The organism is Niabella soli DSM 19437 (assembly GCF_000243115.2).
GTDB classification, from domain to species: Bacteria; Bacteroidota; Bacteroidia; order Chitinophagales; family Chitinophagaceae; genus Niabella; species Niabella soli.
Window position 1 is genome coordinate 1,614,130 of record NZ_CP007035.1, and the last position, 57,671, is coordinate 1,671,800.

50 protein-coding genes and 1 tRNA gene (2 of these 51 only partly in view) are annotated in these 57,671 nt (G+C 45.1%); 20 read left to right on the forward strand and 31 right to left on the reverse strand.

Going from position 1 to position 57,671, the window contains the following annotated elements; genetic code table 11:
* From NIASO_RS06900 to NIASO_RS06910, 3 genes are all read right to left on the reverse strand, one after another.
* Positions 1-936 carry the start of an ABC transporter permease gene (locus NIASO_RS06900; protein WP_008584910.1) on the reverse strand. The gene continues 1,455 nt to the left of window position 1, outside the view, so the window shows 936 of its 2,391 coding nt (coding positions 1-936); the start codon lies at positions 934-936; the stop codon falls past the left edge of the window.
* A 245-nt stretch (positions 937-1,181) separates the two neighbouring features.
* Positions 1,182-3,569, reverse strand: coding sequence for an ABC transporter permease (locus tag NIASO_RS06905; protein ID WP_008584908.1), 2,388 nt, complete (start codon positions 3,567-3,569; stop codon positions 1,182-1,184).
* A gap of 316 nt (positions 3,570-3,885) precedes the next feature.
* Positions 3,886-4,563, reverse strand: coding sequence for an ABC transporter ATP-binding protein (locus tag NIASO_RS06910; RefSeq protein WP_008584906.1), 678 nt, complete (start codon positions 4,561-4,563; stop codon positions 3,886-3,888).
* A gap of 114 nt (positions 4,564-4,677) precedes the next feature.
* Here NIASO_RS06910 and NIASO_RS06915 point away from each other — a divergent pair, with 114 nt between their 5' ends.
* The gene (locus NIASO_RS06915) at positions 4,678-5,025 is read left to right on the forward strand and encodes a four helix bundle protein (RefSeq protein WP_008584904.1); all 348 of its coding nucleotides are present in this window, start codon (positions 4,678-4,680) and stop codon (positions 5,023-5,025) included.
* Positions 5,026-5,106: 81 nt separating this feature from the next.
* Here NIASO_RS06915 and NIASO_RS06920 read toward each other — a convergent pair whose 3' ends face one another.
* A complete protein-coding gene (locus NIASO_RS06920) occupies positions 5,107-6,360 on the reverse strand; it encodes an efflux RND transporter periplasmic adaptor subunit (protein ID WP_008584903.1) in 1,254 nt (417 codons plus the stop codon).
* A gap of 379 nt (positions 6,361-6,739) precedes the next feature.
* On the opposite strand from NIASO_RS06920, the gene NIASO_RS06925 reads away from it, so the two are divergent.
* The 3 genes from NIASO_RS06925 to NIASO_RS20040 all read left to right on the forward strand — a co-directional run bounded on the left by NIASO_RS06925 (position 6,740) and on the right by NIASO_RS20040 (position 9,781).
* Positions 6,740-8,131, forward strand: coding sequence for a sigma-54-dependent transcriptional regulator (locus NIASO_RS06925; protein ID WP_245605240.1), 1,392 nt, complete (start codon positions 6,740-6,742; stop codon positions 8,129-8,131).
* Positions 8,118-9,455 carry a sensor histidine kinase gene (locus NIASO_RS06930; RefSeq protein ID WP_008584900.1) on the forward strand — a complete coding sequence of 446 codons (1,338 nt, stop codon included), beginning with the start codon at positions 8,118-8,120 and terminating at the stop codon, positions 9,453-9,455. The genes NIASO_RS06925 and NIASO_RS06930 overlap by 14 nt, the downstream gene beginning before the upstream one ends.
* Positions 9,456-9,574: 119 nt before the next feature.
* The gene (locus NIASO_RS20040) at positions 9,575-9,781 is read left to right on the forward strand and encodes a four helix bundle protein (RefSeq protein WP_008584899.1); all 207 of its coding nucleotides are present in this window, start codon (positions 9,575-9,577) and stop codon (positions 9,779-9,781) included.
* Between the two features lie 224 nt (positions 9,782-10,005).
* Here the strand turns inward: NIASO_RS20040 and NIASO_RS06940 are convergent, their stop codons facing one another.
* The 8 genes from NIASO_RS06940 to NIASO_RS06975 form a co-directional block, all read right to left on the reverse strand.
* On the reverse strand, positions 10,006-10,983 hold the full coding sequence (locus tag NIASO_RS06940; RefSeq protein ID WP_168128486.1) for a DUF4421 domain-containing protein: 978 nt from the start codon (positions 10,981-10,983) through the stop codon (positions 10,006-10,008).
* Between the two features lie 4 nt (positions 10,984-10,987).
* The gene (locus tag NIASO_RS06945) at positions 10,988-11,647 is read right to left on the reverse strand and encodes an AcvB/VirJ family lysyl-phosphatidylglycerol hydrolase (protein ID WP_008584896.1); all 660 of its coding nucleotides are present in this window, start codon (positions 11,645-11,647) and stop codon (positions 10,988-10,990) included.
* Between the two features lie 40 nt (positions 11,648-11,687).
* Positions 11,688-14,294 (reverse strand): phosphatidylglycerol lysyltransferase domain-containing protein, encoded by a 2,607-nt coding sequence (locus NIASO_RS06950; protein ID WP_008584894.1) that lies wholly within the window; start codon positions 14,292-14,294, stop codon positions 11,688-11,690.
* Between the two features lie 12 nt (positions 14,295-14,306).
* Positions 14,307-14,897 carry a hypothetical protein gene (locus NIASO_RS06955; RefSeq protein WP_008584893.1) on the reverse strand — a complete coding sequence of 197 codons (591 nt, stop codon included), beginning with the start codon at positions 14,895-14,897 and terminating at the stop codon, positions 14,307-14,309.
* A 445-nt stretch (positions 14,898-15,342) separates the two neighbouring features.
* On the reverse strand, positions 15,343-15,582 hold the full coding sequence (locus tag NIASO_RS06960) for a hypothetical protein (RefSeq protein WP_008584891.1): 240 nt from the start codon (positions 15,580-15,582) through the stop codon (positions 15,343-15,345).
* Positions 15,583-15,707: 125 nt separating this feature from the next.
* Complete coding sequence (locus NIASO_RS06965; RefSeq protein WP_008584890.1) at positions 15,708-17,900, reverse strand: ATP-binding protein; 2,193 nt, start codon at positions 17,898-17,900, stop codon at positions 15,708-15,710.
* A 79-nt stretch (positions 17,901-17,979) separates the two neighbouring features.
* Complete coding sequence (locus tag NIASO_RS06970) at positions 17,980-18,195, reverse strand: hypothetical protein (protein WP_008584889.1); 216 nt, start codon at positions 18,193-18,195, stop codon at positions 17,980-17,982.
* An 83-nt stretch (positions 18,196-18,278) separates the two neighbouring features.
* Complete coding sequence (locus tag NIASO_RS06975; RefSeq protein ID WP_245605241.1) at positions 18,279-18,977, reverse strand: LytR/AlgR family response regulator transcription factor; 699 nt, start codon at positions 18,975-18,977, stop codon at positions 18,279-18,281.
* Positions 18,978-19,092: 115 nt separating this feature from the next.
* Between NIASO_RS06975 and NIASO_RS06980 the strand changes: the two genes are divergently transcribed.
* From NIASO_RS06980 to NIASO_RS06990, 3 genes are all read left to right on the forward strand, one after another.
* Positions 19,093-20,160, forward strand: coding sequence for a YncE family protein (locus tag NIASO_RS06980; RefSeq protein WP_008584886.1), 1,068 nt, complete (start codon positions 19,093-19,095; stop codon positions 20,158-20,160).
* A 236-nt stretch (positions 20,161-20,396) separates the two neighbouring features.
* Positions 20,397-21,674, forward strand: coding sequence for a hypothetical protein (locus NIASO_RS06985; protein WP_025298772.1), 1,278 nt, complete (start codon positions 20,397-20,399; stop codon positions 21,672-21,674).
* Between the two features lie 233 nt (positions 21,675-21,907).
* Positions 21,908-21,981, forward strand: a tRNA-Ala gene (locus NIASO_RS06990).
* A 33-nt stretch (positions 21,982-22,014) separates the two neighbouring features.
* Here NIASO_RS06990 and NIASO_RS06995 read toward each other — a convergent pair.
* The 7 genes from NIASO_RS06995 to tgt form a co-directional block, all read right to left on the reverse strand.
* Complete coding sequence (locus NIASO_RS06995; RefSeq protein WP_008584884.1) at positions 22,015-22,479, reverse strand: hypothetical protein; 465 nt, start codon at positions 22,477-22,479, stop codon at positions 22,015-22,017.
* The gene (locus tag NIASO_RS07000) at positions 22,472-22,813 is read right to left on the reverse strand and encodes a phage holin family protein (RefSeq protein ID WP_008584883.1); all 342 of its coding nucleotides are present in this window, start codon (positions 22,811-22,813) and stop codon (positions 22,472-22,474) included. Before NIASO_RS07000 ends, NIASO_RS06995 begins: the two co-directional genes overlap by 8 nt.
* Positions 22,814-22,943: 130 nt before the next feature.
* Positions 22,944-23,237: a YtxH domain-containing protein gene (locus tag NIASO_RS07005; RefSeq protein ID WP_008584882.1), complete on the reverse strand. Its 294-nt coding sequence runs from the start codon at positions 23,235-23,237 to the stop codon at positions 22,944-22,946.
* 108 nt (positions 23,238-23,345) lie between these two features.
* Complete coding sequence (locus tag NIASO_RS07010; protein ID WP_008584881.1) at positions 23,346-24,671, reverse strand: citrate (Si)-synthase, eukaryotic; 1,326 nt, start codon at positions 24,669-24,671, stop codon at positions 23,346-23,348.
* Between the two features lie 206 nt (positions 24,672-24,877).
* Positions 24,878-25,339 (reverse strand): lipocalin-like domain-containing protein, encoded by a 462-nt coding sequence (locus NIASO_RS07015; RefSeq protein WP_008584880.1) that lies wholly within the window; start codon positions 25,337-25,339, stop codon positions 24,878-24,880.
* A gap of 57 nt (positions 25,340-25,396) precedes the next feature.
* Positions 25,397-26,503, reverse strand: a complete 1,107-nt coding sequence (locus NIASO_RS07020) for an LptF/LptG family permease (protein WP_008584879.1) — start codon at positions 26,501-26,503, stop codon at positions 25,397-25,399.
* Between the two features lie 42 nt (positions 26,504-26,545).
* On the reverse strand, positions 26,546-27,685 hold the full coding sequence (tgt, locus tag NIASO_RS07025; RefSeq protein ID WP_008584878.1) for a tRNA guanosine(34) transglycosylase Tgt: 1,140 nt from the start codon (positions 27,683-27,685) through the stop codon (positions 26,546-26,548).
* A 155-nt stretch (positions 27,686-27,840) separates the two neighbouring features.
* Between tgt and NIASO_RS07030 the strand changes: the two genes are divergently transcribed.
* The 5 genes from NIASO_RS07030 (at position 27,841) to NIASO_RS07050 (ending at position 33,512) form a co-directional block, all read left to right on the forward strand.
* Positions 27,841-28,962 carry a glycosyltransferase gene (locus NIASO_RS07030; RefSeq protein WP_008584877.1) on the forward strand — a complete coding sequence of 374 codons (1,122 nt, stop codon included), beginning with the start codon at positions 27,841-27,843 and terminating at the stop codon, positions 28,960-28,962.
* A gap of 60 nt (positions 28,963-29,022) precedes the next feature.
* Positions 29,023-30,264: a serpin family protein gene (locus NIASO_RS07035; protein WP_008584876.1), complete on the forward strand. Its 1,242-nt coding sequence runs from the start codon at positions 29,023-29,025 to the stop codon at positions 30,262-30,264.
* A gap of 208 nt (positions 30,265-30,472) precedes the next feature.
* The gene (gene pheT, locus NIASO_RS07040; protein ID WP_008584875.1) at positions 30,473-32,899 is read left to right on the forward strand and encodes a phenylalanine--tRNA ligase subunit beta; all 2,427 of its coding nucleotides are present in this window, start codon (positions 30,473-30,475) and stop codon (positions 32,897-32,899) included.
* A 16-nt stretch (positions 32,900-32,915) separates the two neighbouring features.
* Positions 32,916-33,206, forward strand: coding sequence for a hypothetical protein (locus NIASO_RS07045; protein ID WP_008584874.1), 291 nt, complete (start codon positions 32,916-32,918; stop codon positions 33,204-33,206).
* 12 nt (positions 33,207-33,218) lie between these two features.
* Positions 33,219-33,512, forward strand: a complete 294-nt coding sequence (locus tag NIASO_RS07050; RefSeq protein WP_008584873.1) for a cell division protein ZapA — start codon at positions 33,219-33,221, stop codon at positions 33,510-33,512.
* Between the two features lie 161 nt (positions 33,513-33,673).
* Here NIASO_RS07050 and NIASO_RS07055 read toward each other — a convergent pair whose 3' ends face one another.
* From NIASO_RS07055 to NIASO_RS07070, 4 genes are all read right to left on the reverse strand, one after another.
* On the reverse strand, positions 33,674-34,066 hold the full coding sequence (locus NIASO_RS07055) for a GxxExxY protein (protein WP_008584872.1): 393 nt from the start codon (positions 34,064-34,066) through the stop codon (positions 33,674-33,676).
* Positions 34,067-34,238: 172 nt separating this feature from the next.
* Positions 34,239-35,966 carry a phospho-sugar mutase gene (locus NIASO_RS07060; RefSeq protein ID WP_008584871.1) on the reverse strand — a complete coding sequence of 576 codons (1,728 nt, stop codon included), beginning with the start codon at positions 35,964-35,966 and terminating at the stop codon, positions 34,239-34,241.
* A 163-nt stretch (positions 35,967-36,129) separates the two neighbouring features.
* A complete protein-coding gene (locus NIASO_RS07065; RefSeq protein ID WP_008584870.1) occupies positions 36,130-37,110 on the reverse strand; it encodes an EamA family transporter in 981 nt (326 codons plus the stop codon).
* 4 nt (positions 37,111-37,114) lie between these two features.
* Positions 37,115-37,585 (reverse strand): Lrp/AsnC family transcriptional regulator, encoded by a 471-nt coding sequence (locus NIASO_RS07070; RefSeq protein WP_008584868.1) that lies wholly within the window; start codon positions 37,583-37,585, stop codon positions 37,115-37,117.
* 197 nt (positions 37,586-37,782) lie between these two features.
* Here NIASO_RS07070 and NIASO_RS07075 point away from each other — a divergent pair, with 197 nt between their 5' ends.
* On the forward strand, positions 37,783-38,616 hold the full coding sequence (locus NIASO_RS07075) for a glutaminyl-peptide cyclotransferase (RefSeq protein WP_157547209.1): 834 nt from the start codon (positions 37,783-37,785) through the stop codon (positions 38,614-38,616).
* A 448-nt stretch (positions 38,617-39,064) separates the two neighbouring features.
* Here the strand turns inward: NIASO_RS07075 and NIASO_RS07080 are convergent, their stop codons facing one another.
* Positions 39,065-39,976 (reverse strand): class I SAM-dependent methyltransferase, encoded by a 912-nt coding sequence (locus NIASO_RS07080; RefSeq protein WP_008584865.1) that lies wholly within the window; start codon positions 39,974-39,976, stop codon positions 39,065-39,067.
* Between the two features lie 9 nt (positions 39,977-39,985).
* The gene (locus NIASO_RS07085; RefSeq protein ID WP_008584863.1) at positions 39,986-40,333 is read right to left on the reverse strand and encodes a HesB/IscA family protein; all 348 of its coding nucleotides are present in this window, start codon (positions 40,331-40,333) and stop codon (positions 39,986-39,988) included.
* Positions 40,334-40,605: 272 nt separating this feature from the next.
* On the opposite strand from NIASO_RS07085, the gene NIASO_RS07090 reads away from it, so the two are divergent.
* Together NIASO_RS07090 and ccsA are read left to right on the forward strand one after the other, a co-directional pair.
* Positions 40,606-41,064: a cytochrome c maturation protein CcmE domain-containing protein gene (locus NIASO_RS07090; RefSeq protein ID WP_008584859.1), complete on the forward strand. Its 459-nt coding sequence runs from the start codon at positions 40,606-40,608 to the stop codon at positions 41,062-41,064.
* A 6-nt stretch (positions 41,065-41,070) separates the two neighbouring features.
* Positions 41,071-43,662 (forward strand): cytochrome c biogenesis protein CcsA, encoded by a 2,592-nt coding sequence (ccsA, locus tag NIASO_RS07095; RefSeq protein WP_008584858.1) that lies wholly within the window; start codon positions 41,071-41,073, stop codon positions 43,660-43,662.
* 378 nt (positions 43,663-44,040) lie between these two features.
* Here the strand turns inward: ccsA and NIASO_RS07100 are convergent, their stop codons facing one another.
* Both NIASO_RS07100 and NIASO_RS07105 read right to left on the reverse strand, forming a co-directional pair.
* Entirely contained in the window at positions 44,041-44,895 is an 855-nt protein-coding gene (locus NIASO_RS07100) for a fumarylacetoacetate hydrolase family protein (RefSeq protein ID WP_008584856.1), read from the reverse strand.
* A 44-nt stretch (positions 44,896-44,939) separates the two neighbouring features.
* Complete coding sequence (locus NIASO_RS07105; protein WP_008584855.1) at positions 44,940-45,704, reverse strand: SDR family NAD(P)-dependent oxidoreductase; 765 nt, start codon at positions 45,702-45,704, stop codon at positions 44,940-44,942.
* A 165-nt stretch (positions 45,705-45,869) separates the two neighbouring features.
* Between NIASO_RS07105 and NIASO_RS07110 the strand changes: the two genes are divergently transcribed.
* The 5 genes from NIASO_RS07110 (at position 45,870) to NIASO_RS20410 (ending at position 53,938) form a co-directional block, all read left to right on the forward strand.
* Positions 45,870-48,227, forward strand: coding sequence for a mechanosensitive ion channel family protein (locus NIASO_RS07110; RefSeq protein WP_008584853.1), 2,358 nt, complete (start codon positions 45,870-45,872; stop codon positions 48,225-48,227).
* Between the two features lie 120 nt (positions 48,228-48,347).
* Positions 48,348-48,959 carry a hypothetical protein gene (locus NIASO_RS07115; RefSeq protein WP_008584851.1) on the forward strand — a complete coding sequence of 204 codons (612 nt, stop codon included), beginning with the start codon at positions 48,348-48,350 and terminating at the stop codon, positions 48,957-48,959.
* On the forward strand, positions 48,956-49,693 hold the full coding sequence (locus NIASO_RS07120) for a DUF3307 domain-containing protein (protein WP_008584849.1): 738 nt from the start codon (positions 48,956-48,958) through the stop codon (positions 49,691-49,693). The genes NIASO_RS07115 and NIASO_RS07120 overlap by 4 nt, the downstream gene beginning before the upstream one ends.
* Positions 49,694-50,101: 408 nt before the next feature.
* Complete coding sequence (locus NIASO_RS07130) at positions 50,102-53,179, forward strand: TIM-barrel domain-containing protein (protein WP_008584847.1); 3,078 nt, start codon at positions 50,102-50,104, stop codon at positions 53,177-53,179.
* Positions 53,180-53,938 carry a hypothetical protein gene (locus tag NIASO_RS20410; protein WP_008584845.1) on the forward strand — a complete coding sequence of 253 codons (759 nt, stop codon included), beginning with the start codon at positions 53,180-53,182 and terminating at the stop codon, positions 53,936-53,938.
* A 160-nt stretch (positions 53,939-54,098) separates the two neighbouring features.
* Here the strand turns inward: NIASO_RS20410 and NIASO_RS07135 are convergent, their stop codons facing one another.
* The 4 genes from NIASO_RS07135 to NIASO_RS07150 form a co-directional block, all read right to left on the reverse strand.
* Positions 54,099-54,728, reverse strand: a complete 630-nt coding sequence (locus NIASO_RS07135) for a glycoside hydrolase family 19 protein (RefSeq protein WP_008584843.1) — start codon at positions 54,726-54,728, stop codon at positions 54,099-54,101.
* Positions 54,729-55,040: 312 nt separating this feature from the next.
* Positions 55,041-55,421: a rhodanese-like domain-containing protein gene (locus NIASO_RS07140; RefSeq protein ID WP_008584841.1), complete on the reverse strand. Its 381-nt coding sequence runs from the start codon at positions 55,419-55,421 to the stop codon at positions 55,041-55,043.
* A 552-nt stretch (positions 55,422-55,973) separates the two neighbouring features.
* A complete protein-coding gene (locus NIASO_RS07145; RefSeq protein ID WP_084568297.1) occupies positions 55,974-56,978 on the reverse strand; it encodes a glycoside hydrolase family 43 protein in 1,005 nt (334 codons plus the stop codon).
* 292 nt (positions 56,979-57,270) lie between these two features.
* On the reverse strand, positions 57,271-57,671 hold the 3' portion of the coding sequence (locus NIASO_RS07150) for an acyl-CoA thioesterase (protein WP_008584837.1). Its footprint extends 10 nt past the window's final position; the window shows 401 of its 411 coding nt (coding positions 11-411); its start codon lies off the right edge, out of view; the stop codon is at positions 57,271-57,273.

The following is a 57,671-nucleotide window of genomic DNA, read 5'->3' on the forward strand; positions in this document are numbered from 1 at the left end:
GCGCGCGGTAGACAGGTTCATGAAATTAATGCAGGCCAGTAGCAAAACAAATACTCCAATTACCCCAAACAGCCACACAAACCGGATGCGACCGGCTTCCGCTCTGCCGTCTTTAAACTCACTGTATAAACGCCATTTGTCCATAGGATGTAATAAAGCTTCTTCTCTTCCATCAGTTCTTGCATTTTTATGTACCATGGCGGCATTCCTGATCAGGCCATCGATCTTTGCAAAATTGGCAGCAGCATCCACCTGTACAAAACATTGCCAGGAGTGGTTATTCCATTGTGTGGCTGCTCGCTTCAACCCGTCTTCTGTGGTGACGTATTTTTTCCAGGGCAGCAGGATCTTCGTACTGGATAAAGTAGTGTTCTGAGGCAGATCTTCAAATACTCCGGCTACTTTAAGCTCATACTTATTATCAAAACGTATGATTTTATCCATGGCACTCTCATTTCCAAACAACGCTTTTGCAATAGAAGCGCTTATCAACACAGAGGAAGGATCATTAAGTGCATTGCTGTTTCCCTTTACCATTTTCAAAGAAAACATGGAAGGAAAGCCGCTCTCCACCCACATTCCCTCGCCGGTAATTTTTGTATCTCCGACCGTCATCACGTGTCCGAAATTCCAGGAAGCCATCGATATGTTTTTAAAGTTGCTGCGGTATTTACTGCGCAACTCTTCACCAATCGGCATCGCCACAGCATGGCTGGTGGTATTTTTACTTCCATCGTTATCAATAAAGACCGTCATCAACTGGGCCAGTTGCTTGTGATTGGCATGGTAGTGATCATAGGAAACTTCGTCCCATATCCACAAACCGATCAACATGGCCACAGTAATACCAATCGCCAATCCCAGGATGTTGATCATTGAGTATATTTTACTCTTGATAATATTTCTCCATGCTATTTTCAGATAATTTTTAAGCATAAGATCAATTTATATGTCTGATTTTTTGATCCCGATAGCCATCGGGACTGACGTCTGACGTTTATCGTTTCACGACAAACCCCACTTCCTATTCACTTTCGTCCTTCCGCCTGCACAAGCTTCCTCGCTAGTTCCGCAGGTGTCGGGATGACACGTTTTATCAGTTTGATATGCAGCATTTTTCATTTCCACATTTTCACATCTTCACATCTTCACATTAGCACATTATCAAACTTTCAAATTAATCATTCGCTCCGCAATGCCTTCACCGGGTTGGCAATGGCTGCTTTAATGGCCTGGAAGCTAACCGTAGCCAGCGCAATAAAAACCGACAACGCCCCGGCCAATGCAAATACCCACCACTGGATGCTTATGCGATAACTATAGCCGGCCAACCATTTATTCATCAACCAATAGGCCAGCGGCGCTGCTATTAAAAAAGCTACCAGTACCAGTTTGAGAAAATCTTTCGACAGCAGGGTGCTAATACCCAGAACCGAAGCGCCTAATACTTTTCGCACACCAATTTCTTTAACCCGGTTCTCCGCCATATAGGCAGCCAATGCAAACAGTCCCAGGCAGGAAATAAAAATCGTCAGCCCCGCAAACAACTCTGCCAGCTTTTTCTGACGCTGAACGTCGGTAAATTTTTTTGAATAATCTGCATCTACAAAAGTGGATTCAAAGGGGTATTGCGGGTTATATTTTTTAAATATCTTTTCAATGCTACGCAGGTTATCAGCAGTAGTATTTGCGGGATTCAGTTTTAAATGGATGACCTGTTCATAGTTTTTATTCGGGCCATAGACCATCATGGGACTTACTTTTTTTGAAAAAGGCGACTCCAGTATAAAATCCTTTATTACGCCCACAACCTTAATATACGCGTTGCTCGTATCCCCCACCTCCCGTATGATTGTTCCTACAGGGTCTTTAAGACGCATCATTTTTACGGCTGTTTCGTTCAGCAAAACCGCATTGGTGTCGGTAGGGTATTGATACACATCAATATCTCTCCCCGCCATCAATTTAATATCCATTACTTTGGTAAAATCAGCATCAGTACCTAATCTTACAAAGTCTATTTTTTCATCATCTTTCGTGCTTCCATTCCATCTAAAGCCCCAGCTATCGCTATTTCTTTGGGTAATAGCATTGGCTGATTTGGTCAGCATAGTAACCGCTCCGCTGCCCAACAGTTCATTTTTTATAGCGGCATAGTGCTTATTAATGTCGCCTTGTGTGCGTATGTAAATCAGGTTATTTTGGTCGTACCCCCTGTCCCGGTTTAACCCATGCTCCAACTGCTTTACAATAATGATGGTTGCAATGATCAGGAAAATAGCAAAGGTAAATTGCGTAACCACCAGTATTTTTCTTGGCGCAACCAGTGCCTTCACTTTTTTAAAGGCGCCCTTTAATACTTTTACGGGGTTGAAAGAAGAAAGGTAAAAAGCAGGATAGCTGCCCGCCAGAACGCCTGTAAAAACCACAAAAGCCAATGCAGACAACCAGAATAAGCCGCTCCGGTATTGGATAAAAAGTTGCTTATTTGTGAGTTGATTGAACCATCCGAGGCTTATCTGCACTAAAAGCAATGCTATGATAAAAGCAATAAAACTCAACAATACACTCTCCGTCAAAAACTGGAGCACCAATGTTTTTCTTTCCGCGCCGGCCACTTTGCGTATGCCCACTTCCCTGGCGCGTTTTTCACTGCGTGCAGTGCTAAGATTCATGAAGTTGATACAGGCAATCAACAAGATAAAAGCAGCAATAATCCCAAACAGGATCACCGTCTGAATCTGACCGCTTACCAGCTTACCGTTATCTGATTTCCCATACAAATATGCACGCGGCAACGGTTGTGTAAAAACCTCTGTTGTAGAGGGGTTCCCGTCATTTTTAGTATGGTCGATGGTAATGGTCCGCACTTTTGCATCAAAGGCTTTTTGTGAGCTATTGGGTTTTAGCAACACAAATGTCCGCGGCCAGTTATTGCCCCAGTTGTCATTAAAAAAGCCCAGTTTTTTCGGATACGCCCAGGGAAGCAGGTATTCAAAATCAAACTGCGTATTAGGGGGCAGATCTTTCAGCACCCCTGTCACCGTGCAATTGTTCACACTATCAATACGGATTGTTTTTCCCAGGGCATTCTCCTTTCCAAAAAGTTTTTTTGCAAGTTTTTCTGTGATAACAATATCATAAACACTTGTCAGCGACTGCCGCACATCGCCCTGCAATAACGGAAAGCTGAACATGGACAAAAAGCCGCTATCCACTGCCAGCCCCTGCACATTCATCTTTTTATCTCCTACCGTAAACAAAAAGCCCACATCAATTGCGCGCGTGGCGTCCTCAACCTCGGGATAATCCTTTTTTAAGGCAGGCGCCAGCGGAGTAGAAGTATTGCCCCATGCCCATGCTTCACCCGCAACCCGGTCCCGGTTGTACATCCAATAGATCCGGTCGCCTTTTGCATGAAACCGGTCCATGCTCCATTCATTTCCAATCCACAACAGTATCAACATTGCCGCCGCCATGCCAATGGCCAGTCCCAAAATATTAATGGCAGTAAATCCTCTGCTTTTCCAAAGATTCCTAAAGGCGGTTTTAAAATAATTTTTTATCATAGAAGCAATTTCAAATTTCTGATTTCTGATGTCTGATTTTTGATCTCAATAGCCATCTGGACTAGTGCCTGACGTCTATCATCTCACGACAGCCACTCTCCTCCCATTTACCAATCACTATTGACTATTCACTTTTCCTCATTTCTTATTCTTCATTTCCACATTTTCACATTCTCAAATTTTCAAATTATTCATTCGTTCCGCCTGCACGGGCGGGCGCAGGTATCGGGATGACGCGTTTTATCAGTTTAATTTTCACATACACACATTCTCACATTTCCACATTTGCACATTCCCAAATTTTCAAATTTTCTCATTAAACCAAAATATTCTCCGTCACCGTTCTTCCATCCAGCATGCGGATGATACGATGACTGTAGCGGGCATCATGTTCGCTGTGGGTAACCATTACAATGGTGGTGCCCGCTTCGTTCAGGTCGGTAAGCATTTGCATCACCTCATTACCATTACTACTATCCAGGTTCCCGGTAGGTTCATCGGCGAGGATCAGCTTGGGTTTATTCACTACGGCTCTGGCAACGGCCACACGTTGTTGTTGTCCCCCGGAAAGCTGCTGGGGGAAGTGATTGCGCCGGTGCATGATCTGCACTTTTTCCAGCACTTCATCCACCCGCGCCTTGCGGTCCGACTTTTTTACACCCGCATACATCAGCGGCAATTCCACATTTTCAAAAACGGTCAGCTCATCAATAAGGTTAAAACTCTGGAACACGAACCCGATATTCTTTTTGCGCATATCGGCCCGTTTGCGCTCATTGAACTTTGCCACTTCGGTGCCATTAAATAAAAAGCTACCCGCATCCGGGTCGTCCAGCAGGCCCAGGATATTCAGCAATGTAGATTTTCCACAGCCCGAAGGCCCCATCACCGCTACAAACTCTCCGTCCTTTACTTCAAAGGAAAGATCATTGAGCGCTACGGTTTCTACTTCTTCGGTCCGGTAAATTTTTTCGAGATTGGTTATTTTGATCATTTTAATAGTTATCAGTTTTTAGTAATCAGTTATCAGTATTGTGTAAAATAGCTTATGTGTTGTCGTTAATTAATATTTTTTTATACCTTCAATTTCATCACCTAAAAAACACTTATGCAAGACTTCACTAAATTAGTCGTGTGGCAAAGAAGCCACTTGTTCACATTAAGCATTTATCGCGTCAGCAAAAGATTTCCCAAAGAGGAAATTATGGCGCTGACTTACCAGATGAGGAAAGCGGCTTATTCCATACCAACCAATATAGCAGAAGGCTGCGGAAGAAGAACAATTCCTCAATTTAAAAACTTCCTGGATATCGCGGCCGGTTCTGCTACAGAACTCCACTACCAGCTTATTCTATCTAAAGATCTTTTATATCTCACCCCTTTGATTGCTGATCAAATGATCAATGAAATCATCGAAATAAAAAGGATGCTTCACGGGCTCATGGGCAAGCTTTGAGGTAACAGCTTTCAGCTTTTAGTTATCAGTCTTCAGTTATTGAACGCTAACAACTGATAACTACTCACTGATAACTGAGAACTACTTCTTCAACACCAGCTCCTGCATATCCCCGTAATTTTCATAGCTGCTGGTTACCACTTTATCGCCGGGTTTCAGGCCCTTCAGCACTTCAAAGTAATCAGGATTCTGGCGTCCCAGCAGCACTTCAGCCTTATAAGCTGTTTTACCGTCTTCACTAACCTTAAATACCCAGTTGCCGCCTGTTTGCTGAAAAAAGCCGCCACGGGCCAGCAATACCGCCGTTGTTTCATCACTTAAGGCCAGGCTGATCTGCAGCGTTTGTCCGCGACGGATATCTTTTGGCACAGCTCCTGTAAATTCCATGTCCACCTGGAAGCGCCCGTTTGTTACCTGGGTATACACTTTTTTCACCCGCAGTTGGTAGGTCTTTGTTCCGATCGTTGCATCACCCGTCAGTCCGTTAAATACGCGGGAGATATAGTGTTCATCAATATCCACCCGAACTTTATACCCCGTCAGCACATCGATCTGCCCCAGTCGCTCGCCTTTATTTTTTGACTGTCCGATCTCTGCATCCAGGGAGGTCAGTTGCCCGTCTACCGGCGCACGAAGGATCAGGTCGCCTACTTTGCGGCTATATAAATTCAATGCTTTCTGGGAGTTGCTAAACGACTGGCTTGCCTGTTTGGTTTGTATTTTATTAGACTGCTGATCTTGCTCAGTAATCTTTTCCGCCAGGTCCCTTTTCTTTAATTTATAATTATAATCAATCTCCGACTTCCGGAATTCCTGCTCTCCAATGGCTTTATTTTCGTACAGGTATTTGTTGAGGTTATACAAACGTTCTGCTTCCTTCAATTGACTTTCGGCATCGGTCATCTGGTTCAGGTTGTTTACCGTATTCTGCTGAGCCGTGGTTTTTGCTAATTGCACCTGTGCCAATGTAGTGTAAACAGAAGATTGCTGGCCAATCAGGTTCAGCTCCAGGTCGGTATTGCTCAGGCGCAGAATAGGTTCGCCTTTTTTCATCATAGCACCATCCTCCACATATTTTTCTTCCACCCGCCCGCCTTCCATTGCATCCAGGTAAATCGTACTGATGGGCAGCACCACCCCATTTACCGGGATATATTCTTTAAAGGGCGCCTTCTTTACTTCGCTGATCGTAATCCGCTCTGTATCCACATTCAGTTTGCTTTTTCCGCCTGCCAATACAATACTGGAAACAATTAATGATACCAACGCAGTAACACCTGCAATGGTCCATATCCTTTTTTTATTCCAAAACTTCTTTTCAATTGCTCTGTCCACGTTTAACTTTTTTTATTTTAATACCGGCTGTCTGCATATGGCACCAGCCTTGGCGCCTGTCCCGCAGAAGCGGGATCGCAATCACTTCAGCGCCTGTGCTAATGGCATCAATAATAATACTCAAGAATATGCCAATGTCATAAAATATTATAGATCAATTTATTATAATTATAATTTCCTGTTTTCCCGTCCGCTATCGCACAAAAACCGTCCGCTTTCGATACAGCACGGATGCTGGTTTCCGGATCAAGCATCTATCATCAAGCGTTCAGCGTTACACATTAAGCATTACGCATTAAGCGTTAAACATCCCCATTATTGAAAAGCGAACACCTGCTGTCCGTTTTTGATACACTTTCAAAAAAATAAACCCGATAATTTGTTATCCGATTTTCTCTGCGCATTTTTGCCATCAGATATGCTTTTAAAAGATGCCACCATATTAATTGTGGACGATGATACGGATGTATTAACTGCCGCGCGGCTGTTGTTAAAATCCCAGGCTAAAGAAGTGACCACCGAAAAAAATCCTGAAAACCTCCGAAGCCTTTTTTCGAAAAAGGATTTTGATCTGGTGCTGATGGATATGAATTTCAACAGTACCATTAACACCGGTAATGAGGGATTATACTGGTTGCGGAAAATAAGGGAGCTGGGATCCAAAGCCGCCATCATCATGATCACCGCCTATGGCGACATCGACCTTGCCGTACGTTCCTTAAAAGAAGGCGCTTCTGATTTTATGCTGAAGCCCTGGCAGAACGACCAACTGATCCAGAACATAAAAGAGCTGTTGAAAAAACGGACGAATAAATCCGCCGTACAACCTGCAGCTACCGCCGGGAGCGGGTTACTGGGGCAATCCGAAGCCATGCAGGACGTCTTAAAAAAGATTGAGAAAATAGCCCCCACCGATGCAAATATTTTAGTGCTGGGCGAAAACGGCACCGGAAAAGACCTTGTGGCCCATGCCATCTACCAGCAATCCTTAAGAGCCGCCGGTCCCTTTATAAAAACCGATGTAGGCGCCCTCACAGAAAGTCTTTTTGAAAGTGAATTGTTCGGGCATACCAAAGGGGCGTTTACCGATGCCCGGGAAGAGCGCATCGGCCGCTTTGAAGCGGCTCATGGCGGCACGCTGTTTTTGGATGAGATCGGCAATATTGCGCTGCATCAGCAGGCGCGGTTGCTGACGGTACTGCAAAACCGGCAGGTTACCAAACTGGGATCGCATCAGCCGGTGCCTATTGACATTCGCCTGGTATGCGCCACCAACCTGCCTTTGGAGGAACTGGCCAATGAAAAACGTTTTAGAAAAGACCTGATCTACCGGATCAATACCGTAGAGATCATCTTGCCTCCGCTGCGAAAAAGAACCGGCGATATTGAACTGCTGGCGCGGCATTTTGTAAAACAATATGGCGATAAATATTTTAAACCCGGCCTGGAACTGGTTAAAAAATCAATCGACAAACTGAACCTGTATCATTTCCCGGGGAACGTCCGGGAACTGCAATATGCAATAGAGCGCGCGGTAATCATGAGCGACGGCGAAAGCATACAACCGGTAGATATTGTTTTTTCCCCTATTGAAAGCAGGGAGGCCGACACCGCTAAAAGCCCTGAATCGATCAATCTCAATGTGCTGGAAAAAAATGCCATATTAATTGCCATTGAAAAAAATAATGGTAATATTACAAAAGCCGCTAAGGAACTGGGGCTTACACGAACCGCCCTGTATCGCCGGCTGAACAAATATGATATTGAGTAAAAAACGCATCGGGGTCATTGCCGAAATCTTATTCCTGCTCCTGGTAACCGCACTAATAGTTGCCTGCTTTATACAGCAGCACTGGTGGTGGGGCATAGCGGGCCTTCCCTTCTGGATCTACGCCATTGCCCGCATCATTAACAGCACCGAAAAAACAGATAAGATCGTTCTTGAATTTGTAGAAGCCATAAAGTATAACGACTACAGTAAAAATTACAATACAGCCCAGGCTACCGGCGATATCAAAAAATTATTAATAGGCCTAAACTCGATCACCGACCGTTTTAAAACAATTAATAAAGAGCGAAAAGCAGAGAGTATTTACCTGCAAACCATCCTGGAAACCGTTGGGATCGGTATTATCTCTTTTGATGACAATACGGGCGCCATCGATTGGATGAACGAATCATTTAAAAAAATTACGGACATTCCCTATTTCAGGAATATCGGGGCATTGGAAAAAAGAAATCCTGCTTTCCTGGACCTATTGCTGACGCTGGAGCCGGGGCAGTCGCAGGTATTTAATTTCAGGAAAGGATTGCTGGATGAAAAGTTGTTGATCACCGCCACATTTTTTACAACAAATGGCAAAACCGATAAATTAGTATCGTTGCAAAATGTAGAAGAAACGCTCGACGAAACAGAATCCATAGCCTGGCAAAAACTGCTGAACGTGATGACGCACGAGATCATGAATTCTGTTGCGCCTATTTCCTCCCTGGCCGATACCTTAAAAAAACAACTGGAACCGGCGGAAAACGGCGCCAATCCGCATATTGATCCCGATGACCTGCGACTGGGATTGGAAACGATCAAAAAAAGAAGCGAAGGACTGCAGCGCTTTGCCATCACCTACCGCAACCTGAATAAGATCACCAAGCCGGTGCTGAAAAAAGTATTGGTCAGTGAAATTTTCGACAACCTGCAGAACCTGATGCAACCCACGTTGGATCAAAAAAATATTGAACTGGATGTGATCCTGAAGGATCCGTTTCTTTCTATCCAGGCCGACACCAGCCTGGTAGAGCAGGTGCTCATCAACTTAATGACCAATGCCATTGAAGCGGTAAAAAGCAGCTCCCACCCCCGCATTGTACTGTCAGCATTGATCGACGGAGAAAAAGCCTGCGTAAAAGTTGCAGACAACGGAATGGGCATTCCTGCATCCATTGCAGAGCAAATATTTATTCCTTTTTTCAGCACCCGAAAAAATGGTAACGGCATCGGCCTGAGTCTTTGCAAACAGATCATGCTATTGCATAAAGGCAACATTCAAATGAAAAGTAAGGAAGGAGAAGGCACGGTTTTTTTGTTGCATTTTTGACAGGGTTACAGGTTGCAGGTTACAAGTTTCAGGTTACTGGTTCAGGCTACAGTTTGCTGATTGTAGATGCTTCCTGGATTTTGTAATAAAAAAGTTAACTTGCAACTAAATGCTAACACATGAAAAGTTATAAGGATTTAAACATCTATCAAGAAGCGCATCGCCTTGCCTTATTAGTTCACAGATTAAGTATGAAACTTCCAAAATTTGAATTGTATGAGGAAGGAAGCCAGGTCAGAAGATCTGCAAAGGCAGTATCAACGGCTATTGTAGAAGGATATGGAAGAAAAAGATACAAAGCAGATTTTATCAGGTTTCTTGTCTAAGCACACTCAGAATGCTATGAAACAAGGGAACATCTTGATTTCCTGTTTGAAAGCCGTTCGTTTACTGATAATGAAAAATATGACCTGCCTAAAAATGAGTATGTAAAGCTAAGTAAACAGTTAAACAGATTTATTGTATGGATTGAAGACAACTGGAACAATTCCCATTCTACCGACATAGCCTGAACAAGCCTGAAACCTGAACCTTGCAACCTGCAACCGTTTCACAATATCCCCAATATCTTCTTAGGCAGCGAATGGAACCGGTAGCCTGCCGTAACACTCACACCGTCGCCATACCCGTTAAGCTTTTTGATAATCAGGTTGGTTTGCTGGTATTGAACATGAGCATTAACATAGCTATACCAGTTCCGGCCACTATACCCTGCATTGATCCATCCTTGTAAACTAAAGACCGCCTGAATGAGGTTGTGGTTATTCACTTCCTTTAGCCCTCCTGCCGATATTGTTGCCGCCGGAGATACGATCCATTTGCCCTTGTCAATTGAAAAATTATAGTTGTAGCCCGCGCCCGCAATTAAACTCACCCATTGCGGATCGGAGGACAGTAAGGTATAGGTAAGCGAATCTTTGATCAGCGACCGGTTGGGGCTTACCCAGTTAATTCGTTGCCATTGCGGTGTTGCCGTAACAATAATGCCCCCTGCCGATCGTACCTGCTGTTCTCCAAATGTGGACCCTGCCTGGTAAGAGAATTTACCGGTATTGGTGTAATACATCAGCTTTGCGCCCGTCGTATAATAACGCATGTCCCGGAACGCATCAAAATTTCGGGATCGTCTCCTTTTTTGCAGCAGCAGCCCGTTATAGAAATCGTAAAAGGGGTTGATGCTGATTTTCGGGCGCCGGTAAGTAAACGCAAAAGAAGTATGTTTTAATTTAACCTTATTGTCGAGCTCCGTTCCCGGGATACCCCAGTTATATTGCAGGGCCACCCATTTATAATTTAAAAAGAAGCCGGTGTACCAGTTGGAATTAGCCGCCAGCATAAAATTGGAGGGATGTTTGGCAAAACCCTGAAAATTAAACGTAGAGGAATAATCACCCGTGTTCCATTCGATCACATTGCCTTTTTCATATCTCCGGACAAAAGCAGCGTCGCGGGTGTCCTGAGCCCGGGAGCCCAAAACGCCAGTTACCAAACTGCACACCAATAGTATCTTCAATCTAAAACGAGCCACCGGTTCACATATATTTCTGAATGGTTGCTGCCAGCCCGTCTGTATTTCCGGCGAAATGATGACCACCGGGCAACCGCTCACTCCTGAAATTCTTTAAGGATACGGATCGCAATGGAAAATCTTTACCATCCTCGCCCAGGATAATGGCTGTTTTATGATTTCCCATTTTATTGATCTCTGCAATAACATCCATGCTTCTTTTTTTGGGCTTTCCCCACATATCCGACACATGGATCTCAAAATCGGTTGAAGTGGAGGGATCCATTAATATAACACTAGCCAGGTGCTTCTTTGCCGAGGCGGATAGCCGGTTGATAATAAACGGACTTACATCCCCCCCAAAGGAATACCCCAGGAGGATCAATTGCTGACCAGCCCGGCTCTTAAACGCATCATCGATATAGGCTGAAATAGCGGCTGCAGCCTGTTCGGGCGATATCTTCGACCAAAAGTAAGAACGGGAATTCAGCGCCGTTACGGTATATCCTTTTTTGTTTACCGAAGCGCAAAACCCATTGGTAAAAGTATTGAATCCTCCGTCGCCACTGATGTACAATACCAGGGGGTTCCTGTCATTACCCTTCCAGGTTTTCAACGGCAACTCCTGTGCCTTCGAAAATAAACTTGTTGCCGAAAGCAACCCTATTAAAAAAAATTTTATCATCACACCCGTTTTACATTTTACATTCCTTATTTCTTATTCCTTATTTTACACTCCCCTCCGGCCTCATTGCTTTTCTTAACGCGCCCGGGATCTGCAGCAGATCGAAATCATTTTCGAAGATCATGTATTTATTCTCCCAGATCGTTGCATATTTTTCCTTAAAATCCCGCAAGGTTTGATAATGCTTAAAACTTCCGATCCGCCTGGAGGCATATTTGATAAGCTGTTCCGCGGGGTTATCCGGCTGCTCTATTCCGTTCAGCGGGATCATACCCAGGTTCAGGTATCTATATTTTTTTTCTTTCGCGAACTCCGCCAGTTTCACGATCATCGCATCCATACAGCCCCCCGGCGCTTCCAGACGTTTTCTTATTAAATCATACGTACATTCTTCGGGTGTATAATCCCTGATAATATTCAAGAACGACTGTACGACGCCATTATCATCTTTCACCACAACAACATCCTGCCCCAGCATTTCATCAGAATCGAACATCCCCTGGGAAAAGACCATTTCCCTCTTTTCAAATTTATCCAGCCATTCATCGGAGACCTCCTGTAATGCAGCAACAAATTCCTTTGTATGCGGTGCTTTGACCACTTCCGTGCGGTACCCTTTCTTTTGTAAACTGTTTAGCCCATTACGCAGCGATTTCCGGTCTTTACCTTCCAATGAAAATTTTGCAATTTCCATGATCGCCTCCTGGCCAATAAAAATCTTCATCTTCTTTAAATCCGAAAAATAGAACAGGCTGCTTTCATCCACCCGGTAGTAGACCGTCTTTAATCCCTTTTGCTTGCAAAAACGTTCAAACTCTTCAATTACTTCTGCCTTATCTTCTGCCGCGCACACGGGCTCTTCCAATACGGCAGCAAAATCATTTGCCACCCGGTAGGCCACAAAGGCATCCGTAAGGTCTGAAAAGAATAGCTGTTTATCGGGAGTTGTTTTGAAATAGTCAACAGCAGAGCTTCCGTGCTCTTCCAGTATTTCCTTCGCCATTTCCAGTTCCGTGCGCGGATCGGGCTGATGATGGCTAAAGATCCTGGGGCGCAAAAGCGAATAGATCAGCAGGCTCCAGGAACAAACACCCAGGAATTTGGTGATGTTGATAAAGTCGCGTCCGAAAGAAGTTTTGGGCACCAGCTCGTCATCAGAAAAAAGCAGGAAACTTTTCAAACTGTAATAAATAGATTGCTGCCAGGTAAAATCGATACCAAAATGCCGTTTATCTATAAAATAAAAACTAAGAAAGTCAAAAATACATACTGAGATCAGCGCAATAAAAAAGGTGGTAAACCCGATACGCACCCATTTGCGGTTTGTTTTGATACGGTACTGTTTACTATTGGTGAGCAGTAACACCAGGATGAACACGGCAAAAAGACTTTCTTCATAGTCGAGGGCCTTTACCAGGTTCCCAATAATGGAAAGCACCGTGAGGACTATGGCCGCGATCCATGCGGCCCGTATCCCTTTAATGAGGTAGGCCGAGGTTACCAGTAGCGCCACCCCTATTACCAATACCATTAACTTAGATGCATGAATGGCTTCTACCGGCATATAATAACGATCCAGCTTCATGCGCTCGGCCAGTGGCGGTGTGGCCACTGAAATAATATTTATAATGCCCAGCACAAAAATGGCCACCGCCGGAACAATTCTTGCCACCAACTGCCGTCCTCTCCATATGAAGGCAAATAATCCGAATAACAGCGGCAACCAGAATTCAAATAAGCGGTACAATAAGGTTACTTCCAATCCCTGTGTATGGGTATAACCATATCCCATAAAAATATAGATCATGGTAAACTCAACAGCGCCCAATCCCCGCAGGAACGGAGAAACAATCATTAACACTACTGAAATCGTATAGCCCACTGCGGCTACTTCAAACGAAGGTGCAACGTTCAGCGCATACATACTTATAAAGACGTGTGCAATGCCGCAGCACTCAATTCCCAGTGAAGCCCATATGGTTAAATACAGTTGCTTTCTGTTAATGTCGCCCGAAAAGATCTCGTCAATGGTAGTTACCATACCGGGGAACTTACCGGCCGTCCACCGGTACAGCGGCCCTTTTACCCGGAAAGAATAGGCCAGGTAAAAAACAATCGTCAGAATAATACCAAGAATGATAAGCGATAGCCAGGCATTGCCAAAATTGTGATTATGCCAGAGCGTATAAACCACAACGGGTATGCCTATCATAAACACCGTCAGTAATCCCACATAGCCGTATAATGCACTGGCCTGGTGAATTTGAGTGGAATTAAGGTTCCGGCGCCGCAGTTGGGAAGTGGTGTATGCTAATGAACTGATACCTCCGGCCGGCAGGAATACACTTAAAAAATTACGTTTCAAAAAAAGCTCCACCGCATCACTCAGCCGCAGGCGCAATCCCATCGCCTTAAAACTGTACACATACATTAATGCCTGCAGTAAAACATATACTATACTGACCAGCACTCCCAAACTTACCCACCAATGATCCGCTGCCTGTAACTGGGGAATAATAGATCTTAATTCCTTCCGTTCGCTTTTAAAAAAAACAAAGGCCAGCAGGATGATAAAAACAGCAAGGATCTCCTTCCAGTAGGTTTTAGGAGAAAACTTTTTCAGGCCTTTAAGAATTCGCTCCTTCATACAGATTTTGGTTTATTGTTTCAGGCGGTAAACATAGCCCAATTTACCTGTAATTCCATGCGGGTTTACATCCAAATTGTTAAAAGACAAATGAAATCCTTTCATGCCCGCTTCTGCAAAAAATCCAGACCGGGAAGACAAATAATAATTAGTTCCTATACCGGCGGCGCCATAAAAGCCCAATTCTTTTATATGATAACGCGGACCGGGGTTATCCTGAAACTCCTTATCATAACTGCCAAAAGTCACCCCCTGCTGCAAATGGATATAGGGCGTCCAACGGAGGCCTGTGCATAACTTGTAGTGTTCACTTATGTAAACCGGCACAAAATGCAGGTGGTATAAGTTCCATCCATTATCATTATGCGTGGGGGTATGGGAATACTCAATACCTGCACCCAGCTCCCACTTTCTTCCTAACTCTTTGTTGTAAGAAGCGCTTACTCCGGAGAAATTATTTCCGTGCGTGCTACGTAAGCATTCGATATTCGTCTTAAGGGTAGTAATGGATTGCGCGTGCGCACCACTTAAACTAACAAATGCAATAATTGAATAAACAAAGGCCTTATTCCGTTTAGCGCTCATTCCAAAAAACAATTCCATAAGCAAAAATACAGCAAAAAAACAACCCCAAAGAATGGGGTTGACTCTGCATGTAACCTTTAACCAAAACCTATAAATTGAGTTCCTTTATTAATTTATTTTTTTACAATCAACAACCGCGTTCAGGCCAGTAAATGATTGCTTGTTATTTACTACGTAAAGATACCCCCGGAGCAAAAACACAAAACAGCCCAATAGGCTAAACGGCAAAATCAGTCGGCGAAACGGTTACCACAGCTTCTGAAAAGGGTTTTGTATAGCAATACAAATCAAACATCCAAGCGAGGGACTGATTAAAAAAATTGCCGGTAAGGTGGCAAGCTGGAACCAATCGAAAAAATAAGCCCTTCCCGCCTTTTCGACTTCCCGGCACTCAACTTTTTAGTCAACCGCAACAAAAAAAGCCCCGGGTAACCCGGGGCCAACAATCAAAACTCAAAACGTACTATTTTTTCTTATTTTCTTTATAACGCTTATCCGGCGTGCCGTCTTTTTTTACATGCTTGTTCTCTTTATATCGCTTATCTGGTGTACCATCTTTTTTTACGTGCTCTGCATGAGTGGCAGTTACTGTTTTTGTTGTGGTTGCTTTAGCAGGTTTCGTTTGCGCAGGAGCGGCAGTTTGTGCCTGCGTAGCCAAACTAAAGCTGATGAAGGTTAATACTGCAATAAAAAGTTTTTTCATGTTTTCGTTTATTTAGTTAAAAGTTGAAAATGTTCTTATAAAGCTAAATAAAATCGCAATTAAAATCAAGCGGCAATAGCCCAAAAGGCAAAAATAGTCGATGAATATTCAAGCTCCAATAACCGCTATCGGTACGTTTTATCGTAATATTCTTTCACCTCTGCCAAAACCGCATGGCTTATTTTTTGCAGTGCTGCAATATCCCTCCGGTGATCTGTTTTTTCATCATTCTTTTCCAACAGATCAAAATAAGCATAAAACGTTTCATCGAGGCCCACGACCCCCACCGTGGTTTTCATGCTGTGCACTATTTTCGAAACAGGCGCCGGGTCTCCCTCTTCAATACGGGCGGTTAATGCATCCAGTTGTTCAGGAAACAATTCAAGAAACTGTTCAAAAACTTCTTTTTCATATTCCCTATTTCCCCGGCTGACACTGGTGAGGTACTCCAGTTTCAGGTATTGCAGGTTTTGTTGCCCGTGATGCTCCTGCTGCCCACTGTCGCCGTACAGGTTTTCATGTTGCAGTCCATGGGCGATCATTTTTTTCAACTCCGATTCGTTGATCGGTTTGGAAAGATATTCATTCATGCCCGCCGCCATACAACGTTCTTTTTCCCCCGGAAGTGCATCAGCCGTCATGGCCACAATGGGCGTATCAATTTTTAAATCATTTCTTATCACACCTGCGGTGGAATACCCATCCGCCACCGGCATTTGAATATCCATTAAAATGAGCGCATACTTTTGGGTTTTTAAATAGGCGATCGCTTCCGCACCATTACCGGCCGTATCGAAGTCAATTGCCCAGTTCCTGAACAACTGTTGCAGCAACAACTGGTTCAGCTCATTGTCTTCCACGATCAGTATTTTCCTGCCCTGTGCATTTATGAATCCGGGAGCCTCTTCGGGGCCATAGTCCACAATTGTATCAGCTTCCGCTATTTGAAAAGGAATTTCTATTATAAAAGAAGAGCCCCAGCCCTTTTTGCTGTGCACTTCTATCGTCCCGTTCATCAAATGCACCAGGTCTTTAACAATAGAAAGGCCCAGCCCCGTTCCGCCATAGCGCCTTGCGATCCCTTCCTCACTTTGCTGAAACCGTTCAAAGATGGCCGCTTCCTCCGGCTCCGTCATCCCAATCCCGGTATCGATCACCTGGAATTTCAGCGTTATGGCATCCCCGGTCTTTTTCCTGCTGGTAACAATAACCTGTATGGACCCTTTGTCGGTGAATTTAATTGCATTGCCCACCAGGTTTACGATCATCTGCGTAACGCGCACTTCGTCCCCCAGCAGGAACTGCGGCACCCCCTCATCAATAGTAACAATAAATTCGAGCCCTTTTTCAATACACTTCTGATTATAGATATTCCGGATATCAGAAAAGGTGTGCCGGATTTCAAAAGGGGCATGTTCCACCACCATCATACCTGCCTCAATTTTTGAAATATCCAGAATATTATTTACGATTTGCAACAGGTTCTCCCCGGCTTTATGTATGGACGTGGTATAGTTCCCTGCCTGCGAAGACAGTTCGGGCTCTTGTTTTAACAAGCCTGTAAATCCAAGTATTGCATTTAAGGGAGTGCGAATTTCATGGCTCATATTCGCCAGAAAATTTTCTTTCACCCGGGCGGACTGACGGGCTTTAAGCTCCGATATATTTAACCGGTGGATGAGCCGCTGCTGTTCGATTATTTTGTAGGAGATATACCCAAAAGCGATCAGGGAGGTAACCACCGCCACAATGGCCAGGATCGTACCAAAGGTTTTGGCCTGCCTGCCGCTATTATCTGCGCTGCGGATCAGTTCGGTAACGTTTACCTGGTATCGTTCATCAATTTGATTGGAAAGCCAGCGGATGGAATCGCTGAGCAATTGCCCCGCCTGGGTATTGATCAATTTTTCAGCGGAATCTTTACCATCGCCCGCAAAAGTGCGCAGCACTTCGGTGTTCATATTTACCTTCCTGCTCACCAACTGACGCAACTCCTGGATGCTGGCGCCGATCGTTTGGTTGGTTTCAAATGAATCCAGCAATTGAAACGAGTTATCGATCCGTTTGATCTGTTGTTGAAAGCGCCCGTCCTGCAGATCCTCCCCCCGGATTACAATACTCTTCGCCTCTGCTTCCAACTGAGCTACATTTTTTTGTACCTGCTGCAACTCGGATTTGACCTTTAAAACGCTCATCAGGTCTTCATTGCCATTGATCAGCTCATTGGTGCTTCTGTTAGAATTAAATTGCAGGAAGACAATTGCAGCAATTGCCGTTATAAAACTAGCTACAAGAATATAACGAAAGGACGACTTCATGAAGCGGAATTACCCTCAAACCTACATAAAATTTTTTATCCGGACTTTGCAGGCGCTCCAAAAAAAGAGGAAGAACAGATCAGTAATCATCCCGGCGGTTGGCAGTGATGCTCCAAAATAATTTTACAAACAATATAATATCCCCTACGATCAGCAAGCAGAACAATAAAACGACGAACCAGTTTTTTATAACATATAACTCGTAAAGCAGACCATAGATAAACGCGATCAGCATTACCGCAGTAATTACCATCAATATAATGCTTCTGCTGTTCACCTGGTATTTCACATTCATCTATGAAAATACCTTTGTTAACCCCGTAATATCCTTAAAAATCGCCGAATCGGCAATAAAGATCGATGGAAAACACCCCCGTTTCAAAGGATATTTAATCGTTTATTAAGACTGTTACGGTACCCGTCTGCCACTGGAACCGCCTTATTATGCAGGATAAGCGCTCCCTGTTCGATGCTGTCAATTTTATCAACCGCAACGATATAAGAACGATGCACTCTTATAAATTTATTCGCCGGCAGGCGCTCCTCTACGCTCTTAAGCGGGCTGTGGACCGCGTAAAATTTTTTAGCAGTATGCAGTTTCACATAATCACCCATGGCTTCCGCAAAAAGGATCTCGTTGAAGTGGAGCCGCTTCACCACATTTGAATCCCGTATAAAAATAAATTCATCATTGTTCACACTTACATCGGCATCATTGCTTTCTATAATTTCCCGGGCGCGGTCGATAGCCTGTATAAACCGCGCCGGTTGAACAGGTTTGGTAATATAATCGGCCACATTCAGTTCAAAAGCCTCGAAGGCATAATCCTTTTTTGCAGAAATAAATATGATCACCGGCTTATCCGTTCCCAGATTCCGGGTCAGTTCCAACCCGGTTATACCGTCCATTTCAACATCCAGTAATAACAGATCGACCGGGTTTTCCTTCAGCAGGTTATGCGCTTCCATGGCGCTTGCCGCTTCTCCAACCATTTTCAGGTCATGAATCTGGCCGGCCAATTGTTTCAATGTAGTTCTCGCAAGCTTGTTATCATCCACAATAAGACATCTGATCATAGATTTTTGTTTGATACGAATGCTATCAAAAATAGTGGATATTCCCCGCATCCCTTCCATTCCTTGTTTTTTAGTAAAAAATAAATAAATTGTAGGAGCACTAAAGCCCTTCGCCATGAAGAATATAAGAAAGAGCATCGTATGGGTCGTCTGCCTGGGTGTATGTACATTCACAGGGAATGCACAATTCATACCCCGGCAATCGTTACTTGCGTTATCCAAAGCCAACCACATGCTTGCCATTGTAGACGCCGCAACCTTACAAGTAACCGCCACGGTTCCTGTTGGTGAAGATCCGCATGAAGTTATTGCGTCGTCTGACGGGAAGACCGCGTACGTTTCGATCTATGGTGGGGGCAGCCTGCATACGATAAATGTCATTGATCTTGCAACGCAAAAACATTTAAAAGATATCGACACCCGGCCCTTGCTGGGTCCTCATGGCCTGGCATTTGTCAACAATAAATTATGGTTTACCGTTGAAGGATCAAAGACGATCGGCTCTTATAACCCTTCCACGGATTCAATCGACTGGTGTATGGGCACCGGGCAGGACCGCACCCACATGATCTATGTAACAAACGATGCGAAAAAGATCTACACTACGAACGTGGCATCTGGTACCGTAAGCATCCTGCAGGAGACGCCGCCAAAAATGGAACGCATGCCGCCACCGTCCGGCAATGTCCCCCAAGGAAAAATGCCATCGCCCCCTGCCGGCAGAATACAGGTACGGCATAATTGGGAGCAGTCCGTTATTGCCGTTGCCAATGGTTCAGAAGGGTTCGATGTATCGCCCGATAGCAACGAATTATGGACCGCCTCTGCTGAAAACGGGAGGATTTATATTATTGACCTTCCTGCAAAAAAATTGATACAAACAATAGATGCAAAAGTGCAGGGCGCCAACCGTTTAAAATTTACACCGGATGGCAAAATGGTTTTTATCACCAGTTTGCGATCGGGCAATCTTACAGTATATGATGCAAAAGCCCGGAAACTTTTAAAACAAATAAACATTGGTAATGGCGCAGCGGGAATTATGATGCAGCCCGACGGTACGCGTGCCTTTGTGGCCTGCACCCCCGATCATTACATTGCCGTCATTGATTTGAAAACATTAACCCTTGTCGACAAGATCGACGTAGGTGGTGCGCCAGACGGGCTGGCCTGGGCGCAATAGCACTTATATCTATCCAGGCGGCGTAGCCGTTTCTCGTATTAATCTATATATGCTCGTTTCCGATCAGTGAAAAAAAGAATTTCCTATTGTTGTAATTACTCTGTTCTAATCGTTAACATTTGTGTTAGCAGGCGCTGGTTCTATTGCAATTCCACTTTGAAGCTTTTAACTAAATTGCATGAAAATCTGTAAATGGATAAAAACACGCCCTTTGTTAGTCTGAAAAAACACGCTGCATGAACCGAAATATAAGAAGAATTATTTTGCTTATAATCCTGTCAGGTTTATTCCTGTCTGTAAACACTTTTGTTGAGTGGCTGTATCATCTCAGGTTTATACACCGTGTTTTACCGCATTACCCCGAAGCCCAATTTAAAGACTACTATGAGGGCGAATACAATGTAGGTTTTGACAGGGCTTTTGTGAATTTCGGGCTTGCCCTGTTAAGTCTTATCCTGATAGGCATCTTACGAACGCAGGAAAATTTCGAAAAATGGAAAAGGCAATGTAAAGTCATTCCAAAATATTTACTGGTACGCACTTTTTACAGCCGCTTGCTTTTATACATTTTTTTAATGGTGCCTGTTATTGTATTCATCGTTGTCATCGGTGATGCCATTGATTCGTCGAATGATATTATCATGTATGGGATGATGTTTTTTCTGATTAATTCGATGGCACTTTTTCCTTATCTGGCGCTGAAGGATCTTGCTGCTGTTTTTAAATTCAAAGACGTGATTCTTTTTAATGTGGGGATGGCCGTTGTGTTATTTATCTGTATAAAACTGGGGGTAAAATCCTATGCGGCTGCGGCAATTGCAGGGCCAGTTGCCGGGCTTCCGTTTGTTCGAAAAATGCACACGAATTTTGATCAACTGGCTGAGTTTTTCGATATGAAAAATAAGAATCTTTCCGAGGCTATGAGTTCCGAGCCCTTCGAGTTGTATCAGCAATCTTCCTCAACCAGTATGCCGCATACTGTTTCTGATATACCGGATGAACTGGTATACCTGGTTCCCGAAAGAAGAAGCAGGCAATTGTTGATGCCTGTGGGCGCGGCGTTGGCCATTTTTTCATTCTTTCTTTACCAATACCTTTCTTCCGGAACTATAAAATTCGGGGTGGAACTGCTTTTCGCCGGACTTCCGTGGGCATTGCTTTTATACTGCTTTATCAAAATTATCATCAACCGAAACAAAACCACGTTGCTAAGGGCAAATGATAAAGAAATTACTGTTATAAAGATCGATTATCGGGCATTCAATTTATTGAAAGTGGCATTCAGGCTTTACATAAACCCTGCATATAAAACTTTCGGTTATGCTGATATTGAAAAAATATCCGTCGTTGATAATAGGGTGACCGGCCCAGTTGTAACGTTTCATATGAATCAGCAAACAGAATGGGGCCTCTTATTTTATTATGACGACAATATTACGCCCGGGGTCTTATGCGAGCAACTTAACCTAAAACGGAGCGCTTATTTCAGAAAAAAGATAAACTTTTGGGAATAAAAAATCTTTTTATCCGCCAGGTCTGGTAATTCCCAGTGGCTCTGGATACGTATTTTTTGGAAGTCATTCCTCCTTCAAAGCCCGAACATCATAAGTAAAGTTCGCCCAATCTGGAAGTTGCCAGTTATAGATCATGTAATTGCCTCAGAATTCCATATTCACTTTTCAAGATCAACCGGTGAAAAAAAAATGTTGGTAATAAGCCTCCGATCTATTAAATTTGCGCTCCGTTTGGGGGATTAGCTCAGTTGGCTAGAGCGCTTGCATGGCATGCAAGAGGTCGTCGGTTCGACTCCGATATCCTCCACTTTTTAAAAGTGCTTACCAATTGCTAACCTGTTTACCGTGCTTTTTTTTTCACAGCCATCACAGATTCTTTTTTTGAGCCCTTATTTTTCGGATAGGGAACATCTGCCGCCTTGAAATTGACATCACGAAGCTTGTCTGCAAAATGGTGCATCGATGCGGTTATATTATCAGAGGCCTTTAAAGCTATCAGATAAGTAGAGAGTTTTTTAATCAAAACAGGGGCAACCAGGCGGGGCAACCAGCCGGCTTTCCGCAGGATACCTTTCTTTACAATAAGATTGGTCAATTGCTCTACTCCCAGCCCCAATAGCGGAAACTCGCTATCCGCAGTAAAAATGCTTCGCGTCGTTTTTGCTACCTTAACAATAGGGCTCAATTCATCTTTAATAGCAGCGAAAGAATGACCGAGGTTTTCTTTGCGCTGCTTTAAACTTGCTTTTAACCGCTCTTTTTCAGCCTCCAGGTCTGCAAGCGATCGTATTATTGGTTTAGTCATACAAATTTTTAATGATCACATTACGAATAAGCGGCACAATCACTTTCTTTTTAAGGGCTAAAATAAGAACGAGCACTAATAGCAAAAACCCGGCAACGATCAAAAACCCCCACATAGGATGCCCCAATGCATTTCCGATCCACCAACTGACCCCAAAACCGATAAACAGAAAACTGAAAAAGGCAAGCAAGGTCACCAGGCCAATCACCAGTAACGCTGCGCCCAGTTTACTTCCTTTTTGTACCAACTGGATCACGGAAAGCCGGTAATAACTCTGTGCAATTTCCTCAATATTTTCCGCAACATTTTCTATCTTATCTTTTAGCTCAAACATAAACTGAAGTTTTAACGGTATTCAATAAAAAAGTTGTCTAAAAAGTAAATTGTATTTTTAGCAAAATGCAAGTGCCAAACAGAACAACAAACTTATCAGACAACCGATCGGGAAGAGGCGCTCCTCCTTATTACCTTACTTTATTTGCATAGTCATCCGCCAGGTCACTATAGGCATCCTCTGCGTCCCCTTTTAACTTGCTATAACTTTTTTTTGCTTTTTTCATGGCTTTGTGAGACAGGTCAGATAAATTTTCTTTACCTGAGGCGATAAGACTTCCTAAAGAATCGGCCCAATCGTTGGCAGTGCTTTTCATTTTTTTGCGGGTTTTCTTTCCTTCATCGGTGTAAAATAATAAACCGATAGCAATTCCCGCCAAAGCGGCGCCGGCAATTCCAATAATGTATTTATCCCTATTTTTCATAATCTTTTATTTAGGTTATATAATAGAATTATGTATATCGCATTAAAAACCGTACCAAAACAGGCTTTGCTCCTATTTTTCACAATAATACTAAATAACGGCAGCGGGCTAGTCTCCCAGGTGCTCCACCTCTTTATTCAACCATCTTTTTACCGCTGCTGTTGTTACCGATTTCGGGCGTTCCAACGGCATTCCCAGCGCCCGGTCCCAACAAAGGCTGGACAATACTCCCAACGAACGGCTTACCGCAAAAAGAACGGTATAATATTCGTATTCCTTCATTCCATAATGCACCAGCAGCGCCCCGCTATGCGCATCCACATTGGGCCAGGGGTTCTTCACCTTACCCAATCCCTGTAATATAGGGGGAACGGTTTCATAGATCCGCCATACGGTATTAACCAGCGGGTCGTTGGGCATGTGCTTTTTACCAAATTCCATCTGGGCGGTGAACCGGGGGTCCGTCTGGCGCAATACAGCATGGCCGTAACCGGGCACCACCTTTCCTTCGCTCAACGTTTTCTTTACATATTCCGCGATCTGCTCACTTGTAGGGGCATCGGTCTTTAACTCTTTTTGCATTTCAAAGATCCATTTGATCACCTCCTGGTTGGCCAGGCCATGCAAGGGGCCTGCCAGGCCATTCATCCCTGCGGCATAGCTCAGGTAAGGATCGCTCAGCGCAGAACCTACCAGGTGGGTGGCATGCGCCGACACATTCCCGCCTTCATGATCCGAATGGATCACCATATATAAACGCATCAACTCTTTAAACTCTTCATTGTCGTAACCCAGCATATGTGCAAAGTTGGCGGCCCAGTCAAGCATTCCATCCGGCTGCACTATTTTGCTTCCTTTATATTTACGGCGGTACACGAACGCGGCTATATGGGGCAGCCGGGCAATAAGATTCAACGTATCTTCTAAAGTGGCTTCCCAATAGTCTTTTTTATTAAATCCATCCGCATAGCGCTTGGCAAATACGCTTTCATTTTGCAAGGCCATCACCCCAACTACAAACTGCGTCATGGGATGGGTTTCCTCCGGCAGGGCCTCCATCGCATCAAACACGTAGGCCGGAACATGACTGCGGCGCTGCAACATGGCGCTCAGGTTTTCCACATCCTTGTCTGTGGGAATTTCACCGATCAGCATCAGATAAAACAGGGCCTCGGGCAGCGGCTCATTGCCCCCTTTAGCTTTGGGCAATTGTGCCCGCAGTTCCGGAATCGTGCGTCTTTTAAAACGAATGCCGTCCTGGGCGTCCAGCAATGAAGTCTCCGTGACCAATGCCGTCATCCCCCTCATCCCCTGGTAGATCTGCGCCAGCGTCGTTTCCCCAATTACAGTGTTTCCATGCTCCTGAAGCATGATCTTGATCTCCCCACCAAGCTTATCTGCCTGCTCTTTAAACTTCAGTTTAAATTGTTCCATATGTCTGTTGTATCTTAACTATTAAAAATAGGTTTGCGCTAAAGATAACTAAAGGCAATTGCCATAACAAATTATATTTTAGTATTTTCTGAACGGCAACAAATAGTTAACAAATAAGAGGAAAAACAGTTTACCGCCGTCCTAAAGCCCTCTCTGGTCCTTATATAATGGTGCGCGTCCGCTCCAAAAATGGGATTCGAGCAAACTTATTTCCTTAGCCGTGTGTATTTTTCTATATTGATCCGGTTCACCCCAATGCTATCAATCCGTTCAATACCGGTGAGCACCAGGGTATCCTTATTTACACTGTAGGAGAAGCGGAAATCGTTTCCCTCCCAGTTCCGGGCATTACAATAAATAAGATGCTCGGTATAACTGCTATCCGTTAACGAATAGGTTCCCCCTCCGGAAGAATAGAACGCGGCGCTGTCCTTTCCATGGTTCAGATCATGCCCTAAAAAGGAAAAATGGCCATCGTAAATGATCTTCACAAATGATTTTCCTTTCAGATAATCGGTAACCACCGTATCTTTTTTTTCGATGAGCGTGCCGGTTACCAGTTTCCAAACGCCCTGAATGGGATCCCGGCCTATTGAGGGAACGCTGGCAGTATTTTTACAGGAAGCAATAAACAGCAGGAAGGCGGCAGCCGTTATCATTTTTATCATAAATAGAATATTTTACTTTTGGCAGGAGCGAAAATAAAACAGCCGGGTAATCTTTTATTATTTTGGTGCCATCAGGTACAGGCGCCAGGCAACCAATGAAAACACAATATTAGGGATCCAGGCAGCCAAAATCGGAGGAAAGCTACTCTTAACAGCAAATACGGTTGAAAACTGGTCGGCTATAATAAAGACGGCGGCTATAACAATGCCAAGAGCCAAATGCATCCCGCTACCCCCGCGGGTTTTGCGGCTGGCAATAACGGCGCCGATAAAGGTGAGCAATAATACAGTAAACGGCGCAGCGGCTCTTTTATAAAGCTCCACCCTTAGTGCATTTAACCCCTCGGTTCCGCGCAATTGCTCGTTTTTTATCAACCGCCGGAGCTGCGGTGTGGTCAACTTGTCTTTCAGGTATTCATCTTTAACCAGCTCATCCGGCGCAATATTCAGCCGCACCACTTTTTCTTTTAACTGCTTCACGCGCTCTCCGAGGCTATCTACCTGCCGCTCCACAACATTTTCAGCGATCCATCGTCTTTGCCTGTTGGTAGTATCCCACCGCAACGATGCGGCCCGCAAATTATACACCACTTTGCCGTTCTTCACCCGGTCCATAAAAAAAGGACCGTTACTTCTTTTGGCAGCCATGTCAAAATTCTTAACCCCCATGTAAGTATCTGCATCCACCCTTTTATAAAAACAAGTGGTACAGGTAACATTTGATATTTGTTTCAGCGGGTCGTTTTTATCCAGATACGTTTTTTTAAAGGTGTTCATGGTATCGTTCGCCATCGGTATAAAATAGGTACGCCCCAGGAAAAGGATACCGGAAAGCAGTAAGCCACCCACCATATAAGGACGTAGAAAGCGCATAAAACGGGTACCACTGGCCAGTATGGCTATGATCTCCGACCGCATCGCCATCTTGCTCGTAAAAAAAATAACGGCAATAAAAACAAATAAAGGGAATAAGAGGCTCCAGATAAAAGGAATAAAACCGGTGTAATATTTAGTGAAGATCTGCCAGCCGCTCAGGCCGGTTTTAACAAAATCGTCCGACTTTTCACTGGTATCAATCGCCACGGCAATGACTGTAAACAGCAGCATACAAAACACAAACGAAACCAAAAGCTTGTTTAATATGTACCAGTCAAGTTTCTTCATGAATTATTATCCTTCAAAAATAACCGAAAAAACGGTTATTCCTTACAGGCGGTTTTTTAACTTAACAATCATTTGGTTTTTCCAGGCATTATAGGTTCCCGCGATGATCTGCTTCCGGGCCTCCCCCACCAGCCACAGGTAAAACGCAAGGTTGTGCACGCTGGCTATCGTAAGCGCCAGGAGCTCCCCGCTTTTAAATAAATGCCGCAGATACGCTTTGCTGTATAAATGGCTCATAGGATTGGGCAAACCGGCATCAATAGGCGAATAATCAAACTCCCATTTTTTATTATCAATATTAATGACCCCCTCCGTGGTAAATAACATAGCGTTCCTGCCATTGCGGGTGGGCATTACGCAATCAAACATATCGATCCCCATCCCAATACACTCCAGTATATTCCAGGGAGTGCCCACTCCCATCAGGTACCGCGGTTTTTCTTTGGGCAAATGCTGACAGCACCAGTCGCAGATCTCGTACATCTTATCTTCCGGTTCGCCCACACTAAGGCCCCCGATGGCATTACCCGGCGCATTCTTTTCCGAAACGTATTCGCAGGATTCCTTCCTGAGGTCTTTATAGGTAGCCCCCTGAACAATGGGAAACAGATTTTGCGTATAGCCGTATTTATCGGGGGTCTGATTAAACTGTGTAAAGCAGCGATCCAGCCAGCGATGCGTCAGGTCGAGGCTTTTTCGGGCATACTCATATTCGCTGCCGCCGGGCGGGCATTCATCAAAGGCCATAATAATATCCCCCCCGATACTTCGCTGAATATCCATCACCCGCTCGGGTGTAAACAGATGTTTACTTCCGTCGATATGAGAAGCAAACGTGACCCCTTCTTCTTTTATCTTCCGGGTGCCGGCCAGGGAAAATACCTGGAAGCCGCCGCTATCGGTAAGAACAGGGTGTTTCCACTGGTTAAACTGGTGCAGCCCCCCGGCTTTTTCCAAAACTTCTAACCCAGGTCTTAAATATAAATGATAGGTGTTGCCCAGGATGATCTGCGCTTTTACCTCATTTTCCAATTGCGCCTGCGTTACCGCCTTCACCGAGCCGGCGGTACCTACCGGCATAAAAATGGGCGTTTGAATAGTACCGTGATCGGTGGTGATCATCCCCGCCCTCGCCGATGAATCTTTATCTGTATGTTGTAACTGAAAGTGTAACTGCGCCATAACCGGACGGCAAAAGTACTGGAAAATGCTGAACGCAAGATGCTGAATGCTCTTAGTCGTTACCAGCTAACGCTCTGCCTTCTGCGTTGTGCATTCCGCGTTCGGCGTTTTGCATTGCGCGTTTAGCGTTTAGCATAATCCTCCTATATTTGCGCATGCCGTATTTGAACCCGGGTGATATCATTTTTATAGCGCTTCTGTTGGTTACGGCAATACTCCTTTTTTATTATCTGTGGTTTTTTGCACGACTTGCCTTTTATAAGGATCGAAACAGTGCCAATGGCGCCGGGCAGCCAGTAAGCATTATTGTTTGCGGGAAAAATGAGGCCTCCAATTTTGCCAAAAACGTTCCCGCATTGCTGCAGCAGCAATCCGGAACCGCTTATCAGGTGCTTATTGTTAATGATCAGTCTACCGACGATACTGCATCTATCCTGGCAGCGCTGAAAAGCGATCACCCCACGCTTACCGTCCTGAATCTTTCGCAAAACCCAACCGGAATGCCGGGAAAAAAATATCCATTGTCTGCCGGCATCAACAATGCCGCCAATGAGCTGTTGCTCTTAACGGATGCCGATTGCGTTCCAGCCTCGGAGCACTGGCTGGAACGCATGACAAATCCCTACAGAAATGGTGCGGAAGTTGTTTTGGGCTATGGGGCCTACCAGAAATACCCAGGTTTTTTAAATAAGGTGATCCGCTACGAAACCTTTCATAGCGCATTACAATACCTGTCCTATGCACTGGCCGGTATCCCTTATATGGGCGTCGGCAGAAATCTCAGCTATAAAAAAGATCTTTTTTTTAAGAATAACGGCTTTGCCGATATCAGCCATTTGCCTGGCGGCGACGATGACCTGTTCATAAACAAGGTGGTCACTTCAAAAAATACTGCCGTCGTAATAGCCCCGGAAGCCCATACGATCAGCGCCCCCAAACGAACCTGGGCAGAATGGAAAACACAAAAGACCAGGCATTTTAGTACTTCAAAATATTACAAATCCAATCACAAGGTATTACTTGGGTTATACAGTTTATCTCATTTTTTATTCTATATATTTATTATTACGACCGGCTTTGCGTACCACTGGCGGGAAGCATTACTGGTACTTGTTCTCAAATCATTGATCCAACAGGTGATTTTTGGCCGGGTAATGAAAAAACTAAACGAGCCCGACCTTTGCAAATGGGCCCTTGCGATGGATCTCTGGATGGTTGTTTATTACCTGCTTTTTGCCCCCATGCTTTTCAAAAAAGAAAAAAAATCCTGGAATTAGCCGCCCTGGTGTTGCGCTAAGCATTATTTCTTCGTATTACTTGTTACAAACCTGTAAATCATGAAGAATTTGCTTGCGATAGCTGTTACTTCAGCAAGTGGAATCCTATTGTTTTCTGCATGCGCGAAAAATAATGTTCCGGAAGGGCCAAATAAGCCAGACGCCCCCATCACTCTTATATCCCTGGCACAACCTGTTAAAGAGTCAATGTCTGGCTTTTCCTTTACTTTTTTTAAGACCCTGATGAAAGAAAAGCCGGTAAACGAAAACATATTCGTTTCTCCCCTTAGTCTGCACATAGCGCTGGGAATGGTAGCCAATGGTGCAGCAGGCGAAACCCGGGATGAGATCGTAAAAGTGCTGGAAGCCCAGAACCTTTCAAAAGAGGACCTGAATCAATCCTATCGCACTCTATTGGAAAAACTGCCCAATGCAGACCCTAAGACTTCCCTGGGGCTTGCCAATTCAATATGGTACAAAAACAGTTTTGCAGTAGAACCCGACTTTATAAAAACATCAAAAGATTATTTTAACGCCCAGGTTACAGGACTGCCTTTCCAGCCTTCAGACGTAAATACCATTAATAAATGGGCAAGCGATAACACCAACGGGAAAATTCCAAAAGTTATCGACAAGTTCGATGACGGGCTGGTGATGCTTTTGATGAATGCGTTGTATTTTAAGGGCGACTGGCGGGCAAAGTTTGACAAATCAAAAAACCAGTCCAAAGAATTTACAAAAGCGGATGGCACAAAAATACCTGTACAAATGATGCGGCTGGAAGACACTGTAAAATACGCATCTAACGGCAACTATACAGCAGTGCAGAAACTCTACGGAAGCGGTCAGTTTTCAATGACCATCCTGCTGCCGCAGAGTGGAACCATCGAAGAGGTGTTCAACCAGCTGAATCTGCAGGAATGGAATGCGTTGCAAGGCGGGCTACATACTACAAAAGTGGCATTGGAGTTACCAAAATTCAAATTAGAACAGGAGTTTCGCCTGGAGCAGTGCCTGCAAACAATGGGAATACAAAAAGCATTTACGAACGTCGCTGATTTTAGTATGCTTAGCAAAGCATTCACAAAAATTAGTTTTGTAAAACAGAACACTTTTGGCGCCGTGGATGAAGCCGGAACAGAGGCCGCAGCAGTGACCACAATAGGTATGATTTTGACGGCAGAAAACCCAGACGCCATCCCCAAATTTATCTGCGACCGTCCTTTTGGAATTATTATTAGTGAAAATACTTCAAATACAATACTGTTTATGGGGCGTATAACACAACCCGTTAGCCAATAATATTAACCCGATACCAACACCACTAGTTACCCTGCCCATTTTTTGGTGCAGGGTATTTTTTTCAGTGGTCACAACTCCCTCACTTGATCCTTTAATAATTTTAGCAGCGCATCAAATTCTTTGGACAAATAGCCTGTTGACAGGTTTTTCATCCTGCCGTGCAAAATTGTATATTCGCAGCTCCTATTGGTTTAATATTAAATAATAAATGACAATATCCTATAAGTGGCTGAGTGAATACCTGCCGGAACCCGTTAACATTAACAGATTAAGCGTAATACTGACCTCCATTGGCCTTGAAGTAGAGGCCCTGCACGACTATGAAGAAATAAAAGGCGGCCTCAAAGGGCTGGTTATTGGTGAAGTGCTGGAAACGCAGCCACACCCGAACGCGGACAAATTAAAGCTTACCAGGGTAAACATTGGCGGCGATGCGCCCCTGAACATTGTTTGCGGCGCGCCTAATGTTGCCGCCGGTCAAAAAGTAGTGGTAGCACCGGTGGGGGCTACCATTTACCCCACCAACGGCGACCCGCTGACGATGAAGCTGGCAAAAATACGGGGCGAAGAAAGCCAGGGAATGATCTGCGCGGAGGACGAGATCGGCCTGGGCACATCGCATGCGGGGATCATGATATTGCCTGCGGAGGTAAAACCCGGCACCCCGGCGGCAGAATATTTTCAGAACTATTCAGATACGATCATAGAAATCGGTCTTACCCCCAACCGGATGGACGCCATGAGCCATTGGGGCGTGGCCCGCGATGTTTGCGCGTACCTGAGCCATCATGATAAAAAGACAGTAGCGCCCCGGCTGCCGGTTACCAATAACCTTACTATTCCAAAAGGGAAAGCCCCTTTGACGGTTTCCATTGAAAACGACAAGGCCTGTCCCCGGTATAGCGGCATTTGTATTGAAGCGATTCGCATCGCCCCCTCCCCTAAATGGTTGCAGCACAAACTAAAAGCTATTGGACTGAAACCCATAAGCAATATAGTAGATATCACCAATTTTATCCAACATGAAACCGGGCAACCGTTGCACGCGTTTGATGCGGATAAGATCCGCGGGCAACAAGTGATCGTAAAAAATCTTCCGGAGGGCACTCCTTTTATTACCCTGGATGGGAAGGAACGCAAACTGAGCGCAGAAGACATCATGATCTGCGATGCGGAAGGCGGCATGTGCATTGGCGGTGTTTTTGGCGGACTGGAAAGTGGCGTAAGCGACAGTACGAAAAACATATTTTTGGAAAGCGCTTATTTTGATCCAACCACCATCCGTAAAACCTCTTTCCGGCATGGGCTCAGAACCGATGCCGCCACCCGTTTTGAAAAAGGTACCGATAGCTCCGCCACCGTTACTGTTCTAAAACGCGCCGCGGCGTTGATCCTTGAAATTTGCGGCGGCAAGCTCTCTTCAGACATTTATGATCTTTACCCCGATCCGCAGCCAAAAAAAGAGATCCTTCTCAAATATCATTATTTGAAGAAACTCAGCGGCAAGAACTACCACCCCGAAACGGTAAAAACCATTCTGGAATCATTGGGTTTTGAAATAGAAAAGGATGATATAGATTCCCTGCTGATCACCGTTCCCTATCATAAACCGGATGTAACCCTGCCGGCAGATGTGGTGGAAGAACTGTTGCGGATCGACGGGCTGGACAATGTGGAAATACCTACATCTATTAAAATAACACCTTCAGTTGATGAAAATATTGAAGCAGAATTAATTAAAAATAAAATATCCTCCTTTTTAGCCGGCTCCGGGCATAATGAGATCCTGACCAATTCCATAACAAATAGTGCGTATTATGCTGAAAATGAAATGCATACCGTGGTTAAGATGAAAAATAGCCTGAGCACGGAACTCAACATCATGCGCCCCAATATGTTGGAAACAGGGTTGGAGATAGTGGTGCACAATTTGAACCGAAAGAACGATAATTTAAAATTATTTGAATTTGGTAAAACATACATTTTCAATGAAAAAGGAAAATTTGAAGAACCGGAGCATTTGTGTATTTACCTGACCGGGCAGCAGCAAACCCAGAACTGGAAACAGCCTGCAATCAAGTATGATTTTTTTGCATTAAAAGGGCTTGTGGATCAATCGCTCGCTCTCCTGGATATTACGTCACTGCGCTATGATGAATCGCAGGACACCAACCTGGGGTATGGTCTTGAGATCAGATCCGGACAGGTAACACTCGGAACTATCGGTGCCGTGGACCAGCAATTATTAAACCGTTTTGGAATTAAACAAGAGGTGTTTTTTGCAGATCTGAATTGGGATGCGTTGCGCAAACTGGCGCTCAGGAATAACACACAATTTAAACCGCTCTCCCGTTTTCCCGCCGTGCAGCGGGATATCGCCATGATCGTTCCCCGGGAGCTGCCCTATCAATCAGTTGAAGCAGTCATTCAAAAATTAAATCTGAAAAAATTACAATCCTTACAGCTTTTCGACGTTTTTATAAGCGACAAGCTGGGGGCCGATAAAAAATCATTCGCTATTAATTTCATCTTCCAGGATGAAGAAAAAACATTGACGGATAATGAAATTGATAGCTGGATGAAAAAGGTCATGCAAAGTTTGGAGAGAGATTTGCAGGTAGAAATCAGAAAATAGCAATAAAAATTTGTTCATGAGTCAGGTAATTGAAGAAAAGATCAAACAGATCCAGGAAAAATTGATACAGCTTTGCCGCAGGAATGCCGCCATCGAAAAAGAGAACAGCCTGTTAAAAGAAGCCCTGGAAGAGCAAAAAACAGCCGCAGCCAATGCGCAGACAAATATGGAAGCCATGCAGCAACAACTGGATATTGCCCGCTACGGCAACAGCGAAATGAATCCGACTGAGCGAAAGGCTTTTGAGAAAAGAATCAATACCTACCTGAAAGAGATTGATAAATGCATTGCGTTATTGAGTGTATAATTAAAAAAAATTATGTCCGACAACCTGATACCCGCCAATATAATGATTGCCGACAGGCATTTCCGTATAAGAGTAGAGCCTGCAGATGAAGAAACCGTCCGGCACTCCATCAAGATCATCAATGATAAAGTGATGGAGTTTAAAAAAATGTTCCCGGGAAAAGATATGCAGGACTATGTGTCCATGGTATTGATATGGTTTGCTACCGAGTTTAAGGCTGAAGGCGTTTCTTCTATTGACACGGAAGCCGTCATGGGTAAACTGAAGCAGTTGGAAGCCATACTCGATAGTGAGCTGGGGGAATAAGTATTTTTGCCACTAAGACACGAAGACACTAAGATTTTTACTCTTAATGCCATAGTGCCTTTGTGGTCTATTTTTTATTTTGTCACTAAGACACATGGGCACTAAGGACTTTTTACTCTTCGTGCCGTAGTGCCTTCGTGGCCTATTTTTTGCCTGTTCAGCTAATTCCTGAATCTTCTTATACCCTTTTTAATCAGGGGAATGTTAAAGTTAATAAGATACCCAAGTTCCAGCCCTGTCAATTTTAAATGGCTGATAATTTGAGCTTCCCATACAGGATTAACCAGTTCAACGGATTTTATCTCTACTACAACAAAATCGTCTACCAATAAATCTAATCGCAGACCTTCGTCAAATTGGATGCCATCGTATTCTATAGGAACGTCAACCTGCCTCCTTACCTTAAATCCCGCCTTGCGAAGCTCGTGCGCCATACATATTTCATATATTTTTCCCAACAGGCCAGGCCCCAGTGCTTTATGTATTTTAAAAGCGGCGTTTACAATAGCACTACCGATTTGCTCCTGTTTTTCAGATAAGTCTTTGTATAGCATACCTACTAAGGTTTCTATTCTTCGTGCCGCGATGCCACGGTGCCTTTTTGCCATAAGACACGAAGACACTAAGGTTTTTTCTCTTCGTGCCTTAGTGCCTTCGTGGCCTCCTTTTTGCCGCCAAGCTCTTCTTTTTTGTGGCTTTGTGCCTCCGTAGTCTAAATTTTTCCAGTTACTGCAACTGCATCGCCGCGATAATACCATCTATTTTTGCATCCAGCTTTTTATCGGTTGCATCAAATTCGGCCCCACTGCTCAGTTGTTCCCTTACGCTAAAATAGAATTTTATCTTAGGTTCGGTACCACTGGGGCGGGCTGAAATCAGGCTCCCGTCTTCCAGCCGGAATTGCAGGACGTTTGATTTCGGCAACAGGATGTCTGTAGCTTCCCCGGTATGAGGGTCGGTGGATTTACTGCTTTGATAATCCAGCACCCGCACCACTTTAGAACCATTAATTTCTTTGGGAAGATTGTCCCGGTACTGCTGCATCATAGCAGCGATCTGCTGTTGCCCGTCCATTCCCTTTTTGGTAATGGAGATCAGCTTTTCCTTATAGAACCCGAATTTGATATACAGTTCTATCAATTTATCAAACAGGGTTTTGCCTTTGTTTTTTTCATAAGCCGCCATTTCGCAAAGCAGGGCAACCGCGCTCACCGCATCCTTATCGCGGATCTTGTCTCCTATCATCAAACCAAAGCTTTCCTCCCCCCCTATGATATAGGTTTCTTTTCCCTCTTTTTCGCGGATGAGCTCGGCGATCCATTTAAATCCGGTTAGTACGCGATAGCAGTTCACCCCGTATCCTTTTGCCAGCTCATCGGCCATGCCGGTAGTAACAATAGTAGTAATGATCATATCATTCGCCTGCGCAATACCTTTTTCTTTCCTTGCTTCCAGCAGATAGTTAAAGGCAAGCACGGCGGTCTGATTGCCATTCATCAGCACCCATTCGCCATGATTATTTTTAACGCCGATACCCACCCGGTCGGCATCCGGATCCGTACCCAGCAAAATATCCGCATCCAGTGCCTTGGCTTTTTGCAAGCCAATACTCATGGTTTCCTTTTCCTCGGGATTGGGGTACTCCACCGTTGGAAAGTTTCCGTCCGGAGTTTTTTGTTCTTCTACAATAGTAACATTCTTAAATCCGAACCGTTCCAGCACCAGTGGCACCAGGGTAATACCCGTTCCGTGAATGGGCGTGTATACAATTTTAAGATCACTTTGCTTTTCGATTACCTCCGGGAATACGCTGAGGCCTTTTACCATTTCAATATATTGTTCATCTATATCTTTTCCGATAATGGTAATATTCTCATCCTGGCCGGTCCATTTTACATCATCCACTGATGCAATTTTTTCCACTTCTTTGATCACGTTTTTATCATGCGGAGGCACTAACTGACCGCCATCATTCCAGTAAGCTTTGTAGCCATTATACTCTTTTGGATTGTGTGAAGCAGTACACACTACGCCACCCTGGCATTTCAAGGTGCGGATGGCGAACGAAAGCTCAGGTGTGGGCCGCAACGCTTCAAAAAGGAACACTTTTATGCCATTAGCGGCAAAAACATGGGCCGTTGTTTCCGCAAAAAAGCGACTGTTATTCCGGCTATCATGTGCAATAGCTACCCGCACTTCTGTACCGGGAAAAGATTGTATTAAATAATTGGCATAGCCCTGCGTAGCCATGCCCACGGTATATTTGTTCATCCGGTTGGTTCCCACGCCCATAATCCCACGCAGCCCGCCGGTGCCGAATTCCAGGTTCTGATAAAAAGCGTCCTCCAATTGTTTGGGGTCGTTTTTTTCCAGTTGTTTAATAGTATCTTTTGTTTCGGGATCATAATTGCCCTGCAACCACTGATCTACTTTTTGCTGAATAGCACTATCCATAATCGTTAATTTTTACAGGCCTGAAGATACCTATAATAATTTCCAATCGGAAAATTTAACGGGATTTTTTTACAGCCATTGGTATGCTTAACGCGGAACGCTCAATGCTGAACGCCCGATGCTGAATGTGAAACATCAAACATCAGACATCGAACATCATCCATCAGTTATCGACCAGCTCTTTACAAACCGGCATACGATCCGCTTCGGGCTCCTGGCGCTGTGCCTGTTTCTTCTCGCGCTCCTTTTTGGCAAGGTTGATACAGAGCACGCTTCCCAATATAATGGCCAGCCCGGTCAGTTGCAGCCGGGTCAAATGATCCCCATTAATAAAAACGCCCAGTAAAACCGCCACCAACGGATTTACATATGCATAGCTGCTCACCTGCGCCGCGCTCCGGGCGCTTAGCAAAAACACATAGGCGCTATAGCCGACAATAGACCCCATAATGATCAGGTAAATTAAGGCACCCCATGCTTCGCCGGGGATAGCGCCCCAGTTTGTTTTTTCAATACTCCCGTCGGCAAATCCGATTATAAAAAATACGATGCCCGCCGAAAAGATCTGCCATGCCGAGTTTACGGACGGGGATACTCCTTTAACCTTATATTTTGAATACAGCGAACCTACCACCCAACCGATGTTGCCGATAAAGATCGCCAGGATGGGCACTAAAGTATTCGTACTGCCATCGCTTGTCAGCTTTTCATAGAACAATGCGATCACCCCCAACAGCCCGATGAACACCCCAAGCAGGGTAAACCGGTTGGTAAAATTCTCCGTCCAGTTCGGCTTATCAAAAACCAGGAACCATATAGGGGCCGAAGCCAGGAAAATAGCAACAAAGGAACTATGCAGGTATTGTTCTGCCCAGATAACGGCGCCGTTGCCTACAAATAACATCAGTATACCGCTGATCACCGAATGAAGGATCGCCTTCCGGTTCCATACCCGCTCGCCTTTAGCGGCCACCCATACCAGCATCATAACGCCTGCTGTCACAAAACGTAATCCGCCTAAAAGCATCGGTGGAATATATTTCACCCCGCGTTCGATAAAAAAGTAGGTTGATCCCCATATAATATATACCGCCGCAAATGCCAGTATGACCATTAATGCGGACGGAGCTTTTTGCTGATTCATTTTATTATTCAATTGAAATATGAGCAGATTCTTTTACGGTCTCCAATACAATGGTAGTGCGCATGGAAACGATATTGGATATTTTACTGAATCTCGATCGCTTCAGCTCCATCAGTTCCAATGGCCCCGAAAGCCGCGCTTTTACCAGGTAACAATCCTCCCCTGCAATATGATGTACTTCCATCACCTGAGGAATCGCCGCCAGCGCCCGTGCCGATTTATCATTCGCAAAACTGTCTTTCGTCTTTATAAAAATGAAGACCAGCAGCTCCTTGTCTATCGTCAGCGGGTCAATAGCCGCAGAATAGCCCCGGATCACTCCTTTTTCCTCCAGTTTCCTTACCCGTTCCAACATCGCCGACGGCGCCATTTTGAGTTGATTGGCCAATGCTACATTGGTGATGCGGGCATCCTCCTGCAACAGCCGCAGAATACTCAAGTCCGTTTCATCCAAGTTAATTTCCAGCTTCTTCATATCTCAAATTTAATATTATTCTGAATAAAAACAAAAAACAGAATATTATTCTTTAAATAAAGTATAATAAGATTTAAAATTCTGAATCATCCGACACTATACGCCTTCTCCGCGGATCTGTTAAACCTTTTTATGTTGCATCAAACTTTGAGTGTTTCTTTTATTTTTGCACAGCCGCAATGGGCGCCTATTTAAATATGACAAGAAGATTTTATTCTGCACTTATCGTTGCAGCAACGTTTGCAGCATCCTGTAATAATAATGGCAATAACGATAACACTACACCGGAGGTGGATGCGCCTAAGGCGAACGCGGTAAAAAATATCGGGTTCTCCATCATTAAGACCTACCCGCACGATACCACCTCCTACACCCAGGGACTTTTGGTTTATAAAGGCAAAATGTATGAAGGCACCGGTGGTGATGACTCCAGTGTGGTGAGCAGCAAGTTATCCCGGCTACTGGAAACGGATGTAACTACGGGAAAAACACTGAAGGCGCTGGACATTGGTAAAAAGTATTTTGGAGAGGGCATTACCATTTTAAATGATACGATCTACCAGCTGACCTGGACCGAGCATACGGTTTTTGTATACGACATGAATTTCAAAAAAATAAAGGAATTTCCGCTGAATACCGAAGGCTGGGGCCTTACCAATAACGGGAAGGAACTCATTGCGAGTGATGGCGTCACCAGTAACCTGTATTTTTACGATCCGCACACCTTCCAACTGCTGAGAACCCAATCCGTGAGCATGAACGGCGATTTGATCAATAACATTAATGAGCTGGAATTTATTGACGGGTTTGTCTACGCTAATATTTACACCACACCCTACATTGTCAAAATTGATCCCGCCAGCGGGCAGGTGGTTGGGCGTATTGATATAACACAGATCTGGGACCGCATCAAGCAAGTTGATCCTGACGCAGATGTTCCCAATGGGATTGCTTACGATCCGGATACAAAGAAAATTTACGTTACGGGCAAGAAATGGCCGGAATTGTACGAAGTGCAGTTTGGGAATTAGGGAAAAGCATGGCTACAAGTCGTCGATTTTCGTTGCACAAAGTATTAATGTGATCCAATCCGTAAAGGAATGCTCCTGTTTAAGCTAAACGCATCTAAATTTTAGGGCCATTGGCTCGTTCTGTTTTGTAATGCCGTACTTTAGCGCAGCAACGTATACGAAGTGATCGGCGGAGTGCCATCGGCACCGTGTATTATGAGCCGAACCTATGGTTCTCCATCCTTCTGAGCAGCCCGTTAAACGGGTTGAAACCCGTTTTTGAAAAATCTTTTCGAGGCAATGCCTCTCCCCTTCTAATTTAGATGGGCTTGTTCTGTGCTCCTATTTGTCAATGATTAGCATTATCTCTGTGCAGTCTAATTCCTATTAGTCCCTGAAGCAATTCAAACCAGTGGGTTTCGTTTTTTATATACGCTCTCCGCTCAGCGAGACTTGCAGTCTCGCTTCATTATTCTATCGCCTCAGGCGATAACTGGATCACGTAGATCACAGAGCTGCAGGCTTTCGCATTGCCGATGGCGTTAATGTTTGAAGAAAGTCCGTGCAGGCCTGAACTGACGTATTGGGTTTTCCCGGATTTATATTTGCTGCTCAGCATATCTACATAGAAACTATCGAACCACATGGGTAAGTACGTTGCAATCTGCAAGCCATGCATTGCCATTAATGTCTCCATCGCTTTTGGCGAAAAATGATACAGATGCCGGGGCACATCGTATGCCGCCCAATACTGCTGGTAGGCTGTTGCATCTTTACTCGTATAGTTGGGCACCGCAATGAATAACACCCCGTCCGTTTTTAAGCACTTTCTCAGTTGCGCCACATATGCCTGCAGTTCATGCACATGCTCCAGCACATGCCACAGCGTAATGGCATCATAAAAATTTTCCGGCTGTTGGTACAGTTCATGTGCCGGGGCAACCTCCAGTCCGTAAAGGGTTTTAGCCATCGCGCGGGCATCAGCATCGGGCTCTAGTCCTGCTACCTGCCAGCTTTCCCCCCTCATTGTGTTTAAGAAAGTGCCCGTACCACAACCCAGGTCCAATAAATGCCCGGTCTTTTCCCGGGTAAATTTTTTTATGATCCCGGCCTTTTGTTTCATCGTGCGGGTACGAACGGCCTGGTACAATTTACTGATGATCCCCTTGCTGGTATTAGTATGAGAAATATAGTCCTCCGATTTATAATAAGGACCGATGGACTCCTGGTCCGGAACATCCTGGGTAAACCGCAGGCTACAACGATCACATTCGGCAACAGCAAACACTTCGCCGCTTACGGTGTAATCTTTTACATTAAAAACGCTATGCTGCTGTCCGGAACCACAAACCGGGCAGTTCGAATAATGAATGGTAGGCATGCGCGAATTTTAAACAGCGAAACTGGTGCCGCATCCGCAGGTGCTGGAAGCGTTGGGGTTAGCAAAAGTGAATCCACGGTTATCCAAACCTTCCGACCAGTCAATTTCCATCCCGGCCAGGTACATTTCATGCGCTTTATTGATAATACAGGGAATCCCTTCTATCTCAAAAAATTTATCGTTATCTTCTTTTTTGTCAAATCCCAGCATGTAGCTCAACCCCGAACATCCGCCTCCTTTTACACCTACGCGTAAAAACTGTTCCGGATCAAAATCCGGAGCGCTCATCAGTCTTTTCACCTCTTTAATGGCGCCACTGGTCAAAACTACCGGTGCCGTTACTGCAACATTTTCCATTTTGCAAAATTAATCAATTTATGATGAATTGCCACAGAAGCACTGAAACACAGCTCTTTTTACAGGTGCCCCTTACCGTATATGAGGCTTCAATAGCGCATTTATCTGATCATAACCCTCAGGCCCTCAGTGTTTCAGTAGCTAACAACAAATATTATTTAGCATTACTGCAACATTTTTACAATTGTAATGTTAGTGTAAAAGATCCCATTTTTTGACGTAATTTTGCCTGCCCGTTCGGTTCAGGCGGGCAAAAATTTTAAACTCCGGTAATGAAGAAGATCCATATTGTTTTGCTGGTATTGGTGGCGGCCGCAATCGCTGTCCTGGTAAGTTTTTTACAAACAACAACAACCTACGATACGGTGGCCACGGCAAAAGAAAAACCCGGCAAATTTGTGCACCTGATGGCAAAATGGGATAAAAATGAGCCGCTGGAATATGATGCTGTTAAAAACCCGAATTACCTTTCGTTTACTGCCGTTGACAGCCTGGGGCAAAAAGTAAATGTGGTGTATCATAATCCGAAACCTGAGAATTTTGAATTGAGCGAGCGGTTGGTGATGAAAGGGAAATATGATAATGGCGTATTTGAATGCCAGAGCATCCAGACAAAATGCCCCAGTAAATATAAAGACCAGGACGCATCCAAGCACATCCCTCAACCCGGCGATGTTAAATCAACCACATATTCAACTACTCAGCAACCTGCTGCTGCGATCAAACAATAGAACAGCATGAATTATATAGGCGAAAACCTGCTGCCCGGACAAGCGGGACATTTTTTTATTATCCTGTCGCTCGTTGCGTCGTTCGTTGCCAGTTTCAGTTACCTCAAAGTTACCCGCAGCCAGCTCCCCGATGAACGGAGATCCTGGCTGAAGATTGCCCGCATTTCTTTTTTTATTGAAGCTTTTTCGGTGCTGGTGATCTTCGCCACGCTCTTTCATATTCTGTATCATCACCTGTTTGAATATAAATACGCCTGGCAGCACAGTAGCCGTTCGCTGGAATTGAAATATATCTTAAGCGCTTTTTGGGAAGGCCAGGAAGGCAGTACTTTATTATGGACCTTCTGGCATTGTGTACTGGGACTGATCGTTATAAAAAGAGACAAAGAATGGGAAGCGCCGGTGATGATGATCGTAAGCTTTGCCCAATTCTTCCTTGCCTCTATGATACTGGGCATCTATATTTTTGATGTCAAGATCGGATCGAACCCCTTTGTTTTATTAAGAGAATCCGGTGTGCTGGATAACGCCCCAGTGATGCACGTGGGATTCAATACGGCCAATCCGATTCGCCCGGATTATATGACGATGATCAAGGACGGGAACGATCTGAATCCGCTGCTGCAGAACTACTGGATGACTATTCACCCGCCCATATTGTTCCTCGGGTTCGCTTCCACCCTTTTCCCCTTTGCCTATGCAATGGCGGCACTGTGGACCGGCAAAACAAAAGAATGGATCAATAAAGTATTGCCCTGGTCGCTTTTTTCAGTAGCTCTATTGGGACTGGGAATTATGATGGGCGCCAAATGGGCTTATGAGTCGCTGAACTTTGGCGGCTACTGGGCCTGGGATCCCGTAGAGAACGCTTCGCTGGTGCCCTGGCTGATGATGGTTTCCGGTGTGCATACGCTATTGATCTATAAGCACACGGGCTTCTCGTTGCGTTCCACATTTTTATTCTTCGGACTTTCCTTCCTCTTTATTCTCTACTCCACTTTCCTTACCAAAAGCGGTGTTTTGGGAGATGCTTCCGTACACGCTTTTGCAGATATTGGAATGAACGGACAGCTATTCCTGTTCCTCCTGGTTTTTGCTTGGCTGATGCCGCTTGTTGCCGCCACCAAAGACAAACAACGCTGGATCATTGCCGCAATAACAGCGGCGCTTTCGATAGGCACGTATTTTCTCAACGATGTTATTCCAGGCTTTCCGTTGTATGTGATCCTCGGCGGAATCATCACCTTTATTGTTTTTATGAACAAGCAGGTGCCGGCGGTTAAAAAAGAGGAAAGCGCCAGCAGCCGTGAGTTCTGGATGTTTATCGGCTCCCTGGTTTTATTTCTTTCTTCACTGATCATTATCTTCCAAACCTCGTTGCCGGTATTTAATAAACTCTATAAAATAAATACGGCCCCGGGTGAGAATAATGAATTTGCTTATAACCAGATACAAGTGTTGGTAGCCATCATCATCGGCATTTTGACCGCAGTCTCCCAATATTTCCGGTACAAAGCCACTCCCCAAAAAATATTTTTTAAAAAAATTGCACTCCCTGGCCTGATCAGTGCTGTGATAGCAGCCTTTATTCTGCTGGTAGTTAAGATCAGTTATAACAAGGAAGGGATGGGCTTCCTGATCAATATCTGGATCGCCCTTGTGGCCGGTGTATTCGCCGTTGTTGCCAATCTTTCTTATATGCTTACCGCGATGAAGGGTAACATCAAAAACAGCGGCGCCTCTATTGCGCATTTTGGTTTCGGGCTGGTATTGGTAGGCATCCTGCTTTCCTCAGGGAAAAAAGAGATCCTTTCGCTCAACACCAGTGGCATTGCGATCCCTTTTGAAAAGAACAGCAAGGAAAAGACCGGCGAGAACCTGACGCTGGTAAAAGGCGTTCCCACAAGAATGGGCGACTACGATGTAACCTATGTAGGTGATTCTGCCCATCCGAAAAAGGCCCTCACTTATTTTAAGATCTATTTTAAATCGCCCACAGATAGCTTTACGCTGCACCCGAATGCGTTCATCAATTATAAAGGCAACGAGGGGTTGATGGCAAATCCTTCGGCACGGCATTATTGGGATCATGATGTGTTCACCTATGTATCTGCATTACCCGATCCTGAAAAAAATAAGGATACCGCTCAGTTTGTTGAAAGTTCAAAAAAGATCGGCGATACTATTTATTACAGCAGGGGCTTTATTGTTCTGGAAAAACTGGCCGGCAAGGACAACCTGCCTGTTGCCGGCTTTGACAAATCCGATACGGGATATACAGCCGCATTAAAAATACAATCTATCAACGGACCTTCTTATCAATCCGATCTGCTGACGATAAAAGGTAAAGGTCAAACACTGTTCCAGTCGCAGGACACGGTGATGGCGCAAAGCCTGGTGCTCACCTTAAATGATGTAAACAATGGCGTTGCCCGCATTGGGGTGAAGGAATCATCCAATGTAATGGAATATGTAACGCTGAAGGCTTATAAATTCCCCTATATCAATGTGCTCTGGGGCGGCGTGGTTATAACTGTGCTGGGAACATTGATCGCTATGATCAGGAGATTGCGATTAAACCGGCTAAAACGTGCTTAAATTCAAAGTTACAGGTTACTGGTTCCAGGATTCAAGTTGCTGGTCGATCGTTTCATGTTTGACGCCTGAGGTTTGAGGTCTTGCCGCGTTTCCATTCATAATCAGGATAGCGTCATTGTCATAATATCCCTTATAAAGAGTCGGTTGTTGATCTAGTTTTTATCTCTATTGAAAGATTCAATAACCCGGAGCGGCAAGGATTTATCAGGGCAACAATGATGAGGCTGTATCAAAAGTCTCCGTTGTCATACCTCCCGATGGCCATCGGGATGATCCGGTATCGTATGGTTACTAATAGATCCTGAAACAAGTTCAGAACGACATTTCGTAAAACGACTTTTGATACAGCTTCACTTTACATTTACTATTTTATATTCTTTATTTAAATGCCGTCACCTGTTGCCGGGAGGTTCCCAGCTTTTCGATGCCCAGTTCCACTACATCGCCGGGTTTCAGGTACCAGGGTTCCGGTTTTTGGCCGAGCCCCACTCCTGCCGGCGTTCCGGTGGAAATAACATCCCCGGACAACAATGTCATAAACTGGCTCAGATGACTGATCACCTGTTGTATGTTAAAAATAAAATCTGAGGTGGTTGAGTTTTGCATTTCCTGCCCGTTAACTTTTAACCAGAGGTTCAGGTTATTCGGATTTTCTATTTCGTCTTTGGTTGCAAGAAAAGGTCCTAACGGTGCAAACGTATCACAGCTTTTGCCTTTTACCCACTGGCCGCCCCGCTCGATCTGGAAAGCCCGTTCGCTGTAATCATTATGCAGGGCATAACCCGCTACGTAATCCATGGCATCTGCCTCTTCAACATAGGAGGCCTTCTTACCAATAACTACCGCAAGCTCCACCTCCCAGTCTGTTTTTAGGGAATTTTTGGGAATGACCACATCATCGAAAGGGCCGCATAAGGCCGTAGTGGATTTAAAGAACACTACCGGCTCCTTAGGGATCGGCGCATTGGTTTCCTTAGCATGCAACGCATAGTTCAGCCCGATGCAAATAATCTTTGACGGACGTGCCACGCAACTCCCCCAGCGCGCTGCTTCATTTACCTTCGGAAGTTTTCCTGCATTATCATCCACAAACTTTTTCAGCCGCTCCAAACCATTGTTTTCAAAAAAGGATTCGTTATAGTCTTCGCCGAATGCGGCGGTATCATACCGTACACCGTCAATAAGTACCCCTGTTTTTTCCGTTCCCGGTTGCCCGTATCGAATTAATTGCATAATTGAATTACTAATTTATTATTGATTATTTTGCGTTCACTATTCTAATTATTCAGCCTTATAAACCCGCCGTCAATCGGGTAGTCGCAGCCGGTAGTAAAGGAAGCCTCATCACTGCAAAGGTATAAGATCTGCGCAGCGATCTCTTCAGGCTTCGCCATACGGCCGATGGGCTGCGTTTTGGACAGCTTATCAAACATTTCCTGTTCCCGGCCGGGATAATTTTTTGCCAGGAATCCATCCACAAAGGGCGTGTGCACCCGCGCCGGAGATACGCAATTACAGCGGATACCATCGCCGATATAATCCTTTGCAACAGACAAGGTCATTGCCAGGACTGCGCCCTTGCTCATAGAATAGGCAAACCGGTCGGGCAGGCCAACGCTGGAGGCGATCGACGCCATATTCAGGATCGCTCCCCCGCCCTGCTGTTTCATTTTGGGAAGCGCCGCATGCAACATATTGTACACCCCTTTTACGTTTACGTTATACACCCGGTCAAAATCCGCTTCGCTGGTGGTATCCGCTTTGCCGATATGAGAAATGCCCGCGCTGTTTACCAGTATGTCAATACGATTAAGCCCCGCCAATGCCGCCACAACCTGCGTCTGCGCCGAAACATCAACAATGATACTGCTTGCATTACCGCCGGCCTTTGTTATTTCATCAATTGTTTGCCGGGCCGCTTCTTCATTAAAGTCAACGGCAACTACCCGCGCGCCGGCTTGCGCAAACAGCAATGCCACCGCTTTTCCTATACCGCTTCCCGCCCCTGTTATCACGGCTATCTTATCTGTCAACTGGAACATAATCTGAGCTTTATTTTTATTTAAGAGCGGCAATTTAACAATTTAGCAGCAATAATCCGTGTTACAGGTAACGTTAAAAATTTGGGCAAACCTGCGTTGCATCCGTGAATTGTAGCGCGTCAATACAGATATCATTATCTTTATGCGGATGAAACAGCATTATGTATGAGTTCTGTACCCGCGTTCCTGAAAAAACAGTTTTGTATAATAGTGTTTTTATTGCTGGGGTGTATTGTCAATGCCCAAACGCAACCGCGGCGTGCGCAGGGACCGTCGGTGCTGGCAGACACCAATGATGTAACTAACGCCGATTATCTGGCGGGGCTCCAAAAAGTATACGAGGCGCTCAACAAGGTGCCGGTGGTAACGGGTTCTTTTGAGCGGATCCCGGATCTTGAAAAAGAGCTTTCAGATAATGATAGCGCTATCAGCCTTCTTAAACAACGGCTGTCTTTCAATACCCGCACCTTCAATTTGCAGAACCTGCATATGTTCAGGGCCTTATTGAATGAGCTTTCCGAAAATGAACAGGATTACAGGCAAACCATTGCTACGTACGATACCGCGCTGATCAGCATCAAGAAAGAGCTCCTTCATCTTCGTAAAGACAGCCTTATTCGTAAAGTATTCCGGACGCCGGCCTTAAGAGATTCTTTTGCCCTTCAGGTAAACGATATCCGTACAAAATGGAAAATCGCCGATAGCCTGCTTACGGGGAATACTACCAGCATAAACAACCTGAAATCGAAGATCGCAGCAAATGGGCTGGCTATACAGGAATTACTTTATCAGACCGCTGCCCAGTTAAAAGCTGTGGGGCCGCGGGCTTTTCAAAAGGACCGGAGCTATATCTGGCAGCGAAGCCCCGTCAATGCGGCAAAAAAAAGGTTTGCCAGAAGAGCGCAATTGCTCAGTAATGAGAAGCAGATCGCCAACTACTATTTTAAATATACCCGCAGCGATCGCCTTAGCCTGGTGCTCATTTCCCTTGCATTTTTTCTGTGGGTGGCCTTTAGTTACAGGGGGTTAATAAGAACCCATAAACTTGCCGCGCTCAATGAACTGGAGCTGCGCCTGCTGTCTGCCCGCCCCTGGTGGCTCTCCCTCATTTTTTTATTTACTCTTATACCTGCTTTCGAGCTGGAGGCCCCGGCGCTTTATATTGAACTGATGCAGGTATTGCTGGCATTGGCTTTATCCAGGTTCTTCTATAAAAAAATCCCGAAGGATGGATATAAATATTGGCTGCTCTTTGTGGCACTGTTCTTAACCGTGCCGTTGCTCCGGATCATTTTTACCACATTTTCGGTAGAACGGTGGTTCATTCTTTTGGTAAATATCGGGGCGCTTGCCCTTGGGGTGCTGGTGTTAAAAAAATATCAATCGTTTTACAAAAGCTTCCGGCTTTGCTATAGTGCCACCCTGCTTTTTGTTACACTGAACCTGCTGGCCCTGTTTGCAAATATCCTGGGGCGGAGCACTTTAACCCAATTGTTTTATACTACGGCCTTCTATGCATTATTGTACGCAGTAGGACTTACGGTTACTATTCAAAGTCTGAGGGAGGCCTTTCTTGTCCATATCAAAAATTGCCGCGCCCAAAAGGGGTATACCGATCATTTTGAGTGGAAGCCTGTAGCCACCGATATCACAAAAGTGCTATCGCTGGTTGCGGTTATTTTATGGTTATTGCTGCTGGCGGTTAACCTTGATCTTTTTGATTCCCTGACTACTTCTATGGGCGCCTTTCTTTCCAAGCCAAGAAAACTGGGCGGTTTTTCTATTACTTTCGGTGGCATCTTTTTATGTATCGGCATTATCTGGCTGGCTAATTTTCTTCAGAAGTATATCGCTTACTTTTTTGGAGAGACCGGGGAGGATGCCATTGAACACGTTAATGCGCAGCACTCCAGGTTGCTGATCACCCGGCTCGTGTTGCTGGTAACGGGTTTTTTCCTTGCCGTTGCCGCCTCCGGCCTCCCTATTGATAAGATCACCGTTATTATTGGCGCCCTTAGTGTGGGTATAGGACTGGGATTGCAAAGCATTGTCAATAATTTTATTTCCGGTATTATTTTAATTTTTGACCGTACCATCCGCGTGGGAGACGTGGTAGAGCTCAGCAGCCGCAAAGGAAAAGTAAAGGAAATCGGCATCCGCTCCAGCACCCTGCTCAGTGATGAAGGCGCGGATATCATTATCCCCAATGGCGATATTTTATCCCATAACATTATTAACTGGACGCTCAGTAATAACATGGTGCGCTCTTCTGTTACCCTCATCATTTCAAAAACAACAGACATTGAAACCCTTTCCAATGCCATCGCGGAGGCTGTAACGGCCACAAACGGTGTAGCCGCTGCCAAGCCCCCCGCTATTTATATAAGTCCTATTAGCGCCAAATGGTCCACACTGAAAGTTTTCTTCTGGAGCGACTTGTCCGGCGCCACTACAATCAAGAACAGGGTTACAGAAACCCTTTATGCAAAATTGAAGGAACTGGAAATTGCAATTCCTGAATAAAGAGGGATCCAGGGTCTTGATTACAACTTTAAAAAATATAATCGATTTAGCTAATAATATGATTTATAAGCTTTTTAACTAATAATTTTATTTATAAGCATAATAGCTTATATTTGAGTTATGATCGCAATAATTACAGGAGATATTATTGGCTCAGAAACCACGCCACCCGGCACATGGATGCCCCTCTTGAAAACATTCCTGGGCAGGCAGGGGACAACGCCGCGGGACTGGGAAATCTACCGGGGTGATGCCTTCCAGCTAAAGCTGACAACCGAAGAGGCCTTATACAAAAGCATACTGCTCCGAAGTATCATAAAACAACATCCGGGGCTGGACGTGAGGGTAAGCATCGGGATCGGCGCCATCAATTACCACACAAAAAAAATAACCGAATCCAACGGCACTGCCTTTGTACGCTCCGGAAGAAAATTCGATGACCTCAAAGAGGAAAAGACCAACCTTGCCTTTGCAACGGGCGATGAGCAGGCAGACGCCACACTCAACCTGATGGCCCGTTTTGCTTCCCTGATCATGGACAACTGGAGCGTTGTGGTGGCAGCAACCGTACAGTTATTCTTAGAGCGGCCGGAGTGGAACCAGCAACAGTTGGCAGAACATTTAAAGATCAATCAATCGGCGGTAAGCCAGAGCCGGAAACGCGCGCAACTGGACCTGTTGATGGATTTCAATACCTATTATAAAAACAGGCTAAACCATTTAACGCAATGATGCTATTTATAAAATTATTGCTGGCCCATCTTTTAGGCGACTTTGTATTGCAACCCACCAGTTGGGTAGAAGAGAAAGAACGCAAAAGATATAAAAGCCCTAAACTATACCTGCATGCGCTCATACACTTTGGATTGATCCTTTTAGTAACGATGGACCCGCAGTACCTGCTCCCGGCTGTCGTTATTACGCTCAGCCATTTATTGATCGACGCGGCAAAACTTCAATTCCAAAATAAAAAAAACCAACGGATCCTTTTTATCGCCGACCAGGTATTGCATCTGGCAGTGCTGGCAGCAGCAGCATACCTGGCCACCCCAACCCAGCCCGCCTCCAGCCTTTCAATAACTCAATGGAACAGCTTCCTGATTATTGCCACCGGGGTCGCATTCCTTACCACCCCTGTGTCGGTCATTGTCCGGATCGTCCTTTCCAAATGGGCGCCGGCCACGGCAATAAGAACAGATGTGATCGAAACAAAATCGCTGCAACACGCCGGTATGATGATCGGTTACCTGGAGCGGATATTAGTGCTCATTTTTATCCTGCAGGGGCAGTGGTCGGCCATTGGGTTTTTGGTAACCGCCAAATCTGTTTTCCGCTTCAGCGATCTGAAAATGGGGCAAGACCGTAAGCTCACCGAGTACATACTCATTGGCACCCTGTTGAGCTTTGGTATTGCCATTGTAACCGGGATCCTTGTTACAAAATTATTAGTACTGATTACCGGGTAAACAATTGCGGTGGGGTGGCTAAAAACGTATTTTCCGGCCTGGTTAAATACGGAGACTATAAAAGACAAAACTTATACTAAGTATACAAAATCGGAAAAACCTCCCCTGCCAAATTCTTGGAACGAATGGCTTTTTGGTCAGCCCCGAATAATGGTACAAGGCTCCAAGCTTCGTACAGCGGGCATAACAAGCCGTTCCGGTCGGGCGGGCATTAAGGGTTAAGATGCTCATTAAGTCATTTTCTTAATAAGCTTAATGCCTCAATGGTTTGAAACCTGTGCATTCGATTGATCACCAACAATCCGGCGCGCATCATCCTGCGCAATCGATTCCATTAACCAGCCATTGACCTGGTTTGTTGTGTACCTTTACGGGATCAATTATTTACCATTTTAACTTCTACAATTAATGAACCGGAAATTGAAGGTTGCCCTGTCAACAGTTATGGCGTGCCTGGCACTGTTCAGTTGTCAACTATGCTTTAACGCAGCAGCTCAAACCATTCAAAAAGACACAGCGGCGGTGCATATCCTGGGTGCAAAAAAAATAAATTCCACAACCGTACAAGCAGTCTGTTCAAACGGCCAGCAACTGCTCCTGGATTTTTATGGCGAGAACATCTTCCGTATGTTCCAGGACAGTACCGGGAAAACAATGCACGATCCTGAAGCCACCCCTCCGGCAAAAATACTGGTCAACAATCCCCGGAAACCTGTTGCAGCGCTAACACTGAGCGACGAAGGCGCTACCATAACTATTACCACAAAAGACCTGCGCCTGCAACTAAACAAGGCAACTGCCGGCATCACCGTATTTAATAAAACAACTAATACCATTGCCGTTCGGATAAACGCGCCGGCCCGGTTTGACAAAAAGCAGGTATCCTTACAACTGCAGGAAGCTCCTGATGAATATTTTTACGGCGGCGGTGTGCAAAACGGCCGGTTTTCACACAAGGGAAAAATTATTGCGATAGAAAACCAGAATAGCTGGACCGATGGCGGAGTGGCCTCCCCCACGCCGTTCTATTGGTCAACCAAGGGATATGGTTTTATGTGGTATACCTTTAAAAAAGGACGTTATGATTTTGGCGCTAAAGAAAAAGATCTTGTTCACCTGTCGCACGAAACCCGTAACCTGGACGTGTTCTTTATGATCGATAAGGAGCCCGCAGCGTTGCTCAACGATTTTTACCAACTCACAGGCAACCCGGTATTGCTGCCCAAATTCGGGTTTTATGAGGGCCATCTGAATGCTTACAACCGCGATTACTGGAAAACCGACTCCGCAGGTATTCTTTTTGAAGACGGTAAGCGTTACAAAGAAAGCCAGAAGGACAATGGTGGCATCAAAGAATCCTTAAATGGCGAAAAAAACAATTATCAATTCTCTGCCCGGGCCGTTATCGACCGATATAAGGCGCATGATATGCCACTGGGCTGGATCCTGCCCAACGACGGCTATGGCGCGGGCTACGGACAAACAAGCACGCTGGACAGCAATATTCAAAACCTGAAATCCTTTGGCGACTACGCCCGCAGGAACGGCGTACAGATCGGTTTATGGACACAATCGGACCTGCATCCGAAGGGAGGTATTCCGGCTTTATTACAACGTGACATTGTAAAAGAAGTAGGCGTGGCCGGCGTACGGGTGCTGAAAACGGATGTGGCCTGGGTGGGCCCGGGTTATTCGTTCGGATTGAATGGCGTGGCAGACGTGGCACATATTATGCCCCAATATGGCCAGGATGCACGGCCTTTTATTATTTCACTAGACGGATGGGCGGGAACACAGCGCTACGCAAGCGTTTGGACGGGTGACCAGACCGGCGGGACCTGGGAATATATCCGTTTTCATATTCCCACTTATATAGGAGCAGGATTATCGGGGCAGCCCAATATCACTTCCGATATGGACGGCATCTTTGGCGGCAAAAACCCCAAAGTAAACGCCCGCGATTTTGAATGGAAAGCCTTCACCCCCATGCAACTGAACATGGATGGCTGGGGAGCCAATGAGAAATATCCGCATGCATTGGGCGAACCCGCCACTTCTATCAACCGCACGTATTTAAAGTTAAAATCAGAGTTGATCCCCTATACCTACAGCATCGCCTGGCAGGCAACAAAAGGGCTGCCGATGATGCGCGCATTATTCCTGGAAACGCCTAATGCTTTCACTCACGGAAAAGCAACCCAGTACGAATATATGTACGGTCCGTATTTTCTTGTAGCGCCCGTGTACCAGGAAACAAAGGCCGATACAGCCGGCAACGATATCCGCAATGGTATTTACCTGCCTGAAGGAACCTGGATCGATTATTTTTCAGGAGCAACCTATACCGGCAATCGCATCATCAATAATTTTGATGCGCCTTTATGGAAACTACCCTTGTTTGTAAAAAGCGGCGCCATCATCCCGATGACCCACCCTAACAACCACGTAAACGAAATTGATCCGCACCTGCGCATTTACGAATTATACCCGGCAGGAAAAACTTCGTTCACCGAATACGATGATAATGGTTTTACAGAAGCCTATAAGACCGGGCAAAGCGTTACCACACTTATTCGATCTTCTGTAGTAAATAATACTGCTTCCATAACCGTGTACCCTGCCAAAGGAAATTTTGAAGGGTTTGAAAAAAACAAGACCACCGAATTTCATATTAATGTAACCCGGCGGCCAACGAAGGTGCAGGCAAAAACCGGGGGTCGCGCTGTTAAATTATCGGAAGCAAAAACAAAAGAGGCCTTCCGGAACGGCACCAACGTTTATTTTTATGATGCGGCGCCTAACCTGAACCGCTTTGCCACCGGCGGAAGCCCGTTTGAAAAAGTTGTTATGACCAAAAATCCGCAATTATTGGTAAAACTGACGGCAACGGATATTACTCAAAACGCCGTAACCCTTACCGTTAGCGGGTTCCGGCTTAATGCTCCCGATCATCTGTTACAAGCAACCGGGGCTTTAACGGCCCCCCTGGCGGTCGTCGCCGATTCCAATAAGCAGGCATATACCTTAAAACCTTCCTGGAATAAAATACCCCACGCTGATTATTATGAAATAGACTTTGACGGGCAACGATACAGTACCATCCGGGATACTACCTTATTATTCGAGGGCTTATCGCCCGAAACGGATTATCATTTTAAGATCCGCGCGGTGAACAAAGCCGGGAACTCCGACTGGAAAGCCTTCGTTGCAAAAACAAGTATAAACCCATTGGAATTTGCGATCAAAGATATTCTTGGAGAAACGTCCGCTCCGTACCAGGAAGACAATGAAATTGCTAAATTATTTGATTTTGATGAGTCCGATCTGTGGCATACCAAATGGGGAACCAAAGCCGTGCCGTTTGATCTGATAATGGATCTGCGGTCCGTGAACCAGCTCGATAAAATCCGGTACCTGCCCCGGTCCAGAGGCAATGGCATTCTTTTAAAAGGAACGATTGCTTACAGTGCGGATAAAACAAACTGAGTGAAAGCCGGTAGTTTCGACTGGCCCAAAAACGGGGATACCAAGGTTTTCAATTTCACCAATCATCCCACGGCGCGTTACCTAAAACTATCCGTAACGGAAGCTGCGGGGGATTACGGCTCCGGTCGCGAGTTATACGTATTTAAAGTGCCCGGCTTCGAAAGCGTTATCCCCGGCGATATAAACAATGATCATATAATCGATAATAACGACCTCACTTCCTACCGGAATTATACCGGGTTAAGAAAAGGCGATGGCGATTTTGAAGGGTATGTAAGCAAAGGGGATATCAATAAAAACAACCTGATCGATGCCTATGACATCTCCAATGTGGCCACGCGGCTGGACGGCGGCATCGTTGCCACAACGCCCGATAGTCTTAGCGGAAAGCTGGAATTGCAGGTTAGCAAAAAAACATTTGACAAAGACGAAACGATCGCTATTGCGGTAAAAGGATTAAACCTGAGATCGGTGAACGCTTTAAGTTTTGCGTTGCCTTATAGCCAGCAGGATCTCGAATTTGTGAGCATTGAGCCGGTAAATATGTTAAACATGGACAACATGACCAACGACCGGCTACACAGCAACGGGCAAAAAGCGTTATACCCCACTTTTGTTAATGTGGGCGATCAGCCGGTGCTGGAGGGTAGTAAGGAATTGTTTATCATTAAATTCCGGGCAAAGCGCAAACTGAGTTTCGATCCGAAATATGCAGATGGGATATTGGTAGATAAACATTTAAATACGGTGACCTTTTAAGCAGCCATCAGCATCTTTCTTTTTGCCACAGAGGTACAGGAACATCAGTGTTTCGCTGCTTTTGTGGCTGATTTTATAACGGGATAATTTAGATTCATTTGCCTCGCAAACACGTCCATTTTAACGCGCGCATACACCAATCGCATTATGGTAACAAAAGTCAGGAATCGATACCAAAGACTTTTTTGGCCTTAAGATAATAAACCAACCGGCCGTTTAACCCGGTTAGCCCGCCATTGATGATCTTAGTGATCTTTGTAAAATCCCCGGCATCGGCGTATTGGTTCAGCCTGGAGTCGGCCCACTCTCTGCAGGCAGATAAAACAGCATATTGAGGAATAGCCATATCATCGGGGCTCGTTATAAAATCATGCTTTGTCAGGTTTGTCATCTCCTGGTAAAATGCCTTTCCTGTGCCATTAAACCAACCCCGCCCCCTGTAGCGGTATCCATCCCCGCTTGCTGCATCGCCGTTGCCCATTCGGTTTGCATAAACAAAGTTCCCCAATTTTTCCGGGTTCTTTGTATAAGGCAGGGCGCTGGCCACTGTTGGAAAACGGCTGGGCCATACCTGCTGCAAGCGCTGTGGTGTTGTGTAATACATATTCTCTACCAGTTCCCGCAACTCGCCGCTTTCATAAGCCCCCTGGGCCAGGTAGGCGGCAATACGCAAGGGCGAATCAATATCATACTCCGGCAACTGTGCGTTAAATTCATCAAGGAAATGCTGCGCAAGCTGGGTGCGCGCCTGGGGCATGATCTTCATCAGTTGGTCTAAAGTAATATTCATGGCTTAGTGTATTTTGTTTTTCAAATTGATGTCTGAATCAAAATTATATCCGGGCTATCCCGGTATCAGGCGTTCTTTTACGCAAAACCGAGAGCGGCAATTCACCGCATTGAGCAATTTTTTATAAGAACAGAAGGACCTGTTATAATTTATCTGCAAATTTCTAACCGATCTCTTTCCCTTACCGGTGCGGAACCAGGCAGCAATATTCTTAACGGGCCTGCAATCGTCTGAGCATTCGCCGGCCGACACCGGCCGGACGGGAATGGCTTAGTTGGACCGATGCGGGAACTGTTGTTATAAAATACAGGTCTAAACCGTTGGCAAACCGGCTTCTTTCCAGGCCTTAAACCCACCTTCCATATGGGCTACATTATCAAACCCCATCATTTTTAATGTTTGTACGGCCAGGGCTGAACGTCCGCCACCCGCACAATGGAGGATGATACGTTTGGTCTTGTCAAATTCGGGCTTGTGATATGGCAGCGCCGCATCGGCATAAAATTCCAGCATACCCCGGGGCGCGTGCACGGAACTTTCAATTTTCCCGTCCCGTTCCAGTTCTTCCCCCTCGCGGAGGTCAATTAATACGGTGTCACCGGAAGTCATTTCTTCCTGCACCCGGGCCGGCGAAAGATTTTCGATCAGCGCTTTAGCTTCCTTAACCATATCCATGGCAGACTTTGAGCTCATCGTTCTACTTATTTAGGAACCATAAATTTAATCAATGGAACGGCGGTAGTCAATACCTGAAATGTGTGAGGGCCTTATTCTATTTTATAATGAGCCGATATCAAAATTACTATAATGGACTTAGCGATGCTCCTTTATTTTGATCAAGGTAGACAGGGGCTTGTTAACTAAAAAAAGTAGTAGTCCGGAGTTGCTTTCAAATTCAAAACGGGTCGTGCCCATGGCACTCGATCTCCTATATCTGGCTCCGCACTTCGAAATAAATTCCGAAGTTACCTGATATTCACAAGCCTCTGGCTTTCTGTCACATTAAGAATAACATTGTGCCGGCAGAAAGCTCCGGTCGGTGAATTTTAAAGAGGCGTAGCCTCGGTTTAATAGGTTAACAAGGAACTAAAGCTCCTTGTTAACCCGTGCGCAACCAAAAGCAGAGAGCCGTCGACTCGGCCTATAAGTTGATCCCCGAATGGTATCCCATCAGCAGCCTTTGGAATTTCGGGGCAAATCACGACTCTTCTTTGTACAAATCCGTAACAACGGTGCGTTATACAGCTAGCGAAGCGGGCGGGCGGGCACACCGGTATTGGTAAGTACAACCGGTTTTATTGAACCATCCCCGTTAAAATACATCCGTTCGATGCAGGTTTCCCGGGCATTGCCGTCTTTTTCGGTAAGCGGGCGGCGATGGTACACGATATACCATTCATCTTTCCCCGGGATCTTTATAACCGAGTGGTGGCCGGCTCCGGTTGCTATTTTGGGATCCTGCTGTAATATTTTAGCCACTCTTTTAAACGGGCCTGCGGGTGAATCCGCTACGGCATAGGCCACGCTATAATCAGGTCCCGTCCACCCGCCTTCGGACCACATAAAGTAGTATTTGCCGTTGCGCAGGAACATAACCGGTCCTTCTACGTAGCCTTGTGGCGTTATTTCTTTAAACAGAGTGCCATCCTTAAAAGGAAGGAACCCTGTGAAATCATTTTTTAACCGCGCTATATTGCAATGCCGCCAGCCGCCATATATTAAATACCAGGCGCCGTCTTTATCCTTAAAAACGAACTGATCTATGGGCTGCGCGCCATGGTGGAATTTACCAACCAGGGGCTTGCCCAAATAGTCTTTAAACGGGCCTTCAGGCCGGTTGGCCACCGCAACCCCAATACCGCCTGTGGCGCTGTCGTTCTGAATATCATTTGCTCCGAAAAACAAAAAATATTGTTGTCCCTTCTTTACGATTGCCGGCGCCCACAGCGCCCGTTTCGCCCATTTCACAGCGGCGGTGTCAATAATATGCGAATGCTTTGTCCAGGTAACCAAATCGGGGGACGAAAAGGCATCCATGAAAACCTGTTTATTATATGGGGCTGAATAAGTGGGATAGATCCAATAGGTATTTCCAAACAGCGCGGCTTCGGGATCTGCATACCAGCCCGGAAACAAAGGATTGCCGGATAGTTGCTTCTGTGCCTGAGCGATGCTCCCCCACAGGCATAATACAATCGGCACTAAAACTTTTGCTATGTACTGCACCTTGCATTTAAATAATCGGACCATTGATTTTTCGTTTACGGGTTTATGTCCATCAGCCACAAAAGTATTTTTCAATGCTGATTTCGCAGACTGAAAAAACAAATATAAGAAGGACCTTCTGTGATAATCGGTGTAATCCGTGAGCAACAGATAAATATTGCTTTTTATTTGTCCGTTCATTTATCTCACAGATGCCACAGATTCGCACAGATTTTGGAAGCATTAGGTTTAGTAAAAAAATGGCTTAATGAACGGCTTATCCTGCGCCGCTGTGTGGTTCAATATAGTCATTAATTTACTTGCCTGATCGGCACCATTACCTTAACAACCGGTCGGCAACAAAGGTAATAGCCGTTTTTCCATGAGGAGTAGGCATGCCCTCTTTGTTCAGATTTACAAACACCAACCGGTCAATTGTCAGGATCTGTTGATGATCCATTTTATTACGAACTTCACAGCGGAGCGTTAGCGAAGTAGTGCCAAATTTTGTTGCAACAATGCCTATTTCAATAATATCTCCCTGCTTTGGAGAAGATATAAAATTAATTTCAGAGATAAATTTAGTAACGATATGCGTATTCTCCAGTTGAATGATCGCATATAAGGCTGCCTCTTCGTCAATCCATTGCAAGAGGCGGCCGCCAAATAAAGATTGATTGGGATTCAGGTCTTCCGGCTTTACCCATTTACGGGTATGAAAACGCATCTCATTATCCT

Excerpts from the sequence above, each read along its gene's own strand:
- NIASO_RS07090 (WP_008584859.1), top strand. The coding sequence starts at position 40,606 with ATGAAGAAGATCCATATTGTTTTGCTGGTATTGGTGGCGGCCGCAATC.
- NIASO_RS06985 (WP_025298772.1), top strand. The coding sequence starts at position 20,397 with ATGAACCGAAATATAAGAAGAATTATTTTGCTTATAATCCTGTCAGGT.
- NIASO_RS07035 (WP_008584876.1), top strand. The coding sequence starts at position 29,023 with ATGAAGAATTTGCTTGCGATAGCTGTTACTTCAGCAAGTGGAATCCTA.
- NIASO_RS07100 (WP_008584856.1), bottom strand. The coding sequence starts at position 44,895 with ATGCAATTAATTCGATACGGGCAACCGGGAACGGAAAAAACAGGGGTA.
- NIASO_RS07065 (WP_008584870.1), bottom strand. The coding sequence starts at position 37,110 with ATGAATCAGCAAAAAGCTCCGTCCGCATTAATGGTCATACTGGCATTT.
- NIASO_RS06905 (WP_008584908.1), bottom strand. The coding sequence starts at position 3,569 with ATGATAAAAAATTATTTTAAAACCGCCTTTAGGAATCTTTGGAAAAGC.
- NIASO_RS07115 (WP_008584851.1), top strand. The coding sequence starts at position 48,348 with ATGATCGCAATAATTACAGGAGATATTATTGGCTCAGAAACCACGCCA.
- NIASO_RS07010 (WP_008584881.1), bottom strand. The coding sequence starts at position 24,671 with ATGGAACAATTTAAACTGAAGTTTAAAGAGCAGGCAGATAAGCTTGGT.
- NIASO_RS07055 (WP_008584872.1), bottom strand. The coding sequence starts at position 34,066 with ATGCTATACAAAGACTTATCTGAAAAACAGGAGCAAATCGGTAGTGCT.
- NIASO_RS06945 (WP_008584896.1), bottom strand. The coding sequence starts at position 11,647 with ATGATAAAATTTTTTTTAATAGGGTTGCTTTCGGCAACAAGTTTATTT.
- NIASO_RS06915 (WP_008584904.1), top strand. The coding sequence starts at position 4,678 with ATGCAAGACTTCACTAAATTAGTCGTGTGGCAAAGAAGCCACTTGTTC.
- NIASO_RS06970 (WP_008584889.1), bottom strand. The coding sequence starts at position 18,195 with ATGAATGTGAAATACCAGGTGAACAGCAGAAGCATTATATTGATGGTA.
- NIASO_RS07080 (WP_008584865.1), bottom strand. The coding sequence starts at position 39,976 with ATGCCTACCATTCATTATTCGAACTGCCCGGTTTGTGGTTCCGGACAG.
- NIASO_RS07140 (WP_008584841.1), bottom strand. The coding sequence starts at position 55,421 with ATGAGCTCAAAGTCTGCCATGGATATGGTTAAGGAAGCTAAAGCGCTG.
- NIASO_RS06955 (WP_008584893.1), bottom strand. The coding sequence starts at position 14,897 with ATGGAATTGTTTTTTGGAATGAGCGCTAAACGGAATAAGGCCTTTGTT.
- NIASO_RS07075 (WP_157547209.1), top strand. The coding sequence starts at position 37,783 with ATGACAAGAAGATTTTATTCTGCACTTATCGTTGCAGCAACGTTTGCA.
- NIASO_RS07120 (WP_008584849.1), top strand. The coding sequence starts at position 48,956 with ATGATGCTATTTATAAAATTATTGCTGGCCCATCTTTTAGGCGACTTT.
- NIASO_RS06930 (WP_008584900.1), top strand. The coding sequence starts at position 8,118 with ATGATATTGAGTAAAAAACGCATCGGGGTCATTGCCGAAATCTTATTC.
- NIASO_RS07045 (WP_008584874.1), top strand. The coding sequence starts at position 32,916 with ATGAGTCAGGTAATTGAAGAAAAGATCAAACAGATCCAGGAAAAATTG.
- NIASO_RS07050 (WP_008584873.1), top strand. The coding sequence starts at position 33,219 with ATGTCCGACAACCTGATACCCGCCAATATAATGATTGCCGACAGGCAT.
- NIASO_RS07135 (WP_008584843.1), bottom strand. The coding sequence starts at position 54,728 with ATGAATATTACTTTAGACCAACTGATGAAGATCATGCCCCAGGCGCGC.
- ccsA (WP_008584858.1), top strand. The coding sequence starts at position 41,071 with ATGAATTATATAGGCGAAAACCTGCTGCCCGGACAAGCGGGACATTTT.
- NIASO_RS07015 (WP_008584880.1), bottom strand. The coding sequence starts at position 25,339 with ATGATAAAAATGATAACGGCTGCCGCCTTCCTGCTGTTTATTGCTTCC.
- pheT (WP_008584875.1), top strand. The coding sequence starts at position 30,473 with ATGACAATATCCTATAAGTGGCTGAGTGAATACCTGCCGGAACCCGTT.
- NIASO_RS07030 (WP_008584877.1), top strand. The coding sequence starts at position 27,841 with ATGCCGTATTTGAACCCGGGTGATATCATTTTTATAGCGCTTCTGTTG.
- NIASO_RS07130 (WP_008584847.1), top strand. The coding sequence starts at position 50,102 with ATGAACCGGAAATTGAAGGTTGCCCTGTCAACAGTTATGGCGTGCCTG.
- NIASO_RS06960 (WP_008584891.1), bottom strand. The coding sequence starts at position 15,582 with ATGAAAAAACTTTTTATTGCAGTATTAACCTTCATCAGCTTTAGTTTG.
- NIASO_RS07070 (WP_008584868.1), bottom strand. The coding sequence starts at position 37,585 with ATGAAGAAGCTGGAAATTAACTTGGATGAAACGGACTTGAGTATTCTG.
- NIASO_RS06975 (WP_245605241.1), bottom strand. The coding sequence starts at position 18,977 with ATGATCAGATGTCTTATTGTGGATGATAACAAGCTTGCGAGAACTACA.
- NIASO_RS06965 (WP_008584890.1), bottom strand. The coding sequence starts at position 17,900 with ATGAAGTCGTCCTTTCGTTATATTCTTGTAGCTAGTTTTATAACGGCA.
- NIASO_RS07105 (WP_008584855.1), bottom strand. The coding sequence starts at position 45,704 with ATGTTCCAGTTGACAGATAAGATAGCCGTGATAACAGGGGCGGGAAGC.
- NIASO_RS07000 (WP_008584883.1), bottom strand. The coding sequence starts at position 22,813 with ATGTTTGAGCTAAAAGATAAGATAGAAAATGTTGCGGAAAATATTGAG.
- NIASO_RS20040 (WP_008584899.1), top strand. The coding sequence starts at position 9,575 with ATGAAAAGTTATAAGGATTTAAACATCTATCAAGAAGCGCATCGCCTT.
- NIASO_RS07005 (WP_008584882.1), bottom strand. The coding sequence starts at position 23,237 with ATGAAAAATAGGGATAAATACATTATTGGAATTGCCGGCGCCGCTTTG.
- NIASO_RS06995 (WP_008584884.1), bottom strand. The coding sequence starts at position 22,479 with ATGACTAAACCAATAATACGATCGCTTGCAGACCTGGAGGCTGAAAAA.
- NIASO_RS07060 (WP_008584871.1), bottom strand. The coding sequence starts at position 35,966 with ATGGATAGTGCTATTCAGCAAAAAGTAGATCAGTGGTTGCAGGGCAAT.
- NIASO_RS06910 (WP_008584906.1), bottom strand. The coding sequence starts at position 4,563 with ATGATCAAAATAACCAATCTCGAAAAAATTTACCGGACCGAAGAAGTA.
- NIASO_RS06950 (WP_008584894.1), bottom strand. The coding sequence starts at position 14,294 with ATGAAGGAGCGAATTCTTAAAGGCCTGAAAAAGTTTTCTCCTAAAACC.
- NIASO_RS07145 (WP_084568297.1), bottom strand. The coding sequence starts at position 56,978 with ATGGTCCGATTATTTAAATGCAAGGTGCAGTACATAGCAAAAGTTTTA.
- NIASO_RS06980 (WP_008584886.1), top strand. The coding sequence starts at position 19,093 with ATGAAGAATATAAGAAAGAGCATCGTATGGGTCGTCTGCCTGGGTGTA.
- NIASO_RS07085 (WP_008584863.1), bottom strand. The coding sequence starts at position 40,333 with ATGGAAAATGTTGCAGTAACGGCACCGGTAGTTTTGACCAGTGGCGCC.
- NIASO_RS07020 (WP_008584879.1), bottom strand. The coding sequence starts at position 26,503 with ATGAAGAAACTTGACTGGTACATATTAAACAAGCTTTTGGTTTCGTTT.
- NIASO_RS07110 (WP_008584853.1), top strand. The coding sequence starts at position 45,870 with ATGAGTTCTGTACCCGCGTTCCTGAAAAAACAGTTTTGTATAATAGTG.
- tgt (WP_008584878.1), bottom strand. The coding sequence starts at position 27,685 with ATGGCGCAGTTACACTTTCAGTTACAACATACAGATAAAGATTCATCG.